This window comes from Halomonas sp. PR-M31 (genome assembly GCF_001039575.1).
Lineage (GTDB): Bacteria > Pseudomonadota > Gammaproteobacteria > Pseudomonadales > Halomonadaceae > Modicisalibacter.
Genome location: NZ_JIBT01000034.1, coordinates 1 through 57,671 on the forward strand (window position 1 = coordinate 1; position 57,671 = coordinate 57,671).

Here is a 57,671-nt window from a genome sequence, read left to right on the forward strand (position 1 = left end):
CAGTGGCATCCCTTGACTTGAGCATGCGGTTGATCAGCAACACCGTACGCGGACACAGCTCATTGGCAGATGGCAGACTGGCCCCATACCATTTAGATAAAAGCGTTTCCAGCCGGTTTTGAAAAAGGAATTGAAGCCAATGTCGTCGAGTTCATCCGAGGCCTTGATATGTGTCTGCGCATTGAGCGCTAGTGCTTCATCGCGAATTTCTCGCCAGTGATTCTCGAAGATATCAAGCTCGGGGAATTTTCTGGTTTCTATGAAAGGCCTGTTTCCTACGGCAGAAAACGCATAAAACAAGCAGTTGACCGGACCCAGAAAATTAGAGTGATCCGTGATTTTGCGTGACAGTCTTTTATGCTGCATATTGCCACGATTCTGAATATAAACGGCGCAAGAAACGAATATGGCTAAAATGATTAGTCCCATTGCAGGGCTCACCTCCTCGATATTCAGTCATATTCTATTTGTTGGAATGTCGACCTGATGTTGGGCGTATAGGCATTTGTCATGCCTGCATCAAAGGCCCAGGATTTTTCAGATACTGTTCGCGAATGGCCTTGGCGGACCAATAGGTCAAGGCGGCAACAGTACCCGTGGGGTTGTGCTGCATGTTTTGCGGAAAGGCACTGGCTCCCATCACGAACAGATTGTGATAGTCCCAGTGCTGAAGATAGCGATTGAGCACCGAGGTCTTGGGATCGGTGCCCATGATCGCGCCTCCGGTCAGATGGGTGGATTGATAGCTGCTGGCATCAAAATGATCTCCCACCTTCTTGAAACTTTCTGTATGGGAATCCGGCTCGAGCTCCCTGACGATCTCGCGCATGCGATCCGCCATGAACTCGGTCATGCGCAGATCGTTCTCTTTCCAGTCGTAGGTCATACGCAGCAGTGGATCGCCATGGGGATCCTTGTAGGTAGGATCAAGATCGAGATAGCAGTCGCGAAAGGACATGTTGGTGCCGGTAGTACCGAGCATCATGTGATGCCCATAGTGCTCCTTCGCGTTCTTCTTCCACTCACTGCCCCAGTTCGGAGAATCCGCAGGCAGCTTGATGCCGCCGATCGCACCCCCGGGGCCTTGAGTCGTGTAGATATAGGAGCCGCCGATGAAGCCGTGCTTGGCGGTGTCGAAGGTATCCGGGCTAAAATCGTCGATGACTTGACCGCTGGCACCTGCATTGATGAACGGATTGAACTGGTGCCGCTTGAAGTACATGTCCAGCGAACCTGTGATCTGGTAGGAGAAGTTGCGCCCCACCACGCCGGTATTGGCTTCTGGGTCATAGGGTTCGCCGAGTTCAGACAGCAGTAGCAGCTTGATATTGGACAGCGGAAAGGCGCCCAGGATGACCAGATCCGCCGGCTGGAATACTTCGTTACCCTCACCATCCATATAGGTCACGCCGGTGACCGTCTTGCCATCGCGACTCTTGTTGATGCGGCGTACTTCGCAATGGGTGCGATAGCGGAAGTTATCGCGCCGCTTGAGCGCATCCAGAATGCAGGTCTGAGGAGAGGCCTTGGAGTAGTTCAGGCAGCCATAGTTGCTGCAGTAGCCGCAGAAATTGCAAGGTCCAAGCTGCATGCCGTAAGGGTTCGTCCAAGACTCGGACACGTTCGCCGACGGATAGGGATAAGGGTGCCAGCCAAGGCTGCTCGTCGCCTCGATGAACAGGGTATCCGTCAGGGTGCGGGGTAGCGGCGGTAGAGGAAACGGGTTCTGACGTGGCCCCTCGTAGGGATTGCCGCCCTGGATGATTTCGCCTTGAACATTGCCTGCCTGACCGGAAAGCCCGGCCACCCTCTCGAAGAAATCGTAGTGGGGCTCGAGTTCTTCATAGCTGACGCCATAATCCTGGATCGTCATGTTTTCAGGCAGAAAGCCTGAATCGAAGGTCTCGTCGGCAAAGCTCTTGAGAGAGAGTTCGTTGGGCGTGGCACGGTACAGCACGCCGGTCCAGTGAATACCCGCCCCGCCTACGCCGTCACCCGGGTGAAACGTCGACCAGTGCCGCTGGGGCACGGCGGTTTCCTGCTCATTGCGTCGCATGGTCACGGTGCTTTGGCGGGGTCGCTGCATCAGCTCGAGGCGAATACCGTACTTGAGCTCGTCGGCGGGTTTCGGGTAGAGGAAGTCATGCTTGTCCCGATCCGCGCCACGCTCAAGGGCCAGCACGTTCAAACCGGCGTTGGTCAGCTCCATGCCCATGATCGAACCGGTCCAGCCCAGGCCGATGATGACTACGTCTACGGAAGGCTTTGTGGTCGTCACCGTCACACTCCTTGTGAAGGCAGATTCTTGATGAAAAACTAATCACACCTGCGATATTTTTAGCAGGATAACTAAATAACCGGTAACCTAACCAGTTCTTTTTTGTATCGACTTACGGTTTTACCTTGCAGTCTGAAAATACCCTACCTAGAAACATAGAAGACTTGAGCCGAATGCCAACTGCTTCATGCAAGCATAGCCGAGCATTCTGGTAGCTTGTAAATAGAACGGGCAGTTTGGCCTGACAGACAAAGTGGGAGGTTTTCTTGAACCAAGAGTCGGGCAATAGCTCATCGCATCATCCCCGTTCCGGAAATCGCCGTGATTTAGTCAATGCTCCAATCCCTTCTACTCTGCTGATTTTTGCCTTGCCAACCCTACTCTCGTCGGTGCTGCAGTCCCTGAACGGCTCGATCAATACTGCCTGGATCGGTCATCTGATCGGCGAGACCGCGGTGGCGGCTACCACCAACGGCAACCTGGTCATGTTTCTCTTGATCTCCTTCGTGTTCGGCTTCGGCATGGCCTCGACCATTCTCATCGGTCAGGCCGTAGGCCGGCGCAACATTCACGAAGCGCGCCGGGTACTAGGGACGGCGGTGGGTTTCTTTCTGCCCGCGGTCATCGGCATTGCCATCGTTGGCTGGCTATTGGCGCCAGCCCTGCTCGATCTTCTGGATACCGCCGCGGATGTGCAGCCGTTGGCTCTAGCGTATCTGCGCACCATTTTCATTGCCGTGCCGCCGATGCTGATGGCCACCTTGCTGATGATGGCGCTGCGCGGCACCGGCGACTCTCTGACGCCACTGTGGTTCATGGGCATTATTTGCGTGCTCGACAGCGGCCTCAATCCGCTGTTCATTCTTGGCTTAGGGCCTTTACCGACACTTGGCATCGTCGGCTCCGGCGTCGCCACCGTACTGGCCAACTTGATCGGGCTGGGCGCCATGCTCGGCTATATCTATTGGCGCAACCTGCCCCTCAGACTGCGTGGCGAGGAGCTTGCCTTTCTCAAACCCGATCTTGCCTATTTGAAGATCATCGTGCTCAAGGGGATTCCCATGGGGCTACAGATGGTAGTGGTGACCACCTCGGCTCTGGCCATGCTCAGCCTGGTCAATCGCCAGGGCGTGAATACCACCGCTGCTTACGGCGCCACCCAGCAGCTATGGACCTACGTGCAGATGCCCGCCATGGCCCTGGGGGCGGCGGTCAGTGCCATGGCGGCCCAGAGCATCGGTGCCGGGCGCTGGGACCGTCTAAGCGATATCACCCGGGCGGGCATCATGTTCAACCTGCTGTTGACCGGCGCCCTGGTGACCCTGCTGCTGCTGTTCGATCGCAGTGCCCTGGCGCTGTTTCTGGGTTATGACAGCCCGGCAGTGGCCATCGGTCGGCATATTCAGGTCATCGCCACCTGGGGCTTTCTTGCCTTTGGCGTATCCTTTGTGCTGTTCGGCACCGTACGCGCCAACGGCGAAGTACTGCGGCCTTTACTCATCATGTTCATCGCCATGTATCCGGTGCGCCTGGGCATTGCCTGGGGCCTGAAACCCTGGCTGGGAGTGGATGCCCTGTGGTGGAGCTTTCCGGCCAGCATGGTCGCTACCATGTTGATGGCTATCTTGCTGTACAAGCGAGGAAAATGGCGCCGCCGACACGTTATGGCACCAGACCCGCAAGCGCTGAGGGAAGATGAGTGTCAGCACCAGTGCGCTTCAGCGCGGGAGCCTGTGGCAGCATGCGCCCAATGGGATGAGCCAAGGCTTGCTGGATAGGCGTTCGGCCACTCGGACCATGTTTGGGACTATCAGGTACTGGCGTCTACACTCATCATTAGCCTGCAGATAACTTATTCATGGCTTCTGGTTCTTTTGCTGTTGGAAGTATTACTTAATTACCGCAGCGAATGACAATAGACAGTATTACCGCATTTAAAAAAGGAAATGACCACATCATGGCAGATGACAAGGATTCAAAGAGCGCCGGCGTAAACGACCCAAGCCGTCGCCACTTCATCAAGAACACCGGTAGAGCTGCAGGTGGCTTTGTCGGGGGCACACTGCTTGGCAGCGTGTTCACGGGCCAGACGGCACAAGCCGAGCAATCCGCACAGCACGCTCATTCGGTCTCGCGTGGCCCCGAAACCCCCAATTTCCAGGAGGCGCGGCAGTTTTTCACGCGATCGGATGATTTCAACGTGCTCGAAGCGGCCTGCGAACGCATCTTCCCGGAAGATGAACACGGCCCCGGTGCCATCGGTCTGAACGTGCCTTATTACATTGACAAGCAGCTGGCAGGCTCCTGGGGCATCAACGGGCGGGATTACCGAGCTGGGCCCTTTCACCCGCAGACAAAGCAGATCGAGCACGCCAAGCCGCACCCTGAGCGTTCGATTCTGAACCGAGGCGAGATTTTCGTCAGCGGTTTGCGCAAGCTTAACGAAGAGAGCGAAAAGCGCTTCGACGCGCGCTTCGATGAAGCCTCGGAAGATCAGCAGATTCAACTCTTGCAGGATTTCGAGAACGATCACGTGGAAATGGCCGGCATCACGGCTTCGAATTTTTTTGCCCTGCTGCGCCAGGCCACCCTGGAAGGCGCATATTGCGACCCGCTGTATGGCGGCAACAAGAACATGGAAGGCTGGAAGATGAAGGAGTTTCCGGGGCCGCAACCTACCTATGAAGGCTATATCGAAAGGGACGAATTCGTGAAACTCGAGCCGATCAGCCTGGCGAGCTATCAGCAGAAGTAAGGATAAGGAGATCATTTCATGACAGAGAAATTGGACAAGGTCGACGCCGTTATCGTGGGTTCCGGCTGGGCCGGCGGTATCGTTGCTGCACAGTTGACAAAGAAAGGGCACAAGGTGGTCGTGCTGGAGCGCGGAAAAGCAAAAGAACCGCTTGACTACGTCACGTCGAAAGACGAGCTGCGCTATTCGGTACGCTACGACTTGATGCAGGATCTGAACAAGGAAACGATCACCTCGCGCAACGGGCTGGACAAGACCGCGGAGCCGGTGCGCAACAACGCTCATGCAAGACTAGGCACGGATACCGGCGGCGCCGGCGTTCACTGGAACGGTTGGGCCTTTCGCTGGCTGCCCTACGATTTCGAGATCTACTCAAAGACCGTAGAGCGCTACGGCAAGGACAAGATTCCGGAGCAGGCGACGATCCAGGACTGGGGCATCACCTACGATGAGCTCGAGCCCTACTATGATCAATATGAAAAGATGGCGGGCATTTCGGGAGAAAAGAACCCGCTCGGCCCCTGGCGCTCAAGCCCCTACCCTAACCCGCCAATGAAGAACACGCCGTCTATCAATCTGTTCAAGAATGCAAGTAAAAGCCTTGGCTATCACCCCTACCATATGCCATCGGCCAACGTGACCGAGACCTACATCAACCCGGACGGCGAGCTGATCAACGGCTGTGTGTACTGCGCGTTCTGCCAGGAGTATGGGTGTGGCTTCAATGCCAAGGCCAGTCCATTGATTACCGTGCTGCCCACCGCGCAAAAAACCGGCAATCTCGAGCTTCGCAACAACGCCAACGTCACCCGAGTCACCCACGACAATGCCCGTGCATCCGGCGTTGTCTATACGGACACCAGCACCGGCGAGACCTTTGAACAGCCGGCGGGTGTCGTCGTGCTGGCCGGGTTCGTGTTCAACAACACGCGATTGCTACTGCTGTCGGACATCGGCGAGCCCTACGATCCAAAGACCGGCAAGGGCATCATCGGCAAGAACTTCACCGGGCATTTCAACAATCTCACCACCTATATCGGCGCCCATGGCTTCTTCAAGAACAAGAAGTTCAATACCTACATGGGCACCGGGGCGCTTGGCGCCACCATCGACGACTTCAGTGGAGACCACAAGGATCACTCGGATCTGGATTTTTTGCATGGCTTCGAGGTGCATTACGCTCAGCTGGGCAATCGTCCTATCGCCAACAACCATGTTCCCAAGGGCACGCCTACCTGGGGCAAGGAATTCAAGAAGAACTCTCTTTTCTACTACAACCGCTACCTGTTCGTGACGCCCCAGACCGGGTTCTTGCCGAATAAGAATACCTACATGGATCTGGACCCCACCTACAAGGATGCGCTTGGCAACCCACTGCTGCGGGTAACCTGCGAATACCTGAACGAGGATCGCAATCGGGCCCGGGCCGGGGTGGACGTGTGCAAGCAGATCATGGAGAAGATGGGCGCAGATATCATTGACGTCGACGAGGTGGCAGATGATGCGAACTTCGATCATCAGTTCTATACCGATCACTTCTTCGGCGGTGCGATCATGGGAGAAAGCCCGGACAACTCCGCAGTGAACACTTATTCCCAGATGTGGGACATGGAAAACCTGTTCGTGGTGGGTGGCTCGTCGTTTCCCCACAACAGCAACTACAACCCGACAGGGACGATCGGGGCCTTTGCCTATCGCGCTGCCGAAGGTATCAATACCTATTTTGAGCAAGGCGGCGGCCTTGTAGATCAGAAGGAAACATCTGAAAACAATGCCTAGCCCAATGTGTTCTGAATTCGAGATGTTGCAGCAAAGCGACGATCACCGTCGTCGGCAACATTGTGAAGCACCGTGCACTATAGTATCTGCACACGCCATGAAAGGCGTGGCAGCTAAGTACTATCTCGAAACACCGCAATAACAAACGAGGTGCAGCATGAAACGATCTTCCTTTTGGCGTCGCACGGCCTGGACTCTGATGTTCACGTCGATAAGCGTCGGTGTCGCCCATGCTCAAGAAGCCATTCTCGAGGGTGAGCGCTTCAATCCTGAAGTCAGTGAGAAAGGCATGGTGGCCACCAGCCATTTCTTGGCATCGGAGGTCGCCAGAGACGTATTGGCGAAGGGCGGAAACGCCGTGGACGCGGCGGTAACCGCGGGGTTTGCTCTCGCCGTGACCCAGCCGCGCTCCGGCAACATCGGCGGCGGCGGCTTCATGCTGGTATCGGATGAGAAAAGTGGCGAGGTCATCGCCATCGATTATCGGGAGAAAGCCCCGGCGGCGGCTTTCGAGACCATGTTCCAGAACGACGAAGGCGAGGCGGTTTCTGAGCTTTCCCGCTATACCCACAACGCTTCCGGGGTGCCGGGCACCGTTGCCGGTCTGGCGTTGGCACTTGAGAAATACGGCACCTTGAGCCTGGCCGATGCCTTGGCCCCGGCGATTCGTCTGGCGGAGGACGGCTTTGCCCTGCCCCAGCGTTTCGTGGACGGCATTCGCGATACCCGGGAGCGGCTGGAGCCGTGGCCCGGCTCTAGCAAGAAGTTCTTCAAGGAAGATGGCAGTCTTTATCAGGTCGGCGACATCTTCAAGCAGCCGGATCTGGCGGCAACGCTGAAGCGCATTGCCGAGCAGGGCTCTCAAGAGTTTTACGAGGGCAAGACCGCGGAACTGATCGCTGCCCAGATGGAAAAGAACGGTGGCCTGATGACCCTGGAGGATCTGGCCAACTATGAGCCGGCGATTCGTGAGCCTAGCCACGGCACCTATCGCGGCTATGATATCTACGCCATGAGCCCGCCCTCTTCCGGCGGCGTGCATATCGTGCAGATGCTCAACATCCTCGAGAGCTACAACATAGGCGAAATGGGCTTCAACTCTGCCAGAACCATTCATGTCATGGCGGAAGCCATGAAACGCGCCTATGCGGATCGCTCGGAGTATCTAGGGGATACGGATTTCGTCGAGGTGCCGCTAAAAGGCATCACCTCGAAAGGCTACGCGGATGAATTGCGCAGCCAGATATCCATGGACAAGGCCACCCCCAGCGACACCATCGCACCGGGTAACCCGTTGCCCTATGAGTCCAATGAAACCACGCACTTCTCCATTGCCGACGGTAACGGTATGGCGGTCTCGAACACCTACACCATCAACTTCAGCTATGGTTCGGGCATCGTCGTGGAGGGTGCAGGGTTCCTGCTCAACAACGAGATGGACGACTTTTCCGCCAAACCCGGCGTGCCCAACGCCTATGGTCTGATCGGCGGCGAGGCTAACAAGGTCGAACCCAACAAGCGCATGCTCTCTTCCATGACCCCGACCATCGTCAAGAAGGACGGCAAGAACTTCCTGGTGACCGGCAGCCCCGGCGGCTCACGTATCATCACCACCACCTTGCAGGTACTGATGAACGTCATCGATCATGACATGAACATCCAGACTGCCGTGAGCGTACCGCGCATCCATCATCAGTGGCTGCCGGATGAAATTCGCATCGAGCAGGGCATCAGCCCGGACACCATCGCCCTACTCGAGTCTTTGGGTCACAGCGTGAGCAAGCAGGAGGCGATGGGAGCTGCGCAGTCACTAATGATCGAGGATGGCGTCTTCTCCGGCGGTGCGGATCCGCGCCGTTCGACCTCCTCTGCCATGGGGCTTTGATTGTAGCCATCATCTTTACCTTGATCATGCCCCGGTTACGAACCGGGGTTTTTTGTGGAATCAAGCAATCGCGCGTCTGTGTCACAGTGGTAACGATAGTGTCGTCATATCGCCCGTTATTATGAAAATGAATAAAGGATAAGATTGTCATTCCATAAAGGTTGATTTAGCCTTTCATCAAATCGACCGTTTCTGGAATCAAAATGACTCTTTATTCGCTTCTACGCCGTAGCGCTATTGCCTCCGCTATCACTGCGACCCTGGCCACCGGGGTTGCCGCCCCGGCCTTTGCCGCCGATCGAGAGCTGCTCAACTCCTCCTACGATATCGCGCGGGAGCTGTTCGCCACCGTGAATCCTGAGTTCAACGCCTGGTGGCAAGACCAACACGATGAGAGCGTCGAGGTAAAACAGTCCCACGGTGGCTCTTCCAAACAGGCTCGAGCCATCATGCAAGGGCTCAAGGCGGATGTGGTGACCTACAACCAGGTGACCGACGTCAACGTGCTGGCCGAGCAGGGTCTGGTCGCGGAGGACTGGCAGCAGCAATTCCCCAACAACGCTTCCCCCTACTACTCCACCATGGCGTTCCTGGTGCGGGAAGGAAACCCGAAAGGGATCGATAGCTGGGACGATCTGGTGGAAGAAGATGTGGAGCTCGTTTTTCCCAACCCCAAGACCTCGGGCAACGGACGCTATACCTATCTTGCCGCCTGGGCCTACGCGGATCAGGAGTTCGACGGCGACAAGGACAAGATTGAAGAGTTCATGAAAAAATTCCTGGGTAACGTCAAGGTGTTCGATACCGGCGGTCGCGGCGCCACCACCACCTTTGTCGAGCGCAACATCGGCGATGTGCTGCTCAGCTTCGAGTCCGAAGTGAACAACATCAGCAAGGAGTACGGCGAGGACGACTATGATGTGGTGGTGCCGCCGGTGAGTATCCTGGCGGAGTTCCCGGTAGCGGTGGTCGGGAAGGTCGCCGAGCGTAACGACAACACGGATCTGGCCCGGGGCTATCTGGAATATCTCTATACAGAAGAAGCTCAGCGTCTGCTAGCCGGCTTCAACTATCGGGTCAATGACGAGAACGTTCAGAAAGAGTTTGCCGATCAGTTCCCCGAGACCGAGCTTTTACGGGTCGAGGAAGTGTTCGGCGGCTGGGATCAGGTCATGGATAATCACTTCTCCAGCGGCGGTGAACTGGATCAACTGCAGCGCAGGTAAGCATGATCGCCACATTAACGGGCACCGCCCAAAAAAGAGTACTCCCAGGGTTCGGTCTCTCCCTGGGCATCACACTGCTGTTCGTATCTCTCGTACTGCTACTGCCCATGACCAGTCTGGTCGGGCAGTTGGCCGGGCTCAGCCTGGCGGAGTACTGGGCGATCATCACGGAAGAGCGGGTGGTGGCAAGCTATATGATCACCATCGGCGCAGCGGCGGTGGCAGCCATCGTCAATGCGCTGTTCGGCCTGCTGATGGCCTGGGTGTTGGTACGCTATGAGTTCCCGGGACGGCGTCTGCTGGATGCGCTGATGGATCTGCCTTTTGCCCTGCCCACGGCGGTAGCGGGCATCACCCTTGCCACCATGTACTCAAGCAGCGGGTTCATGGGCAAGCTGCTCGCGCCATTGGGCATTGAAATCGCCTACACCTGGATCGGGATTGCGCTTGCCATGGCCTTCACCAGCATTCCTTTCGTGGTGCGCACGGTACAGCCGGTGCTTGAAGATTTGCCTCAGGAGATCGACGAAGCAGCGCTGACACTTGGCGCAAGTGACGCACTCGCCTTTCGCCGGGTGATTCTACCCCATCTATGGCCGGCTCTGGTCACCGGCACGGGGCTTGCTTTCGTACGCTCTCTCGGGGAGTTCGGCGCGGTGATCTTCATTGCCGGCAACATGCCATTTGAGACCGAAATCACCTCACTGATGATCTTCGTCAAGCTGCAGGAGTACGACTATGTGGGCGCTTCCGCCATCGCGTCCGTGGTGCTGGCGGTGTCGCTTGCGCTGTTGCTGGCGTTAAATCTCTGGCAGGGTCGCTTCATTCGCCGGCTGCATGGAGGCAAGGGCTGATGCAACGTATCGGTGATGCACCCCGCACCCGCAGAATATTGATTGGCCTGGCGGTTGCCTGTCCGTGCTGTTTCTGCTGCTGCCGTTGATCGCCATCTTTGCCCAGGCGTTTGCCGAAGGCGTAGCGATCTTCTGGAACAATCTGAGCGATGAATACACGTTGGCGGCCATAGGCCTGACGCTGCTGGTAACGGCTCTCACCATCCCAGTGAATCTTGTCTTCGGTGTCTTTCTGGCCTGGCTGGTCACACGCTTTGAGTTTCCCGGGCGTCGCCTGCTGCAAACCTTGATCGACATCCCTTTCGCGGTATCACCGGTGGTGGCGGGCCTTGTCTACTTACTGCTCTATGGCAGCAGCGGCTGGGTGGGAAGCTGGCTGGACGGCTACGACATTCAACTGATGTTTGCCTGGCCGGGCATCGTGCTGGTGACTATCTTCGTCACCTGCCCTTTTGTCGCCCGGGAGCTGATTCCCTTGATGCAGGCCCAGGGCGCTCTGGAAGAGGAAGCCGCGGTAACCCTGGGTGCCTCCGGTTGGACGATCTTTCGTCGGGTCACTTTGCCCAATATCAAATGGGCGCTGCTTTATGGGGTCATCTTGACTAACGCTCGAGCGGTGGGTGAATTCGGCGCTGTCTCCGTGGTCTCCGGCTCGATTCGCGGGGAAACCAATACATTGCCGCTACACGTCGAGCTGCTGTATCAGGACTACAATACCGTGGGCGCCTTTACCGCCGCCGCTCTATTGGCCCTGATCGCCCTGTTTACTCTGGCCGCCAAGGCTGGCCTTGAATGGCGCGCCACGCGCCGGGAGCAATTCCGATGAGCATTCGCCTGACGAACATTGCCAAGACCTTCGGCCGTACCAAGGCCCTGGAACCGCTCGATCTGAATATCGCCGACGGCGAGCTGGTCGGTCTGCTAGGCCCTTCCGGCTCCGGCAAGACGACGCTTTTGCGCATCATTGCGGGCCTCGAACAGCCTGACCGCGCCTCGCAAGGCTCGATTCACTTCGGTGAGCGGGACGTGACCCAGGTGCATGTGCGCGACCGACGCATCGGCTTCGTCTTTCAGCACTACGCGCTGTTTCGCCACATGAGCGTATTCGACAACGTTGCCTTCGGCCTCACCGCTTTACCACGCCGGGAACGTCCCTCCACCGGCGAGATTCGCACTTGCGTCAATCGGCTGCTGGAGATGGTACGTCTCGAAGAATTCGCCAAGCGCTATCCAGCCCAGCTTTCCGGCGGCCAGCAGCAGCGTGTTTCTCTGGCCCGAGCTTGGCACTCAAACCCGACGTGCTATTGCTGGATGAGCCTTTTGGCGCGCTGGATGCCAAGGTGCGTCAGGAACTCAGGCGCTGGCTGCGTCATCTGCACGACGAGCTAGGTTTTACCAGCGTGTTCGTGACCCACGATCAAGAAGAGGCGCTGGAGCTTTCCGATCGGGTTGTGGTAATGAGCAACGGACGCATCGAGCAGATCGATGAACCGGATACGCTCTATCGTCATCCGGCCAATCGCTTCGTCTTCGAGTTCCTGGGCGACGTCAACCGTCTGGAAGGCAACGTTCGAAATGGCGAACTGACCTGTGGTGATGCGCGGCTTTCCGTCGATCTCCCGGATGGCCATCAAGAACTGCTGATGCGCCCCCACGAGCTCAAGCTGCTTGAAGTTCAGAGTCCTCATTCCCAGCTGCCGGTCACCGTCACCTCGGCGTCTCCCATCGGCGCGAGGTACGGGTCGAACTGATCGCGGACTGGCTACCGGAGCCCTGGCAGGCCACGGTGCGCCATGCGGATTTCGAACGCCTGCACATCAAACGCGGCCAGCGGCTGTTCGTCGAGCCACGCCGCTGGCATCGTTTTGGTCACGCCGAAACCCATGATCAAGAGGTTGAGATCGTCTCGTGATGTGTTAGCCCTTCGAGTTGACTGCAATAGAGGCAGCGATAGTATGGACAGCCTACTTTGACGGCTCTAGCCGGGGCTGACAGAACCGAATCTTTACCAAAGGCTGTCTCATGACGCAGAACGAACAACAGGGCCGCGAAGACCTTGCCGCCGCCTTCCGCTGGACCGCTCGCCTGGGGCTGCATGAGGCAGTTTCGAACCATTTCAGTCTTGCCCTCACGGAACAGGGTTCGCCGTTTCTGGTTCAGCCTGCCGGCCAGCACTTCTCAAGAGTAAGGGCCAGCGATCTGCTGGTAGTCAACGAACACAACGAAGTGATTGGCGGCAAAAAAAGCGTCGATCCAACAGCTTTGTGCCTGCACGGCGCGATCCATCGACTGGTGCCGGGTGCCCGCTGCGTGCTGCATACGCACATGCCCTACGCCACCGCTTTGACCTGCGTGGAAAACGGACGCGTCGAACCCATCAGCCAGAATGCGCTCAAGTTCTATGAGCGTATTGCCTACGACGATGATTTTGGCGGCATGGCCCTGGATGACAGCGAGACCGATCGCATCTGCGCCCTGCTCAAGGACAAACCTGTACTGTTCATGGCCAATCACGGCGTAACCGTCATCGGCAATACGGTTTTAGAAGCCTTTGATCGGCTCTATTTTCTCGAGAAAACCTGCGAAAGCCAGGTGCTTGCCATGTCCACAGGCCTGCCATTGAAACGCGTCGATGACGCGACTGCCAGGCACACTCGCGATCAATGGGAAAACTATCCCGGTCTTGAAAGCAATCACTGGTCGGAGATTCACGCGATTTTACAGGCTGAGAACAGCGACTATCGGGATTGAGCAAAACGAGAGGCTGAGAGTACGTAAATGACAGCCACTGAATCAGCTAGCACAAACTTGACGGGCCCGCGGGTCGGTCACCTCGTCAGCCTGAAGAATCTTGGTGGTATCGAACGTAGTTTCAGTCAGTTCTTGGCGCAGTATGGCGATGCGTACGATCATCATGTGTTGAAGCAAACCGATAGGGTACATCCCATCGTGGCGTCAAGCCTGGCCACATTCGACTCGACTAGAATTCACAGTATCAAAGGGCCTTGCGGGCTCAAGATTCCGCGTTTGTTGAGCGGTCTACGAGAGCGCTATCAGCGCAGGCTGCTGAGGGTACTGGATCTCAAGGCTATCCTGGTATGGGGCAAGATTGTCGATCATCCACTGGTTTTCCCTGATCACCTATCACTGATCCACTACGAGCGAGGCAGTGCCTGGCTAGCCGATGAACGCGAGAACGTACACAGCTATCTGAACCGGATAAACGGTGTAGCCTGCAATTCTCGCGCTGCGCTGCGCATGCTGCAACTCAAGTGGGGGGTCGCTCCGAGCTTGCCGGCTCGTATCATTCACAACACGATTAAACTTCCTCGTCAGTATTCACACCATCCTGAAGGGCGTTTTCGCTTGGGGTTCGCAGGACGCTTGATAGCTCTCAAGGCACCCATGATTGCTCTGGAGACGTTCGCTGAGCTGAAAATCCGCTGTCCCCACGCAGAGCTTTGGATTGCGGGCGAAGGTCCTCAACTGGCGGTGCTGCACAAGCTGACACAACGCTGGGGCTTACAGGAAAGCGTGCGTTTCTGCGGCTTGGTCGATGATATGACGACCTTCTACATGGAACTGGACGCTTTTATCTGCCCTTCATGGCGAGAGCCCTTCGGTAACGTGGCTCTGGAAGCGCTTGCCCATGGTGTACCGACACTGGTGGGCTGCGTCGATGGCTTGGCGGAGCAGATCCTGGACGGAGAGAACGGTGCGGTGTTATCGCCTAGACGTGAGCGAGGTGAATTGGGGCAATACGGCAAGGAATGCCTGATGGGACCCAATGAGGTCTATTCTCCTGAAAAGGATGCAGTCGTTCAGGCTGGAATCATCGATCCTGAAGAAGCCGCCGCCATCCTGAGCACCTGGGCCGAGTCACCCTCGCTTCGTCGTCTTATGGGTGAAAATGCTCGCATTCGAATTGGCCGGGATTTCAATCTGGATGATTATGGCCACAAATTGTTGGAATTCATTTCCGAGGTGGTAAGCAAGAATCGATGCTAGAAGCGGTGCTGCTTTTCTGGGTGCTTCTTGAGTCGAGCCATTACCTATCAGTTCCAGTGTTGGTCAGCGGCCTGATACAAGTAGCCGCTTTAATCAAACCTCTATCTTCTATGCCACCATCAGATTCCCTTACAAGTCGTGGTATGGCTTGACAAGTATCTTTCGACAGAGAGAACCCTATACTTTTTTATTAGCGGCCCTCAACGCTATACTGCCGCCCGGGAGCGGCAGTTTTATTTAAAGAGGAAAACAAATGATGCAAATTTCAAGAAAGACGCTTTTCCTAGGCTGGCTGGTCGGTTTGCTGTTGCTGGTGGGCTGCGCGCAAAGCCCACAGTATCTGCAGGTAAAGCCCAGCGTTGGCCAGAGCCTGCCCCAGGTGGGCAACGGTCAGAGCGTGACGCTGGATGTAGTGGATGGGCGTGAATCGGATGTATTGGGCACTCGCAGCGGTGCGGCCATGTCCACCGCCGTGATCAGCGTCGAAGCCCACGATCTGATGCCCAAGCTGAAGAGCCAGGCCGAACAGGCGCTAGTTCAAATGGGCTTCAACCCTACTACAGAACCGGCTCCCGGGCGTCCTAGCCTGACTCTTACCCTGACGGATCTCAGCTATCAGAAGGCGGAAGGTAAACCGATGCTCGACAAGGCCGTGCTGCTTGCGCGCTTTCGCGCCGTGGCAGGTAACGATCGCCAGACTTACACCGGTACCTATACCGCCAAGCGTGAGCAAGAATATGCCATGAAGCCTGGACGCGAAGCCAACACCAACATGGTCAGCGAGCTATTGAGCCGGGCGCTCCAGCGAACTTTCAATGACCCCCAAATTGGAAGTCAGTTGGCACGCTAACCGCGGCAGCAAGACCAGGAGCCTCATTTTGGGGCCCCTGCTTCCCTACTCTTTTCCTACCCGTATTGGCTTTCTGGGTTCGCACTTTTAAATTATTTTTCCTATGGTTGAGTAGCGTATTTACTACGCGAAATACATGGCATTGGCTGCGGAACAACCATTGATCCTGTCTCGATCCTTTATGGTTCGTACGCGGTGTTGCCAACCACTTTTATTAAGCATGGAGCGCTTACAATGAAAGCATTGACCTATCATGGCAGCCGAGATGTTCGGGTCGACAACGTCGACGACCCTTCGCTGCAAAACGAAGAAGACATCATTTTACGAGTTACGGCGACCGCTATCTGCGGCTCCGACTTGCATCTTTATCGGGGCAGCATGCCGACCGTCGAGTCCGGCGACATCTTCGGCCATGAATTCATGGGCGTCGTTGAAGACGCGGGCTCTGCTGTAAGCAGTGTCAAGAAAGGCGATCGTGTGGTAATCCCCTTCGTGATTTCCTGTGGCAGCTGCTTCTTTTGCCAGATGTCGCTGTATGCTGCCTGTGAAACCACTAATACCGGTGCAGGTGGCGCGCTCAACAAGAAGTCGATTCCCGCCCCGGCTGCCTTGTTCGGCTTCTCTCACATGTATGGCGGTGTGCCTGGTGGCCAGGCGGAATATGTGCGGGTTCCTTACGCCAACACCAATGCGTTCAAGATTCCAGACGGCCTCGATGATGAACAGGTCCTGTTCATGTCGGACATTCTCCCTACGGGTTATCAGGCGGCGGTAAATGCCAACGTGCAAAAGGGTCACAGCGTTGCAATTTATGGCGCCGGACCGGTAGGACTGATGACTGTGGCCTGTGCTCGCCTGATGGGCGCCGAGAAGATATTCCTAGTCGACCGTGAGCAATATCGTCTGGACTTCGCCAAGAAAACCTACGCCGTCGAGATCATCAATCTTGATAAGGATGAAGACCCGGCGGAGACCATCATCAAGGAAAGCGGCGGTCGCGGCGTCGATTCCGTCATCGATGCGGTAGGCTATGAAGCCGTGGGCCATGGGGGCAAAATGCCAACGCTCGATCACTTCAAAGTCGAAAGCAGTGATATCGCTTTGCACCAGTGTCTTGCAGCGGTACGCCGAGGCGGTACGGTCAGCGTTCCTGGTATTTATGCCGGCGCAATCGATGGCTTCTTGATGGGGGATTTTTTCGATAAGGGGCTTGCCATGCGGGGCGGCCAGACCCATGTTCATAGCTTTTTGCCCAAACTGCTCGAGTACGTGCAAAAAGGCGAACTGAAACCGGAAGTCATTATCAGCCATCGCTTGAAACTCGATCAGGCGGCGGAAGGCTACAAGATGTTCGATGAAAAACAAGATGAATGCCGCAAAATCGTGATGACACCTTAAACATCTCGAAGGCTTTCAAAGTGTTCGCATATCCACCTGCATTCGTCGATGCAGGTGGATTTCGTTGATGCAGCTTATCTCCTTTTGTGCACCCTGTTTTCTTAGCAGGCTTATATTTCGCTTGGCCCTCGTCTAGTCAGTGTCCAGATATGCTCGCTGAATCCCCGGTCATCCGCTGGTAGAACGTCCAGAAGCTCGACTTCGAAATTAGGAGTGAACAACAGCCGCACTTCATCGGATTCGACGTGATACGGAGGGCCTTTCTCCGGCAGAATGCTGCGGGTAATAGTGATCATCAGTCCCTTGGCGCCCGGCGGTAACAGTTGGGCCAGATGAAAGGCGTAACGCTGGCGCGCCGCTGAGCGCAGCGCAATGAGAGATGCGCGATCGTAAAACGACTGAATTTCACGCGTATTCTCGATATGCAGCTGGAAGAAGTCACCGCACCAGAGTTCCACGTTCCCCTGGCGCCAGATATCGAAAGGCTCGCGATGGTACCGAGCCACCTCCCCTTCGCCTTCCGCCAGGAACTCTTCGATGGCCTGGGAGGAAAGTTCGATACCCAGCACCGGATAGCCGCGCTGTGCAAGCCAGCGCATGTCCAAGCTTTTACCACACAAAGGTACTAGCACCTTACCCCCAGCAGGAACGTTTAGGCTCGGCCAGTAACGCATAAGCTGAGGATGGGTCTTCTCAAGATGAAACCCTATGCGGCCATCGCGCCAGCGCTCAATCCATTCGTTAGCCATCATCTGATCCTTTTCAACAACCGCCAGCTAAAAGAGCAAGTCATTGATAAAATTAGCTTTATTTACCAATTGAATATTTTCGATGCCAACCTGATTCGTTACGATCCACACATTCTGTGGATAAACCTTGGGACAAACCTATATCAACCATCCCGAGACGACGCCTTATCTCAGGTCTCAGGATTTGTTTATTTTTTGATCACTTAACTATCGTCTCTTGGCGGAAAGCTGATGGACCTTGGAAACTCCGCTATCTTGCCATCCGCCTTGGTCGCCTTGGGGGTTCCTTCCCGTTCCACCTCATCGATGCGCACGATGGCGTTGAGGGGAATATAGCTGCGTTGAACGCCCTCAAACGTACGCCTGAGCTTTTCGCTCGAAGGATCGACCACCAGCTTCGAGGCATCCTCGAAGACGAAGGTTTCCACTTCGATGAATCCCCATAGATCGCTCTGAAAGATTTCCCGAGCGTAAAGTTCCCAGACTTCCCCTTGGTTATGAAACACCACACGATAGATCGGCTTTGCGGCCATGCTGCTCCTGTCTGTTGCGAGACACGTTGAGTTGATTGGAAAGGTTGGTTAAGTGATTACCGCAGAATATAAAGTTATCGCGCTAGAATACCACAGCTATCACCCCTTCAAAGGTGGGGTCACGAGGGAGGTTTGAGACAGAGAGTCCTGGGACGACGCTGGTCAATGCCTGAAGCGATACGTACAATATGAAGCCCAGGCTTTTCATGTCTAGTTCGGCCACTTTCCTCGGTCGCGCATTCACTTTTATCACGGACCAATCGAGCGCCTTTGCTGCGCTGATACTCTATGGCGAAGAAACTCTTCATCAAGACTCACGGCTGTCAAATGAACGAGTACGACTCTGCCCGCATGGCGGATCTGCTCGGCGAATCTCATCAGATGGAGCTGACGGATGACGAGCGCGAGGCGGACGTCATCTTGCTCAACACCTGCTCGATTCGTGAAAAGGCCCAGGAGAAGGTGTTTCACCAGCTCGGTCGCTGGAAGAAACTCAAACAGAAAAACCCTGATCTGGTCATTGGCGTAGGCGGCTGTGTGGCGAGTCAGGAAGGCGAGAGTCTGCGCAAGCGCGCCCCCCACGTGGATATGGTATTCGGCCCGCAGACCCTGCACCGGGTACCTTCGATGCTCGACTCCCAGCGCGCCGATCATATTTCCGTCGTGGACGTGACCTTCCCCGAGATCGAGAAGTTCGATCATCTACCCAAACCAAGCTCCGATGGCGCCACTGCCTTCGTCTCCATCATGGAAGGCTGCTCGAAGTACTGCAGCTTCTGTGTCGTGCCCTATACCCGGGGCGAAGAAGTATCTCGCCCGTTTGAAAGCGTGATGGACGAAATCATTCACCTGGCGGAGCAAGGCGTGCGGGAAGTCAATCTGCTGGGTCAGAACGTCAATGCCTATCGCGGCGAGAACGAGTTTGGCGATGAGATCGACCTGGCGGAGCTGATCGCCTGTGTCGCTGCCGTCGACGGCATCGATCGTATTCGTTTCACCACCTCTCACCCGGTGGAATTCACCGACAGCCTGATCGAGGCCTACGGCGAGATTCCAGAACTGGTCAGCCATCTGCATCTGCCGGTGCAGTCCGGCTCTGATCGTATTCTGAGTGCCATGAAGCGCGGTCACACCGCTGAGGAATATATCGACAAAATGGAGCGCATTCGCGCCCTGCGCCCGGACATCAGCTTCTCTTCAGACTTCATCATCGGCTTTCCGGGAGAAACCCAGGCGGACTTCGAAGCGACCATGGATCTGATTCAGCGCATTGGTTTCGATGCCTCCTTCAGCTTCGTCTACTCTGCCCGTCCTGGCACTCCGGCGGCCAGTCTTGAAGACGACACTCCGGAGGCAGTCAAGAAGCAGCGCCTGGCGATTCTTCAAGAACGCATTCTCCAGAACGTCATGCAGATCAGTCGCCGCATGGTGGGCACGACCCAGCGCATCCTGGTGACGGGCTTCTCCCCTCGCGATCCGGGTCAGCTTTCAGGGCGCACCGAAAATAACCGGGTGGTCAATTTCCGTACTGCCAATCCTACAGAGCTGATCGGGGGCTTCGTTGATGTCGTAATCACCGAAGCGTTGCCTAACTCGTTACGCGGTGAACTGGCCTCAATCGAGCTACACTAAAGCCGGTTTTCACATTATCCATTTATTCAGGTTTGCCCCGGCCCCGTCGGGGTATTAAGCTCTTTTCATCGCTTTTCCTCTTTTCACTACATACGGATTCCCTTGTCTTGAGCAATAACGATTCTCAGGCGCACCGCATTCTAACGTTAACCCTCGAACCCAACGATCCCATGCGGCTGGCCAATCTCTGTGGCCAGCGGGACGAACACTTGAAACAGATTGAATTGCGTCTGGGTGTCACCCTGCGCAATCGTGGAAACACCTTTCAGCTAGCGGGCCCAAATACTCGAGTCAAGGCTGCCGCCAATATCCTCGAACATCTTTATCGCGAAGCAGAAAGCAGTGATCTCGAGCCCGAGACCGTGCACCTGTATTTGCAGGAGTCCGGTATCGAAGCGCTCGAGGAAGAGGAAGGCGGCGATGAAGGCGAAGTTGTCATTCGCACCACTCGAACCCTGGTCAAGCCTCGCGGCTTCAATCAGCAGAGCTATGTCGCCAACATTCGCAAGCACGATATCAATTTCGGCATCGGGCCTGCAGGGACCGGCAAGACCTATCTGGCCGTTGCTGCCGCGGTGGAGGCGCTCAACCAGCAGGAGGTGCGCCGCATTCTGCTGGTGCGCCCGGCGGTGGAAGCCGGTGAGAAGCTCGGCTTTCTGCCCGGCGATCTGGCCCAGAAGATCGATCCTTATCTACGCCCGCTCTATGATGCGCTCTACGAGATGATCGGTTTCGAACAGGTAGGTAAGCTGATCGAGCGCCAGGTCATCGAGATTGCCCCTCTGGCCTACATGCGCGGCCGCACCCTGAACAACGCCTTCATCATTCTCGACGAGAGTCAGAACACCACCCGGGAACAGATGAAAATGTTTCTGACCCGTATCGGCTTTGGTTCCACTGCCGTGGTCACCGGCGATGTCACCCAGGTCGACCTGCCTCGGGGGCAGAGCTCGGGTCTGATTCAGGTACTCGACGTGCTGCGAGATACACAAGGTATCGGCGTGACTCATTTCGCTGCCAAGGACGTGGTTCGTCATCCTTTGGTACAGCGCATCATCGAAGCCTATGATCTGTTCGAAGCCGAGCAGGAATCCCAGGAGCGTGCTCGCAAGGAAGCCCGAGAATTGGCCCGTCGCGCCGAGCAGTCCTCCGGTAACGAGCAGACCCACACCCGATGAGCATTGCCGCAGGCCCCGTTGTCGATCTGCAGATCGCCCTGGACGATGCCTGTACTCCAGGCCTGCCAACCGAGACCGAACTGTCGCGCTGGGTGGGCGCTGCGCTGATTCATCATCCGAACAAGGCTCATCACGAGCTGACCATCCGCCTGGTATCGGGCGACGAGAGCCGCTGTCTCAATCGTGATTATCGGGGCAAGGACAAGCCTACCAACGTGCTCTCTTTTCCTTTCGAAGCTCCGCCGGTTCTTGAGATGCCCTTGCTGGGTGATCTGGTCATCTGCCATGAGGTCGTCGCTCGAGAAGCCCTTCAGCAAAACAAGTCGTTGGCCGATCATTATGCCCATATGGTCGTACACGGTACTTTGCACTTGTTGGGCTACGATCATATAGAGGAAACCGAGGCGGAAGGAATGGAAATGCTTGAACGCACTATCCTGGCCTCTTTAGGCATTGCCGACCCCTATGTGCTTTCAGGCATTGAATGCGCCCCCTATTCAAATGACGAGGACACGAGACCCGACGCATGAGCGAAGACCGATCGAGCAGCCAGACAAGCAAGTCCTGGTTCGAGAAGATGTTTAGCGGCTTTTTCAGCGATTCCGACGAACCCAGCTCTAGGGACGAGCTACTGGTTTTTTTGCGTGAAGCCGGCGCCCGGCTGCGCCTCGACCCGGATGCCATGACCATTCTCGAGGGCGCCTTTCAAATCAGCGATCAGCAAACCCGGGAAGTAATGATCCCGCGCTCCCAGGTGACCGCCATCGCCGTCGACCAGCGCCCCGAGGATTATCTGCCGGTCATCTTCGAGACAGGGCATTCCCGCTATCCCGTGGTAGGGGAGAACCTTGACGATGTACTAGGCATTCTGCTGGTCAAGGATCTGCTGCCCATGCTGCAGAAAAGCGATGGTGAACGGCGCTGGGTAGAACTGCGCGACGTCATCCGACCGGCGATGTTCATCCCGGAATCCAAACGCCTCAACAGCCTGCTCAAGGAGTTCCGCGATACTCATAATCATATGGCAATCGTGGTAGATGAGTACGGCGGCACTGCGGGCATCGTTACCATCGAAGATATTCTCGAACAGATCGTCGGCGATATCGAGGACGAGCACGATACCGATGAAGATGACGAGATTCGGGATATGGGCGACGGATCGTTTTCCGTACGCGCCTTGACCGCTATCGACGACTTCAACGAGCGCTTCGATACGGACTTCTCCGATGACGAATTCGATACCGTGGGCGGACTGGTCATGCAGGGTTTTGGACACCTGCCTCGTCGTGGCGAACACACCGATCTGAGCGGCTGGCGGTTTACCGTGCTAGGCGCCGACAATCGTCGCATCCGGCTGTTGCAGGTTGAACAGCTGCCCGACACGGGCATGGATGAGGCGGAAGACTGATCCACGGTCGTCATCGTTCGAACGCTCTGGTATAAGAGGCACGTCCAAAGCTTGCATGCCGTCTTCATCAGGAAGATAGAGGACTGACAGGCGAGATCAACAAGGAGTGCCCTTCCCATGCTGTCCTATTCCCGCCCCTGGGTGGGTTTTGTCGCCGCGCTGATTGCCGGTGGCCTGACCACCCTGACCTTCTCGCCGTTTGAACTCTGGTGGCTGGGGCCGGTCGCCGTGATCCTGCTCTATATCGGCATACACGATCTGACACCGGGGCAGGCGCTATTTCGAGGCTGGTGCTATGGCGTTGCCCTGTTTGCCACCGGCACCTACTGGATCTATGTCTCGATACACGATTACGGCTATGCCAGCGTGCCTTTGGCAGTATTTCTCACCGCGCTGTTTGCGGTCACCCTGGCGTTTTTCTTCGCCATACCGTTTTGGTTCTACCGTCGTTTTACCGGGCGGCGTCTCGCCTTTCTGAGTTTTGCCGGCTTCTGGGTTCTCATGGAGGTACTGCGCACCTATCTGTTCACCGGCTTCCCTTGGCTGTTGCTGGGCAGTGCCCACGTGGATTCACCGCTTTCGCCTCTTGCACCCTTGGGCGGTGTTTATCTGCTTAGCCTGGTAACGGCGCTTACCGGCACATTGATAACGGAATTTCTCAAGCGACGCTGGTGGGCTCTTGCGCCCTTGACAATGTTGTGGATAGTGCCGTTTCTGCTGCCGCTGCAATGGACGACACCCAGCGAACAACCGACCCGAGTGGCGCTTTTGCAGGGCAATCTCCCCCAGCTGATGAAATGGTCCGAGGAAGGACAGCGCAGGGCAGCCAATACCTACGCGACCTTGACCCGAACCCAGCCTGAAAACATTGACCTTATCGTATGGCCGGAAACCGCGCTGCCAATGTTCCAGCGCCAGGCCGAACCACTGCTCGAGCGAATCCAGGCGACACTCCCGCCCAATACCGCCTTGCTGACCGGCATCGTGCAGCGAGATGAGGAAGATCGTTATTACAATGCGGTCATCGGCGTGGGAGACGTGGAAGGCGAGTATCGTAAGGAGCATCTGGTGCCCTTTGGCGAATACATGCCATTGGAAAGCCTGCTTCGGGGCATCATCGCCTTTTTCGATCTGCCCATGTCGAGCTTTTCCGCCGGTGTGTCCGATCCGGAGCCGATTCGTGCGGCAGGGCTGAGTATCGGCAGTGCGATCTGCTACGAGATCATCTATCCGGATCTGGTTGCGGAGCGCGCCAGGGACGCCGGGCTACTGCTGACCATCTCCAACGACACCTGGTTCGGTGACTCCATCGGACCGCTTCAGCACATGCAGATGGCGCGCCTGCGAGCGCTGGAAAACGGACGCTATGTCCTACGAGCGACCAGCAACGGGGTCACATCGATCATCAACCCCGAGGGCCGCGTCACTGCCCAGGCACCGCGCTTCGAGACCACCAGCATCAATGGTCAGATTCACGCCATGCAAGGGCAAACTCCCTTCACCCGCGTCGGCAGCTGGCCGACCTGGCTGCTGGCCGCTCTGTTCGTTTTGCCAGGGCTGCGCTTGCGCCGCAGCAAGTCCCGCTTCTAGCGACAGGACGGCGCCATCATCGATGCCCCGATGATGGCGTCTCTTTTCTGGTATTCGTCAGATGCTCTTCAGGTTCTTTTCAAGGGCTTGGAGAGCGCTCGAAGTACCTATGCTCACATTCACGACAGGGCTCCAGTCGCGTGACGCTCTCCAGCAGGACCTTGGCACCGCAATGCACGCAGGCCATGCGCCCCGGCGCGGCAATTTCGCCTGCCACGTAATCGGCACGGGATGCCTCGAGATCGTCGTTGAGCTGTTCACGCTCGATGATGCTGCGATCGGCCACTGAGAACAGCGCATCGGTGATCTTGCGGGATAGCACCTCAAGATCGATGCCCAGCCAGCTGGCGACCCCGGAACCGCCGGCGGCCAGATAGCCCCTCAGATCCTTGAGATCACGTTCGACCCAGGCACGCAGTAATGCCATTTCATCCTTGGTGAAATCTTCGAAGTCGGCTTCGAACTGTACCGATTCATCGAGATCCTTCTGCAGGTTGTCCCAGGAGAGATCGTTGGCTCCGTTCTGCATTCGTTCAAGAACACGCTCGTAGGCATCGCGCAGCCGATGCTCTCTATGTTGTTCGCTCATGACGCTCTCCTTCAATCACCACTATCGTTTAGCGTAGTTGCCACCGATCACTTGGGCAGCAGTTCGTATACTGGCATGTGAGTGGCCACGGGCAACGGCTTCTTTCCAGGCCTACCTGCCGACGCATGTCTAAGGTAGACTTTGGGCCAGTATAAACGCTGCCAATACCCGCCCGAATACGTTTCTAACATATTGTGTAAGTGCGTATTATCGTCTTGTAGGCGAGACACGGCCAAGCTCACAATTCAAGCAAGGTGCCCCGCGAAAACGATGGATACTCAGTATACGCCCCATAGTATCGAACAAGCCGCTCAGCAGTTCTGGGACAAGCATCAGTGCTTCAAGGCCATCGAAGACGCGACCCGCGAGAAGTTCTACTGCCTCTCGATGTTTCCTTACCCCAGCGGCAAACTTCACATGGGGCATGTGCGCAACTACACCATCGGTGACGTCATTTCCCGCTTTCAGCGCATGCAGGGCAAGAACGTGCTACAGCCCATGGGCTGGGACGCCTTTGGCATGCCGGCGGAAAACGCGGCCATCAAGAATCGCGTACCGCCCGGGGATTGGACTTACCAGAACATCGACTACATGCGAGCGCAGCTGAAAGCGCTTGGATTTGCCTATGACTGGAGTCGAGAGTTCGCCACCTGCGATGTCAGCTATTACCGCTGGGAGCAGTGGTTCTTCACCAAGCTGGTGGACAAGGGGCTGGTCTACAAGAAGATGGCCACGGTCAACTGGGACCCGGTGGACAATACCGTACTGGCCAATGAGCAAGTCATCGACGGCCGTGGCTGGCGCTCCGGCGCGCCGGTGGAACGCAAGGAAATCCCCCTGTGGTTTCTGAAGATCACTGACTACGCCGATGAATTGCTGACAGACCTGGAAAAAGTGGACTGGCCGGAGCAGGTCAAGACCATGCAGCGCAACTGGATCGGCAAGTCCAAAGGCGTAGAGCTGGCCTTCGATGTCGTCGGCAATCGTATCGCCGATGAAGCAGACGTGCTGCGTGTCTATACCACGCGCCCTGACACCCTAATGGGGGTGACTTACGTGGCCGTTGCCGCCGGCCACCCGTTGGCGAAGGCCGCGGCGGCGGATGATCCGACGCTCGAAGGCTTCCTCGAGGAATGCAGCCATGGCGGCACCTCGGAAGCGGATCTCGCCACCATGGAAAAACGCGGCATGGACACCGGTTTCAAGGCGGTGCATCCGCTATCCGGTCGTGAAGTGCCGGTCTATGTCGCCAACTTCGTACTGATGGAGTACGGCACCGGCGCGGTCATGGCGGTGCCTGCTCATGACCAGCGGGACTGGGAGTTTGCCACGAAGTACGGCCTGCCCATCGAGCCGGTGATCGCCGATGAAAACGGCCAGGCGCCGGATATCAGCGAAGGCGCATACAGTGAACACGGCAAACTGATCAATTCCGGTGATTTCGACGGCCTAGAGTTCGATGCGGCGTTTGAAGCCATCGCCGCGCGGCTGGCGGATCAGGGCCACGGCGAGATCAAGACCAATTTCCGCCTGCGGGACTGGGGGGTGGCGCGTCAGCGCTACTGGGGCGCGCCGATTCCAGTCAAGTATGGGCCCGAAGGCCAGACCGTACCGCTCTCCGATGATGAACTGCCGGTGGCACTGCCCATGGAAGTCGAAGTCGATGCCAGCGGTTCCCCGCTCAAGAAGATGCCGGCGTTTTATGATCTTGGCGATGGCTGGACCCGGGAAACCGACACCTTCGACACCTTCATGGAATCGAGCTGGTATTACGCTCGCTTCGCCTGCGCCGACAACATGCAAGCCATGCTGGACGAGCGCGCCGACTACTGGCTGCCGGTGGATCTGTATATCGGCGGCATCGAACACGCCATCCTGCATCTGCTCTATGCCCGCTTCTTCCATAAGCTGATGCGGGATTTCGGCTTGGTAAAAAGCGACGAGCCCTTCAAGCGCCTGCTGACCCAGGGCATGGTGATCGCCGAGACCTTCTACCGGGACGCCGACAACGGCGGCAAAGACTGGTACAACCCGGCAGAAGTCGAGGTCAAACGCGACGACAAGGGTCGGCCCATCAGCGCCGTACTCGACGGCGACGGCCATCCGGTGCAAATGGGGGGCATCGAGAAGATGTCCAAGTCGAAGAACAACGGCGTCGATCCCCAGGCCATGATCGATCGCTTCGGTGCCGATACCGTGCGCCTGTTCATGATGTTCGCCGCCCCTCCCGAGCAGTCCCTGGAATGGTCGGATTCCGGCGTCGAGGGCGCACACCGTTTTCTCAAGCGCCTGTGGCGCCTGGTCGCCGAGCATATCAATACCGGCACGCCTGCCCCCCTCGATACCGACACTCTGAATGACGAGCAGCGCAGGCTCCGCCGCAAGACCCACGAAACCATCAAGAAAGCCAGCGACGATATCGGTCGGCGCACCACCTTCAATACCGCAATTGCCGCGGTGATGGAGCTGACCAATGAGATAAGTCGATTCACCGATGCCTCACCGACGGGGCTCGCCGTGGTACGAGAAGCTCTTGAGGCCTGCGTGCTGCTTCTGGCACCGATCACGCCCCACGCCTGTCATGCGCTCTGGACGGAGCTGGGATACGAGAATCCTGTGATTGACGCCGCATGGCCCGCAACGGACGAGTCTGCTCTGGTCAAGGACAGCATCGAACTGGTGGTTCAGGTCAACGGCAAGCTGCGCGCACGGATCGAGGTAGACACAAATGCTAGCAAGGACAGCATCGAAGCTATGGCCAGGGACAATGAGAACGTGCAGCGGCATATAGAAGGCAAGACGCTGCGCAAGGTCATCGTCATTCCCGGCAAGCTGGTCAATATCGTTGCCAACTGATACAAGGAGCCGCTCGTGAAGCGCCGTACTTTCCTTATCCGGTCACTAAGCCTGCTTGCCTTGGGCACCGCCGGGGCAGCCTTGACTGGCTGTGGTTTTCAACTCCGTGGGCTCAATCAACAAGCACTGGGGTTCGATACGCTGGATTTGAATGCACCACCGACCGCCTTTACCGATGAGCTCAAGCGCCGCCTCGCCAATGACGGCGTGACACTTACCGATGACGCCCCGCTGCGTCTGAATATTGGAAATCCCAGAACGAACGAAGTCGCTCTTGGTGGTGGCGATCTCAATTATGAAGAAGTGGAATTGAATCTGGCGGTTCCCTTCTCGGTGCAGCGCAGCAGCGACAATGCCTATGTATTGGATCAACAGGTCATTCAAGTGGTCACTACCTACCAGACCAGCGATGGCAATCTACTGGTACGGGACGACCTGCGTGATCAGACCGTAGAAACGCTTCAGCGTGATGCTATCCGGCAGCTGCTGGAGCGATTGCGTACTCTCAAGCAATGAAGGTATTCCCTGACAAGCTACCCGAGGCCATCGGCAAACGCCTGCCACCGGTAATCATCGTTGCCGGCGACGAGCCGTTGATCCACATGGAAGCTTGTGACGCGGTGCGAGCCGCGGCCCGCAAGCAGGGTATCGAGGAACGTGAAATCCTGCATGTGGAGGGCAACTTTCAATGGGGTCGGCTGACCGAGTCCGCCGCCAGCATGTCGCTGTTCGCCTCGAGCAAGCTGATCGAGCTGCGCCTGGGCGATCAGTCGCCAGGCCAGGAAGGCAGCAAGGCGCTCGACGCCTATGCGGTGCAAGCCAGGCACAGCGATGACATCCTGCTGATCTCCGCAGCACGACTGGATTACAAGCAGCAGCAGAGCAAATGGTTCAAGGCGCTGGACAAGATCGGCCTGTTCGTGCCGGTATGGCCGGTGGATCATCAGCGTCTGGGCTTCTGGATGCGTGACCGCGCATCCCGTCACGGGCTACAGCTGGACATGGATGCCGCCCGTCTGCTCGGCGAGCGCACCGAAGGCAACCTGCTTGCGGCGGATCAAGAGTTGCAGAAACTTGCGCTGATCATGCCACCCGGTGCCCGACTCAACGCCGAGGCCATTGCCAGCGGCGTCGAGGACAACGCTCGATACGATGTATTCACCCTCACCGACGCCTGCCTGCGCGGTGAGCGCGAGCGCACGGTGCGCATCGTGCAGGGACTGCGCGGCGAAGGCATCGAAGCGCCGGTGGTGCTCTGGGCACTGACTCGCGAACTGCGCACCCTGCTCTCGCTGCAGCAACATCTGGACCAGGGTCAGAGCTTGGAGCATGCCTGCAAGGCCCAACGCCCGATGATCCCGGACAAGCGCCGACCCAACTACCAGCAGGCGCTGCAACGCCTGCCTCATCGCCGTTTGCACAAGCTATTGCTGTTCTCTCAGCGCATCGATTTGGCGGTAAAAGGCGCCTCCCCCCTGCCCTTATGGAATGCGCTCAACGATCTGGCCCTGACCCTGGCCGGCGGTCGTGGGCTGCTTGCGGAATCGCCGCTTTCTTACAAAGTGTGAACCGCGCCTAACTGAGTGGCCCGTTCCCATGCCCTTGCCGATCACTGAAGCAGTAGGCCAGTGTCGCCACCGCAAGAGTGCCCGCCAGCAGAATGAATAAAAGCCGGTACTGCTCGCTTGGGATCATATGCACTTCATTGGCCAGTTCCATCATCCAGCCGCTTATGCTTTGAACCAGCGCGACACCGATGAAGCTCATCGCCGTCAGAAATGCCATCCCCCGGCCATGGTAGGACGGGGCCAGGAAAGTCCGACAGTGAGACATCAATAGCGGATAGTTGAACCCGAACAGCCCTACCGCAATAAAGGACCACATTGCAAAGTAAGGTCCTTCGGAGGGAAAGATCGCCAGCAGCAGCAAGGGAACCAAGGTCAATATCGAGGTGACGATCACCAGTCGCCGAGTATTTTGCAACCACCTGTCCAGCACTCCCAGCATGAAGGTACCGACGCCCAGTGCAATCGACATCGCCAGAATGATATTGCCCCGTTCACCGGTATCGAGCTCAAACACCTCGGCCAGATAAGGACCGCTCCAGAGGCCGCGAATAGCCATCAGTACCGCATAGCTTGCCAAAAACATCGGGATGATTGGCCACAATCCCCGGATGGTGGTAACGCGTGCCATTCCCTGCAGCATCACTGTCAGCGAATAATTCACGCTATCAGGCCGATCCGGCTTCAATCCCATCAAGCAGGCGCTAGCCGCCAGTGCCGCCAGCACCATAATCAGCAGCAGCGCCGAACGCCAGCCCAACCACTCGGTCGCCATGGCCAGCGGCGTGGTGCCAAGTAGATCGCCGGTGCTACCGATCGCGATCACGAGTGCGGTGAAATAGGCAAACCGTTCTGGAGGATAATGTCGACCAATAAACAGCATCGTACCGGTGAATATCGGCGCACAGCCGACGCCGATCAGTACCTGTCCTACAAAGGCAAGCGATGGAGATTCCGCCATCGAAAACATCACCGTGCCCAATACCGCCAACCACATGAAAAGCCCGATGCTCAGCCGTGCACCAAACCGGTCCAGCGCCAGCCCCGCAGGTACCTGAGCGACGGCAAAGCTAATAAAAAATGTCGATGACAATAGCCCCAGGCCACTTTCGGCGATAGTTAGATCCGCCGAGATTTCCGGTGCAATTACCGCGATCATGCCACGATAAAACAGGCTGATCGCGTAGGCGAAACAGAGTATCAACAAGTCACGCATGTCGAATTATCCACGGATTGAAAACAAGCCATCATGCAAGGGCGCTCGACACGCGTCTAGGCGTATGAGGCACAACAGCTAAATGCAGCATATCGATCAAGCTCCACTCTGCAAGCGGTCCCGAGAGTTCTCCCTGCAAGGATTGCTTTTTGCCCCCTATCTCGAAGAGGCAACCGAGCGACTGAAAGCACGCCTCCCGAACGGTTTAGAGTCAAAGCAACTCTTGCCTAGTCACTGAGCATGCGTTAAAGAGGGTTCGCACATTATGACGATGCGGGGTTTTCCCAATCCCGACAATCACAACACACAAGGGAAGCGAATGAATGCAATCATACTCGCCGTCTTGATCATGGTGACCTTGAGCCTCATGCGGGTCTCCGTGGTGTTCGCCCTGATCGCCGCCGCTGTCATTGGCGGCCTCTATGCCGGCCTGCCGGCTGGTGAGATCGTCACGGCCTTCAACGATGGCCTGGGCGGTGGCGCCCCGGTGGCGCTGGCCTACGCGACCCTGGGCGCCTTCGCGGTAATGCTGTCCCGCTCCGGGATTACCCAGCGTCTCTCAACTCGAATAATCGACACCTTTCAGGGCGGCGCGCAGACCCGATCTCACGCGCGCATGGTCACCTGGGGTCTGTTCGCCAGCCTGATCCTGGCCGGCTTCGCCTCGGGCACGATCATTCCGGTGCATATCGCCTTCATTCCCATTCTGGTGCCGCCGCTGCTGATTGTCATGAATCACCTGCAACTCGACCGCCGCGCCGTGGCCTGCGCCATCACTTTCAGCATCACGGTGATGTACATGACCACGCCGATCGGCTTCGGCACCATCTTTCTCAACGACATCCTCATGGGCAACATCAACGAGGCCGGACAAGCGCTCGACTTCCAGATCGAGCGCGGCGCCCCGCCCAAGGCGATGATCATTCCGGCCCTGGGCATGGTGCTGGGACTCGCCACTGCCATCTTCATCAGTTACCGCAAGAAACGTACTTACGAAGATCGCCCCATCGACGGCCAGGCAGAAAACAAGCAACAGCCTGCCAAGCTCAAGACCTGGCAACTGGGGGTCATCATCGCTGCCCTGGTGGTCGCTCTGGTCATACAGCTGTGGAGCGGTTCGATGATCTTCGGCGGCCTGGCGGGTTTCGCGCTGCTGTCATTCAGCGGCATCGTGCGCTGGGACGAGCAGGACGGCGTCTTCACCCAGGGCATGCGCCTGATGGCCATGGTGGGATTCATCATGATCGCCGCCGCTGGATTCGCCGGCGTGATGAAGGCAACCGGCGAGATTCCCGACCTGGTACAAAGTTCCGTGGCATTGATAGGCGACAGCCGTGCCCTGGCGGCTCTGGTGATGCTGCTGGTTGGATTGTTCATCACCATGGGCATCGGCTCATCCTTCGCCACCATTCCGATCATTGCCGCCATTTATGTGCCGATGTGCCTAAGCTTCGGCTTCTCGGCGCTGGCCACCACCGCTCTGGTAGGCACCGCCGCGGCGCTGGGGGATGCCGGTTCACCCGCCTCGGACTCGACCCTGGGCCCCACCGCCGGCCTGGATGCTGATCACCAGCATGATCATATCTGGGATACGGTGGTGCCGACCTTCCTGCACTTCAACATTCCGCTGATAGCGTTTGGCTGGATCGCCGCCATGACTCTCTGACATCAAGGAGACAACACCATGACTCAGAACGCCAATATCGATTCCCTCGTCACCCCCGAGATCGTCGAGACCTATGCGCAGGATGGCGCCGTCTGCATTCGCGGGTTGTTCCGCCAGGATCAGATCGACGAGTTGACCCAGGGCATCGAAGAGAATCTGCGCAGCCCCAGCTCACGTGCCAAGGTAGCCAGTGAGCCGGATGATCCTGGCTGGTTCTTCGAGGACTTCTGCAACTGGCAGGACATCGCGGCATACCGGCAATTCATCTTCGACTCCGCCGTCGGCGAAGTAGCGGCTCGGCTGATGCAAAGCCAGCAGGCACGCCTGTACCACGACCATCTGCTTGTCAAGGAGCCGGGCACCCGTCAGCGCACGCCCTGGCATCAGGATCAGCCCTACTACAACGTGGAAGGCCACCAGAACGTTAGTATGTGGTTGCCGGTCGATCCGGTGTCTCGCGACGCCACCCTGGAATTCGTCGCCGGCTCCCACAAGGGGCCCTGGCTGATGCCGCGGACCTTCATGGACAATCAGGCCAAGTGGTTTCCTGAAGGCAGCCTCGACGACCTGCCGGACATCGAGGCCAATCGTCGCGACTACAAGATCCTCGGCTGGGCACTGGAACCCGGGGACGCGGTGTTCTTCAACATGCTGACGCTACATGCCTCGGCGGGTGTCGATGGTAATCAGCGCCGCCGTGCCTTCTCGGTACGTTTTCTCGGCGACGACATGGTGCACGCGCCGCGTCACTGGACGACCTCGCCGCCTTTTCCCGGTCTTGAAAAGGAACTGGAGGCGGGAGCGCCCATGGATCATCCGCTGTTTCCGCTGCTGGCTTCTGCGTCAACATGAGACATTGAGTGGAATCCAAATGCAGTAGCCCGCTTTATAGCGGGCTACTGTTTTCGCTCTATACAAAGCTTGTGCGAAATATCGTCATTCGATGATGAGGCTGTCTCGGCTTCTTGCCCCCGGGGCTTCGATACGCGGCTCTCGCCCACCCCGCAGAATGGAGTTACCTTCGTACAGGGTGCGCTGATCGATCTCCGGCGGGTTCAACCAATCCGATTCTTGAATCTGACCACTCTTGCCGTAGACCTCCAAAGTATTGGCGTAGGTGACCTTGCGAACCGTTTCTGCAGGGATGCCATTTTTCAATGCCAGCATGGCGGTCTTGGCGACTGCCAAGGGATCGGAGATACCCCAATCGCAGGCGCTATCGACGATGATGCGTTCGCTGCCGTACTGCTTGAGCAACTCCACCATACGCACGGTGCCCATCTTGGTGGAAGGATAGATCGAGAAACCTGCCCAGAATCCTCTATCCAATGTCTCTTTTACGGTTTCTTCGTTATTGTGATCAATGACTACCCAAGATGGGTCAAGGCCCATCTCTTCACACACATCCATAGAGCGTGAGGTGCCCTGCTTCTTGTCCCGATGTGGCGTGTGCACCATGACCGGCAATTGCAGCTCCTTGGCCAGCGCCAGCTGAGCGCGGAAATACTTGTCTTCCAGCGGCGTCTGCTCGTCATAGCCGATCTCACCGATCGCCACCACCCCTTCCTTCAAGGCGAAACGCGGCAACCATTCCATGACGCCTTCGGCCAACTCTTCATTATTGGCTTCCTTGGAATTGAGCCCCACGGTGCAGTAGTGGCGAATACCAAACTGCCCGGCGCGGAAGCGCTCGAACCCGATGATGGTAGAAAGATAATCTACGTAGGTACCGACAAACGTACGCGGCTGGCCCAGCCAGAAAGCCGGCTCGATCACAGCAACGATACCCGCGGCGGCCATGGCTTCGTAATCATCGGTGGTGCGTGAAATCATATGGGCGTGTGGATCGATGAACATCTCAGACAACCTCGTTTCGTGAAATATTGGCTTGCTCCACCTGGTGTTCGGCGATTTTGGCGGCAGCAGCGGGATGCGCGGCAAGTAATGACTTGGCTTGTGGCGATGGATTATTGGCCAGGGCCAGCGCCGCGGCCGCCTGTTCCGAAGGCTTGCCGGAGAGTGCCCTCTCGAACTCGTCGAGAGCGCCCACTTCGGCGGCATAGGGGCCGATGTAGCGCCATACTTCCGGCGAAATACCACGTCCGGCGGCCCAGCGCTCATGCACATGATCGAGCAGCTGTCGCGCCAGCTCCGGATTATTCCGCTCATCAAGACCCACGATGTTGGCCAGACTGCTATTGACGAACAGCGCTTTTAGAATCATGTGATTCCAGCGATGCTCATCGAAATGAAGTCGGGGGTAAGGGTTATGCTGAGTAATAGCCTCGAAGACGCCCAGCATGTTGGAACGCAGCCCTTCGCCCACCTCGAACGCCAAACTTTCAGGCTTCGGGTATAGCGGCAACCCTCGGTAGAGCGCCACAAGTTCCCTGGCATCCGCGGTGCGTCGCAGATCCTTGAATATCTCTGCGAAAGGTCGCTCGCCGCGATACATCGTCAAAGCCACGATTCTAGCGGCACCGTCGATGCTCAAACCCTCGGGCTGCCAGCCTTCCAGGGCACCGTTCGCCTGACTAAGATCCTCAATCGACAACGCAAGCTCCGCCTTACCCAATAGCCGCGGCGCCAATCCCATCACCATATGCAGTTCACGCTCCGAGCCCCCTCCGCAAGCGCATTCACGCGCTCTTCGAACCATGCACTCTGCTCTTTCGCCTGGCGCAGAATCCAGTGACGTAGCAGATCGACCGGTTTTTCAGACATTGCTCACCTCAGTACTTGTAAACAGGTGTATTCAATCCTTGACTCATCCTGGCTCAGCAGAATGGCCTAGTACCATCTCACATCAAAATTAACACAAAGTTACCTTATTTTACCGAACGATGTTAGTGTATCGAATTGTATTTTTACGGCTCAGTTTTCCGAATCTCATTCGATATGGCAGCAATGATGAATAAAACCCTGGTAATCCTTGTGGTGGGCCTGGCGCCCAATATGGTCGGCACCCACACCCCAAACCTTGTAGCGCTGGCAAAACGAGGCGCCATGCGCCCGCTCAATACGGTCACACCTGCGGTCACCTGCACCGTGCAATCCACCCTAGTGACGGGCCTGACACCTGCCGAGCACGGCATCGTGGCCAACGGCTGGTATTTTCGTGATCTCTCGGAGGTCTGGCTGTGGCGTCAATCGAACCGGCTGGTAGGCGGGGAAAAGATCTGGGACGCTGGCAAGGCACGCAATCCTGACTTTAGCTGCGCCAAGATGTTCTGGTGGTACAACATGTACTCCAGCGCAGACTGGAGTGCGACGCCACGCCCCATGTATCCAGCGGATGGGCGCAAAATTCCTGATCATTACACCTACCCCGCCGATCTTCATGACGAGCTCGACGCCAAGCTGGGTCAGTTCCCGCTGTTCACCTTCTGGGGCCCGGTCGCGGACATCACCTCGAGTGACTGGATTGCCAAGTCGACCTTGCACATCATGGAGACTCGGGATCCGACCCTGACCCTGACCTACCTGCCTCATCTTGATTACAACCTGCAGCGACTGGGGCCGGATCTTTCTCATCCACGTATCCAGCAGGATCTTGAAGAGATCGATACGCTGTGCGGTGAGCTGATCGACGCCGCCGAGCGGGATGGTCGACGCGTCATCGTCGTCTCGGAATACGGCATCACGCCCACCACGGATGCGGTGCATATCAATCGTGCGCTACGCAAAGCAGGGCATGTCGCTGTGCGAGTAGAGGAACACGGCCGCGAGCAGCTCGACCCGGGCGCTTCCCAGGCCTTTGCCGTGGCGGATCATCAGCTCGCCCATGTGTACATTCAGGACCCTGCGAAGATTGCCGAGATCAAGGCCCTACTCGAAGGATTAGACGGGGTGGAAAGCGTCTGGGATGCGGAAGGGATCGAAGCCAATGGCCTCGCTCATCCCAACGCAGGGGAACTGGTTGCCATTGCCAAACCAGATCGCTGGTTCAGCTACTACTACTGGCTGGACGATTCTCGTGCACCGGATTATGCGCGCACCGTGGATATTCACCGCAAGCCCGGCTACGACCCGGTGGAGCTGTTCTTCGACCCCAAGATCAAGCGCCCCAAGCTCGCCGCGGGCTGGCGGGTTGGCAAGCGTAAGCTCGGCATGCGCCAGCTGCTCGATGTCATCTCGCTCAAGGACACCCAGCTGGTCAAAGGCTCTCATGGACGCATCACCGACGACCCGAACGACGGGCCGCTGGTAATCTCATCTCAGGCCAACTTGATGCCGGAAGGCGCAGTAGAGGCGACGGATTTCAAAGCCCTGACCTTGGCTCACGTGTTTGAAGACTGAATACTTTGATCACGTCCCTGGCGCTACGCGCTGTAGCGCTAGGGTGGCCCCAAAGCCTGCTATGGAAAGAAGCGCCAGCCCCAGCATGCCGGTTGCGGCTATCAACACCGCGTCATAAAGCGCGATACCCGCGATCAGGCTGATCACCGCCTTGGGCACGTCCCCGGGGCCACGGCGGAAAAGCAGGCTAAGCGCCCAACCGCCCCACACCATATAGAGTGCCAGCAACATGATGGCCAGGTTGTCGGCAAGCATGAACCCCAGAACCAGTACCGGTACCGCCATTACCAGCAGCGGCCAGGCATTGCCGATCCTGTCGTAGGCTTCCTGCTTGGCCGCATAGGTCAGCCCCACCACATGACAGAACAGCCCTAACCCACCAATCAGCACCATCCAGCTCAATCCACCTGCTGCCAATGCCGCCGTCACATAGGTCAGCAAGCGGCAGGCCCCCATGATGATCGGTCCCCAGGCAATGCGCTTATGCAGCCAGTCATAGGCCACGATGGTTGCCGCCAGCGCCAGCCCTGCCAGACCCGCAAACAACCCCAATGTAAACATCAACAGTGAGCCGAGAGCCAGCATGCCCGACCCCAGTGCGAAGACCGTGCCTTGCGACACCTCCCCTTGGGGAATCGGACGATTGGCACGCTCTCGAGCATCGATCTCTGCATCGAAGGCATCGTTGAGATACATGCCTCCCACATAAAACAGCGATAGTGCAACCATCAGGAGCAGCAGCCCCTTGCCATCGAACGCATTGCCCGACAGAAGCCAGCCTGCCAGGCCATTGGTCCACACCGTGGGTAAATTCGATATACGCCCAAGCTTAAGCCACATGCGCCAATTCAACATGGCTGCCCTGTCAACATAACTGCTCTCTAACATAGCTGCTCTCTCAACATAACTGCCTCAACATAACTGCCTCAACATAACTGCCTCAACATAGCTACTCTCTTGATATAGCTATTCTCTTGACATAACTGACCTTGGACCCACTGCATCTCGCGAATGATGGCGTCTTCGACGCTTGCGCCCTTGAGCGCCTCGGGTAGCACATGCCAGGTATAGGTTTCGACTTCCAGATGGGGGGCGATGGGCTCGCGTCGATGCAGCGCCAGCACCTCGGTCAAAAATGATTGGGTCGTCTCGAAGCGGCCAAGGGTTTCGACGAAGATCGGCACATGGTAGTGGATGCGCCACTCTTCACCGTTTGCTTGCTCCCCACGAGCCAAGGCCTCGGGTAAATCCGCATGGCGTGTCAGCCCGTTCCGACCCGACGCAACGACCTGATGCAGGTAGGTAGGCTCGCAAAACGCCTCAAGGGCGTGCCTGGCGTCGGCATCGATTCTTGGAACTCGCAATGCCGCGCTCAGCTGAAGCTTGTGGATAGGAACACCGGCAGCGCCTAGCGCCTTGATGCTTGCCTGGGGATGTTCGAACTCTACCGCCGCATGACAAACGTCATAGCAAAGCCCCAGATTACGTGGCAACGCGCTGGCGGCTTGGCTTGCCGTCAATCCGGTCATCTCCATCAGGCGCTTTACCGCTTCGTCGCTATAGAGATAGCGATCGAAGAAGGCGATCGCTTCATCGATGGTTTCCAGAAAGCAATAGGGTTCCGGCTCGAGAGCAATCGCCACGGTGACGCCGGTGCGCTGTTCAAGCTCCACACAGTGTGCCGTCGCCTTGAGCAGATTGTCCGCCATCAGGGCTTCTGCCCCTCCCCCGAAGGCTTGAACGTCCCGGGCACCGTGCTGAGGCTGACGGTATCGCCCGGGGTCCCCAGCTCAGCCATCAGCGTCGCCAAGCCGCAGGTATAGTCAAGGCGCTCGGCGAATCGCCAATCCGGCTGATAGACTTCCTCCTTCACTCGAGTGCCGTGGAAAACACCATAGGGAAAGCCGTTGACGGTCAATGCTCGATAGCCTTGCTCTGCAAGCAGCGCCTTGAGCTCGGCTCGGGAAGAAGGCTCTTCCAATGAACGCAGTGCCTGAGCGGAAAAACGAAGCCCAACCGCAAAGGAGGTGTTTGGCGTAAGTGCCTGCTTGACCTTGCGTACCGGTCCTTGCAGCGCGACGCGGACTTCTTCCCAGGATTGAGCAGGATGAATATTGAGGCAATAGGTGAGCTGGCCGAGATTATTGGGCAGTTGCATCGCGATCCTCTCGTGCCTGGAGCCACGCAATGGACGCCATGACCAGCTTATTGTCGATGGTGTTCACCTCAATACCCTGGCCGATGCCAGACAGCAACGTTACGGTCAGCTCCCCTCCCAAATGCTCCTGAAATTCACCCAGGCCCGCGAGTATGGCGGGTTCGCCTTCTGCAGTAGCTCGATCAGCTGAGGATGGAAAGTGCGCAAGCCAAGTCCTTCCAGCAGTTCGACAATACGCAGCTCTTCGCCTTCGGGTAACAGTCCTGCAAGCACCGAGTAGCGAGCATCCAGGGCAATGCCAATCGCCACCGCCTCCCCATGATGCACCTCGTGACGAGTCATGGCCTCGAGCCTGTGAGCAGACCAGTGGCCGAAATCCAACGGGCGACCGGACCCCTGCTCAAACGGATCGCCACCGTGAGCGATCTGACGCATATGTAGCGCAGCACCACGGCGGATCATGATTTCTTCCGTTTCCGGATCAAACGCTTTCAATTGCTCGACGTTAGTCTCCATCCAATCGAAAAACTCCTCATCCCGAATGAGCGCCACCTTGACAGCTTCGGCAATACCCCCGATACGCTCGCGCCGCTCAAGAGTCTTCAAAAGGGTGAAGTCGTTGAGCACGGCCCAGGGAGGCGCAAAAGATCCCATGAAATTTTTCACGCCATTGAAGTTGATGCCGTTCTTCACCCCAACGCCGCTATCGTTTTGTGACAGCACCGTGCTGGGCACACGAATATGACGTACACCGCGGTGGGCAGTGGCCGCAGCGAACCCGATGGCATCCAGCACCGCCCCACCACCGATCGCGATGACATAGGAATGGCGATCGACCCCTAGGCGATGTATCGCTTTCTGCACAGCGATTACATGGGATGGACAAATTTTGATCTGCTCACCACCGGGCACCACCTGAGGGGCCTCGACGAGTTTCATGCGTGAGGCGTGCGCGGCAAAATAGTCCTGAATGCGTTCGACGAGATCAGGCTGGGTCTTTGCAACACCGTCATCGATGTAGATCAGACAGCGATGCTGTTTTTCTTCTTTGTGCAGGGACAGCATTTCGACCAGCAGCGGGTTCTGTTGCCTGAAAAGACCGTGAGTGAAAGCCACCGGATACTCGAAAGGCACTGAAAAACGCTGCCAGTGAATGCTTGTCAGTCGATTTCTTACAGGAATCTCTTCCTGAGTACGTAATTGCTGAGAGGGGAACCCAGCAGCAGGATTGGTAGGTGCATCTTTTAGCGTTGTTACTGAGTGCGTATGCATGAATTGCCGCCTTGCCAAAAACTGGTTATGACACAAAAACACGATTGGTAACGCAATGTTACTAATTATGGCAAATGTCTTCAGCATTAAAAAACCAGTTAAAATACATCTTAACAAGAACTAACAATCTAATAAAAATACTTTAACTATATGATTATCAGGATTTTTTTGTGCAATTTTTGTCTTTTTACTATTTGATAAACCGGCCAATTTCTCGATGTTTTGCTGAATGAGTCCTGAAAGCACGAAATAAACTTGTGCAAACAGAAAACATTGCATAGCTTGTGTATAGAAAAAATTTTTTAGTAAAAGGCTCCTGTTATGAATGTTCATGTTGAAACCATCGAAGTTGCGATGTCGCCTTGCACTCAGCCTCTGGCTGAGCGGGTTACTTTTGAGGAGTTCTCACGATGGATGGCTCAAGGTAATAACCCTATCGTCGAGATTCAGTCCATCGACATGGGTTACTATCTGGTGCGTTTTCATCATGCCCACGGGGTTAGTCAGCTGATCGATGAGGATACTTACCCACGTCGTTTCACAGGCACTCAGTGGGTAAGCCGTCTTCTAGCACCGCTAGGAGTGACCCATGGTTTACTGACCTGGCCGGAAATTACCGATGAGATGATTGGTCTGCCTGCGCAGCCAAGCGATCCAAATGACGTGCTTGCCCATGGTACGCGGGTAGCTTTTCAAACACGTTGATATCATCTGTCTGAGATCGCAAACATGGTTGTTCGCTTTTGAATCGACAACCGTTGTATCTCAACCCGTAAAACAATGAGAAAACCACACAACAATAGAATGCGTGAACTGCGCCACAATGCACTGTCCTACAGTATTGATTCTCGATAGATATCGTTTGATCATTCATCGGATAACAGCTTTGAAGGAGTAGCGCCTCGTGTCATTGCTTGACCAGTTAGCAGAGGCTCATATTCAGAAAGCCATTGAGAACGGTGAGCTGGATCATTTGCCCGGTAAGGGAAAACCGTTGCAGCTTGATGATGACAGCATGATTCCTCCAGAGTTGCGAGCCGGTTATCGGCTATTGAAGAATTCAGGCTTCTTGCCACCGCAATTAGAGCTGGCCCGGGAAATAAGAGAGGTAGAAAGCTTGATCCTACGTATGGATCACGGCGAAGAGCGTGAAAAAGCTTGCGTTCGTCTCAGTTTGCTACGCACCCGCCTGCAGCAGCGCGGCCATGATTTGAGCCCCTTGCTAAAGCGTGGCGATTATCATGACAAGCTAATCCAACAATGGGACAAGGAGGACTAACCACGCAAACAGCGCGCGTAAACCCGAATCATACGCGCTGACTTACGTTATTAAGCGTATTCGAAAATACAACACAGCTTAATAACGAAGAAATGAGATTAATCACTATGCAATTATCTATTCCCTTGTTTAGAGAGTATTTACAAAAGTCACAAGCGACGATTAGGCAAGGCGAAATCAGTCGAAAAAAGGACCGGGCTTGCGTACGAGTTTACGTGCTGTAAATGAGCATTTCGACCGGGCTGGCGCACCAGACTGATTTCAACACAGCATGGTCGAGCGCAGTAATTTGTAAACACTCTCTTAACGATAGTCTAACCTTGGTAACACCTGTTTATTGAACAACCCTCCTGAGCAGCGCATCATAATAAAAAGGAGAAGTACTTAATACAGGGATTAGTATGTTCGGCAATCCACGCTTGTTTTACGCTGCGTTCGTTGTTCTTACCTTGATTATTGGCTTGGCGCTGGCGCTCTGGGCTCCTGCCTGGCTATGGTTGTGGCTGATTCTGCCGGCACTGGCAATAGTCGGCGCCCGAGATTTGCGCTCACGACACAATGTGCTGCGCAACTACCCGGTCGTCGGTCATCTACGCTACATGCTTGAATTCCTGCGCCCACAGGTGCGTCAGTACTTCTTCGAATCCAACACCAGCGGCCGACCGTTCAGCCGAGAGCAGCGCGACCTGATCAACGCCCGCGCCGACGGCGGCTCGGATACGTCGCCCTTCGGTACGCGTCGCGACGTGGAAAGCGCAGGGTACGATTTCATTCAGCATTCCATGTCTCCTAAGAGCGTCGATAAGCGCTACGCTCGCATCACTGTTGGCGGCCCTCAGTGTACGGTCCCTTACGACTCCTCTCGTTTGAACATTTCCGCCATGAGCTTCGGTTCGCTGTCCGGCAATGCGGTCGCGGCCATGAACAAAGGCGCAAGGCTCGGCAACTTCGCTCAGGACACCGGCGAAGGCGCTATCAGCCCTTACCATCGCGAACACGGTGGCGACATTATCTGGGAAATCGCCAGCGCCTATTTTGGCTGTCGCAACAAAGACGGCTCCTTCAATCCGGAAGAGTTCGAGAAAAAGGCGCGCACCGAGCAAGTCAAGATGATCGAGATCAAGATCTCTCAGGGCGCCAAACCCGGCCACGGCGGCCTGCTGCCCGGGTCCAAGGTCAACAAGGAGATCGCCGAGACCCGTCAGATCGAAGTCGGTCAGGACTGCGCCTCTCCCGCCTCGCATCCGGAGTTCGACACCCCCACGGAGCTGCTTGAATTCTTAGATTGCCTGCGCAAGCTGTGCGGTGGCAAGCCGGTAGGCTTCAAGCTGTGCCTGGGCAGGCGTTCGGAGTTCATGGGCGTCTGCAAGGCAATGCTGGACACCGGTATCTTGCCGGACTTCATCACCGTCGATGGCGCGGAAGGCGGCACCGGGGCGGCGCCCGCCGAGTTTTCCGACTTTATCGGCACTTATATCAACGACGCGCTGCCCTTCGTGCACAATTGCCTGGTCGGTATCGGCAAGCGTGACGACATCGTCGTGATTGCCAGCGGCAAGGTGGCCTTCGGTTTCGATATGGTGGAAAAGATTGCCCTTGGCGCGGACATGTGCAATTCGGCGCGCGGTTTCATGTTTTCCGTGGGCTGCATTCAGGCGCTGCGCTGTCATACCAACACCTGCCCTACCGGGGTCACCACCCAGGACCCGGCGCGAACCAAGTCCCTGGTGGTCGACGACAAGGCGGAGCGGGTGCGCAACTATCACGATGCCACGGTGCAGTCCTTCCTCGACATTACCGGCACCCTGGGCCTCGAGAGTCCTGATCAACTTACCCCGGAGCACGTCTTTCATCGCCTGATGCCCGGGCCGGCGCAATCCTATGCCGCTATGCATCCCAAGGTCGAGGTGGGAGATTTTCTGCGAGACGTCATCCCCAAGACCTACGCTCAGGACTGGCAGCAGGCGGATGCGCGTCGTTTTTGAAAGAGCGGCTGCTGTTTTGTACGACAGATCGTTTCCAAGCGCTGAGCCGACAAAACAGTCTTCAAATGTAGGGAAGTTTCATCGACCTGGACGTCAGCCTCATGAAAGCACGCATTTCATTGGCAAAGTATTGCTTACTGACAGCACTTTTGCTGCTGCTGAGCGCTTGCAGCGGCGAGCATGGTTTTCTCTCACCGGCGGGCCCGATTGCTCAGGCTCAACGGAATCATTTCCTTTCCATCATCGCTTGGATGATGGTAGTCATCGTGCCGCTGTTCGTGGCAGTGCCCATCGTGCTGTGGAAATACCGCCTCGGCGGCTCTTCTTCCACCTATCGTCCCAACTGGGCCTCCTCATGGATTTTTGAGGTGCTGATATGGGGCATTCCGCTTATCGTCGTCAGCGCGCTGAGCTGGAATTTGTGGATGCAGTCCCATGCTCTTGATCCCTACAGGCCTATCAAGAGTGACAACCCCACGCTCAACGTTCAGGTGGTCAGCCTGGACTGGAAGTGGCTTTTCATCTACCCAGACCAGCGAGTCGCGGCGGTCAACGAGCTGGTGCTGCCCGTGGATCGTCCGGTGCGCTTTCGCCTGACCAGCGAAACGGTCATGCAGTCCTTCATGATTCCGCGACTGGGCAGCCAGATCTATACCATGCCCGGCATGGTGACGGAGCTAAACCTGCTAGCGGACAGGACCGGCACCTTTCGCGGCCAGAACACCCAGTACAACGGCGAGGGGTTTCCCAAGCAGAAGTTCGATGCAAAGGTCATGGACGCGCAAGACTTCGATGACTGGATCGCGCAGACGCGCCGATCCAGCCCTCCTCTGGACATGAGCGCCTACGAACAGCTCGCCAAGCGCTCGGTGCTGCCGTCGCCGCTATTATTCGGCGCCGTACCGGACAGATTGTTCGAGCGCGTCGTCTCGAGTACCAAGGGCGAGACTGAACTTACGCTGGGCAGCGCAGCCCCCACAAGCACACAAGGAGAGTGAGCCGGTGGCCGACGACGTATTCAATCCATTCTGGCTGGGCAAGCTCGGCATCGAGTCGTTGCCCTTCGTTGGGCTGATAAAAGACCCTAACATCAACAGCGTGATCTCCGCGGGGGCAGCGAGCATGGCTGTCGCCGGCGCCCTGGCGGTATTGATACTGCTGACCTGGTTCGGCAAGTGGGGCACTTTCTGGCGCGACTGGCTGACTAGCCTTGACGCCAAGAAAATCGGCGTCATGTACATCGTCATCGCCCTGGTCATGTTGCTGCGGGCGGTCATCGAGGCCGGCGTCATGCGCTCGCAGCAGGCGGTGGCGGTGAATGACCCCGGCATATTGTCGCCGCAGCATTTCGGTGAGCTGTTCAGCACCCACGGCACCATCATGATCTTCTTCATGGCCATGCCCTTTCTGACCGGCGTCATCAACATCGTGGTGCCGCTTCAGATCGGTGCCCGGGACGTGCGCTTTCCCTTGCTCAACGCCATCAGCCTGATGCTGACCGCCGCCGGCGCCATCCTGATCATGATTTCGCTTGTCATCGGCGAATTCTCCACCGGCGGCTGGAGCGGCTACCCGCCCTTCACGGGGCTTGCCTTCAACCCCGGAGTGGGCCCGGATTACTGGATCTGGGCGGTGACGCTGAGCTCCATCGCCTCCACCCTGTCTGGGCTCAATTTCGCCGTGACCATCTACAAGCTGCGCGCACCGGGCATGAGCTGGTTTCGCATGCCGCTATTCACCTGGACGGCACTGTGCACCAGTATCCTGATGATATTCGCCATGATGCCGCTAACGGTAGCCACCGGCATGCTGGCCCTTGATCGCTACGCTGGCTTCCATTTCTTCACCAATGATGCCGGCGGCAACATGATGAACTACGCCAATCTGTTCTGGCTCTTTGGCCACCCGGAGGTCTATATCGTCATCCTTCCGCCTTCGGCGTGTTCTCCGAGGTGTTTTCCACCTTTTCCGGCAAACGCCTCTACGGCTACAAATCTCTGGTCTTTGCCACCATGGCCATTGCCGTGCTCTCGTTTTGCGTGTGGGTTCACCACTTCTTCACCATGGGTCAGACCCCCAATCTGAACGCGGCCTTCGGCATTGCCACCATGCTGATCGGTGTGCCCACCGGGGTGAAGGTCTACGACTGGCTGCTGACCATGGTGCGCGGGCGCGTGCGCCTGACCACCTCGACGCTCTTTTCTCTGATGTTCATGATCACCTTCGTCATAGGCGGCATGACCGGCGTCATCCTGGCCAACCCGCCGGTGGACTTCAATGTTCACAACTCCCTGTTTCTAGTGGCGCATTTTCACAACATGCTGATTCCAGGCACGCTGTTCGGCATGTTTGCCGCCTACTACTACTGGTTTCCCAAGGTGTTCGGTTTCCGTTTATCGGAAAGATGGGGGCGCATCTCATTCTGGTGCTGGTCCTTTGGTTTCTATCTTGCCTTCATGCCACTCTACGCGCTAGGCCTGATGGGCGCCGCCCGCCGCACCCAGGAGTGGTTCGAGCCTGCTTTCGAACCCTGGCTAATCGCGGCCCTGCTCGGCGCCGGTCTGGTGCTGCTGGGGGTGGCAAGCATGATCGTTCAGCTCTGGGTGAGCATTCGCGATCGGGACAGCACCCGGGTTCCCGGCGGCGACCCCTGGGACGGGCGCACCCTGGAATGGTCCGTGAGTGCACCGCCGCCGGAATACAACTTCGCCGTGGTGCCCAAGGTCAATGATCGCGATGCCTTTACCTGGATGAAGCAGCACGGTCTTGCCTATCAAATGCCGGCGCCCCAGGAGTACGAGGATATTCACATTCCCAAAAACAGTGTGGTGGCACCGATCATCGGCGCGGCCAGCGTGGCGCTAGGCTTTGCCCTGACCTGGCACATCTGGTGGCTGACCATTGCCTCTTTCGTGGCGATCTGGGCGGCGGTCATCGCCCGCAGCTTCTGCAGTGACACCGAGCAGCGGATTCCCGCCAGTCAGGTGCGCGAGGAGCACGAGCAGTGGCTGCGCGAAGTCAGCGCCTTGCCCAAGACCCCGCGTGAACAGGAAACCACCGCCGGCAATCTGGGTCTGGCTGAGGAGTTTGCATGAGTTCTCGTCATCCGGGGATCAATCTCGGTGATACCGACCCCGCCACCCACCAGGTGGCCGAATCCGTGGTGTTCGGCTTCTGGATCTTTCTGATGAGCGACCTGGTGCTGTTTGCGCTGCTGTTCGCGACCTACGCGGCCACCAGTCAGCACGGCCTCGCCGGCGGCCCGACGCCCTCGGACATATTCGACCTCAAATCGCCCTTCATCGAGACGATGTTACTGCTGGTCAGCAGCTTCACCTTTGGCATGGCGTCTTTGGCCTTGAAATATCGCCAGGATCGCGGCCGTCTCCTGCTTTGGCTGCTGGTGACCTTTGCCCTGGGGGCAGGGTTTGTCGCCATGGAGATCAACGACTTCGTGAGAATGGCAGGCGACGGCCAGACGCCGCAGCAAAGCGCCTATTTGTCGAGTTTCTTCGCCCTCGTCGGCACCCACGGATTGCACGTGAGCGCCGGGCTGATCTGGCTTGTGATCATGGTGATTCAACTCTTCGTCTTTGGCCTCACCCAGCAGGTCAAGATGCGCCTGATGCGCCTTGCCATCTTCTGGCACATGCTTGATGTGGTGTGGGTCTGCATCTTTACCTTCGTCTACTTGTTTGGAGTATCGCAATGAGTCACCAGGGGCTGCCCATAAGCGAAGATGAGACCCTCAAGGGCGAATTTCGCGACTACTGCATTGGAGGCGTGCTCGCCCTGCTGCTGACGATGCTGGCCTTTGCTCTGGTTGCCTGGAACATATTCGAGTCCTGGAACCGTCTGATCTCGCTTTCTCTGCTGGCCATAATTCAGGTCATCGTGCACTTTCGCTATTTCCTGCATATCGATTTGAGAAAATCGCACCGAGACGAGCTGCAGCTGATTCTCTTTACCGGTTTGATTCTTTTCCTGATGGCCGGGGGTACGGTTTGGATATTATGGAACCTGCACTTTCGTATGCTGTAAGAGGATGTTTGCAAAAACCCATTCCTGGTAGGAGTGATACATGGTTAAACGACTGTTGATCGTGGCTCATGCGCCCTCGCCTAACACCTTGGCACTGCGCGAGGCGGCAGAACGCGGCGCGAGCCATTCCGACATTGAAAACGTCAAGGTGACGGTAAAGGCGCCCCTGGAAGCAGGCCCCGATGATGTCCTGAACTGCGATGCCATCCTGCTCGGTACCACCGAAAACCTGGGCTACATGAGTGGCGCGCTAAAGGATTTCTTCGATCGCAGCTACTATCCGGTGCTGGAAGAAAAGCGGGGGCTGCCCTGCGCGCTTTATATCCGTGCCGGATTGGATGGCACCGGTACTCGGCGGTCGGTGGAAAGCATCGTTACCGGACTGCGCTAGGAACCGCTGACATTGCGCGGCGAGTGGCAGGAAGTCTTCGTTGATCAGGTCGAGGAACTGGGTTTGACCATGGCCGCTGCCTTGGACAGCGGCATGATCTGATCGGAGGTGGATTTACAGGCCTGCGCCGGAACCCCCCATTACTCCATTGCGCAGCGACTGGGCCTTGTTCAATGAAGTGACAGCGTCCTCGGGAGAACCCGCCACCTCGCGCAGCGCACTCATCGACCCCAACAGCGCCGAGGCTTCGTAAGGTACGAGCACCTTTTCCCCCTCCTTCGCGATATTAGGCAGCGTCTTGATGTAGCTCTGGCCCAGCAGATAACCGATAACGGAACGCTTGTTCTCATCGGACTGACCGAGCGCCTCGAGTACCAGCGCGATCGAGCGCTTCTCCCCTTCGGCCCGCAGGATAGCTGATTCCTTGTCGCCCTGGGCGTTGAGAATGGCAGATTCACGTTGGCCCTGGGCCTTGGCGATCGCCGCTGACTTCTCGCCTTCTGCTTCCGTCACGGTGGCGCGTCGCTTACGTTCGGCGGCCATTTGCAGTCGCATGGCCTCTTCCACTTCCTCAGGCATGGAAATATCCTGCACCTCGACCCGGGAAATCTTCACTCCCCACTTGGAGGCGGGTTCCTCAAGCTCCGCCTGAATGGCGCTGTTGACCTCGGCACGGGACTCGAAAAGCTTGTCGAGTTCCATCTTGCCCACCACAGAACGCAAAGTGGTCTTGGCCAGCACCTCGACGGCCTGACTCATGTTTTCGACCTCATAAACCGCCCGTTTGGGGTCGATGACCTGGAAATAGAGGCGCCATTGATTCGCACCGTCACGTTGTCCGTGGTCACCACCGGCTGGCCGGGAAAGTCCATCACCGTTTCACGCCGATCGATACGCGTTTCTTCGCTGGTAATGGGAAAGTACTCATCGCCTTGGCGACGATACCGGATCATGGTGATTGGGCGCGCCTGCTCGATGAAAGGAATGATGAGATTGATGCCGCTTTCCAGCGTCCGATGATAAGAGCCTAGACGTTCGATCACCATGACTTCGGATTGGCGAACGACGACCAACCCTTTGACCAGCATGAGGATAGCAATGGCCGCTAGAATGACGGCCAGAATCAGGCCTGGAGAGATTCCCATATCCATGTAGATTTTCCTAAGATAGTGTAATTGAAAAGCGTTACTTCACGGCGGGTTTGACGACAGCCACTGTGCCTTCAAAACGCAGCAGCACGACTCGAATATTTTCTTCAGGGTCACTTTCATCCTCAAAGCGGGCGCGATAAAGATCGCCATTGATCTTGACGCTGATCGCCTGATCGAAATCTCGTCGCGTGGTAAAAAAGTATTGACCGACCTCAGCCCCGGAACCGGTCGTACCGTAGCGCACACCCTTTGGAGAAAAGTGGGGGCGGATGAGGCGAATGACGATGGGAATGAGCACCCCTGCCAATAGCGCCAATACGATGGCTTGTATCGTGAAGCCGAATCCGAGATATGCCACCACCCCGGCACCGGCTGCGGCGAACGCTAGCGCCAGCAATACCAGCGCTCCGGAGGTAAGTTCCAGCAGTCCCAATATCAATGCTAATGCCAGCCAGCTATGTGCCACGGTCCATTGCATCCTGTGCTCTCTTTATTACGGCCACGTTGAATCCTATGATATCGGCAAGATGCCTACTCGACTTAAGCAGACTCGCGCAAGGACAGCACCTTGATCACGACAGCGATCCTGAACCTTCTTACAGCATATCGCCTGCTGCATTCATCCCAACCCCCACCAGACTGACGCTGTCACTCATTGGAACATCATCGTCACTGGCTGAGAGTCCCCCATCGAAAACTGCTTCGACGCCTTCGACAACGAACATGTTGTCGTTGTAGTCGTAGTTGATGCCGGTGTAATCCATGACCCCTAGATAGGTATTGGGAATCACGTTGCCGTCCGCCTCCAGGGCCTGAAACATCCTCACGGTATAGCCGCGCTCGATGCCTTCTGCATCAGCCGGTACCGTGCCGCCGCCAGAAGGGTTGAGAGCGGGGTCCGTGGACAGGTTGGCAACTTCGATACCGAAGATGTCGTTGCCAAGCCAGCTTTTGGGAATCTGCTCCCGGGTGATCGTCGCCGTGGCAAACTGACCGTCGTTCTTTGTGGGTAAAAGGGACTGGTTGTTGTCGCCGGCATGCTTGGACAGGATGATGTCGGCATTCTTGTTGCCGGGATTGTGAATCCCCAGGGTCGCCCCGCCGTCACCATGGAAAGCGGCAATCTGAGTGATCTTGGCGGACTCGGAGCCGTCCGCAATCTTCCAGTAGCGCGACAGCACTTCATCGTCGTTGACGGGGCGATACAGATCGAAGTCGTCGAGTACCGATCTCTGCCCGCCACCCTGGGTGCTCAACCCTTCGATCGCGTTGCCGAAACCGAAGACCTCCCATACTTCGTTGATATTGGGCTCCCAACCCCCTTCGTCCCGGGCCTGCCAGAAGCCCGCCAGTTGCACCTCGGCAACCGGTGTATCCGCGTCATTGGTAACCAATCGCAATGCACCCCCGAAGACGCCATCATCCGCATTGTTAGTCGGCGGCGTATAGACGTCGCGATCGAAAAGAATCTCGACCGTGACAGACTCCCCTGCTTCCAGGGTCAAATCGTTGAAGATATCCGGTTCTGTCAGCGCAAAGGGCCCGGTCAGATTCGCCTCGATGACCGATAGCTCCTCGATGCCTGTATTGCTGATCACGACGCTACCGCCCTCCTTGAAGTCGCGGTCCGGATTCGAGGCGCTATTGTTCTCCAGGTAGTTGAACTGCAGTCGATCGGGAAAATAGGCCGCATCGTTGCTCAGGATGGCAATCTGCGCATTCGAATCGTCCGGTGTGGTGTCCTGGGGCTGCTGGAGGATTTGCAGCTGATCGATGTTGGGTCCGGTTGCCGCAACGGCCTGAAAGCGTACCGTATTGAGCCCCGAGACCAGTTCCGCCGGAATATTCAGCGTCTGCCAGATATTCCAGGCGTCGTCGTCAATTGTTTCGCTGGGCGGGGTGAAGGCAAAGGTGCCGATACTGGCACCATTGACGAACACTTCCAGCGGACGACGTGCGTCCGAGCCATTGGCGTAGCGTACCTGCAGCACCGACTCGCCGGCCTGATCGCCAGACAGCTCAAAGCCAAAGGTCAAAAAGTCCGCATTGGTAAAGCCAAAGTCTGCGTAGCCCCCGGCGATACTGTCCGTATCATCGGTATTGCCATCGACGCCAAAAGACCCTGGGCGCAGACCGGTAGGCTGCAGCGACAGGCTCGACTCCGGGTTGGCCAGGGTACGAATTTCGATCTGCGCCTCCGCGCTATTGGCTATCGTGACCGAGGTGCCATCATCAGGAATATTGCCCTCGGCCTGGATGGTCAGAACCGGAACAAGCTCGCCATTATCGTCATCACCCGGCCCGTCGATCACGCGGCCCGGGGTCGGATCGAGACGCACGACCTGGCTCTGGCCATTGCTACGATTCAGCGTCAAGAGATAAAGCTGGCCGGTCGCCGGGTTCTCGATGATATCCAGCGGATCGATATAGCTGATCACGTTACCCTCCATATCCCGCAGCACGTCATCACCAATGACGTTGCCATCGGCATCGAGGGTGATCGAACGAATGTCGTCGCCACCGGAGTACTCGGCGAACAACAGGTTACCTTGCAGGTTGCCGCCGAATACGCCGCTTGTGTATTCCGTCGCGCCATTGGGTGAGCGGTTCTCGCCTAGGGAGTAGGCTTCCTCGATGCGATAGTTGGCGTCCGGCTCTATCCCTGCCGGGTACCTGTCTACCTGGTTGATGTCGTTATCCGGCGTCGGGTTGCCGCCGTTGAGAATGTATTCGCCCCGCAGCTTGTTCGGGTGCCCGTAATAACCGCCTTCCTGAACCTTGAACAGGTAGTCGTCCTGCTTTTCGACGCCTTCAAAAAACTCGTTTTCAGGCGTGGCGGGATCGTCCGGCGTGTTACCGCCTGCGGCGGAACCGTTGGTGGGCACGTAAAGCGATCCATTGGAGTGCCAGACCAGATCGTAGGCGTTGCGCGTACCAGTGGCGAAGAGCTTGACCACCGCATCGTCGGTGAACGGGTCGTAGAAGCGCTCGAGGATATTGCCGGCGCCGTCCTGCACTGTGGCGGTGCCATTTTCGGCAAAGACCAGGAACTGGCCGTTATCCATAGGAATAGGCCCATTCTTGGGATAACCATCGGGATCATCGAAGCGGCGATTGAGCCCATCGCTGGGTAATGGCTCCGTGGAGACATCGAAGCCCGCTTCCGGTGCGTTTCGCGTAGGGTCGATCTCCATGACCGAGGCGTTCAGCAAGCGTTCCGGCCGTTCGCCCCAGGCACTATCCGGCTCGCCCATGGCGGTATTGGAGCCCTGGATCAAGTACAGCAGATGCGACGGCTCTTCCGGGTTGATCGCGGCGTCATAATCCGGATTGGCTCGGAACTCAAGGCTATTGGTGACGTGATCACCGTTCGAGCGCGGCAGTCCGGTGATATAGGTTTCCGCCGTGCCGGCAAACTCGCCACCTTCTTCAAGCGTAATCTTGCTTACGCGCCCGCTGAAATCCGGCACGCCATTGTCTCGACCGGTAAGTGGAATGGGATAGTTGTCGCTGACCCAGAGGACGTTGGAATCTCTGGGGTCGAAGGCAAGTCCTATGATGCCGCGGTTCTGCTCCACGCCCGGCTGATCGAAGTAGTCCAACGACAGGACCTGCTCGTTGGACAACCCACCGGTGATCGGATCCACATCGTAACGCTTGATATCTCCGGTGATGGTGGCGATATACATCTTCGAGCCGTCCGGCGAGATCTCCAGGGAAGTGAAACCAAAGGCCCTATCCATCGCCCCATTGAGTTCCACGACATCCTTGAAAGCCACTTCCCTCGCCATTGCATCCCGCGATGCACCGGTGACGAAGGTATTGGTGAATTTCTGGAATTCCCGGGTTGGCGCGCCTGGATTGTCGTTATCGCCACGATCCTTGAAGCCGTCGATTGTCAGCGTGTAGCTGGTGAATTTCTTGAGTCCGCCGATGGGCGAGACGGTCAAGGAATCGAAGCCTCCAGTGGTATTGACGCTGAATGTCACCTCTTCCCCACTGAGGGTCTCGAACAACCGCACCGAGCCATCCTGCAAGCTTTCCAACAGCGCCCCTCCACGGCCATCCACCACGGAGATACCCACGAAAATATCCGAGTTCGGATCGACTCCTACCGGTGCGCTGCCATCCTGAGGATCGAAATCCACCGCGATCTCATTCGCACCTACCCCCGCGATCGCCCTTGGGTCGATAAAGAAGGCATAGTCTTGCGGCGCATTGCGGTCATCTTCAGGAGTGAGATCCGGCAACGCCTGAATTTCCAGGTACTGAATCTCGGTATTAACGCTATTTGCGCCAATGGAATCGAGGGTCAAGCGACCATCGGTGACCTGTACGACTTTGGTCACCAAGTCGGAGCGAAAGCCTTGGGTATCGTCGGATGGATTGTTATCCGCTGGGAAATCATCTGGCCGAAACGGCGTGAACGGATCATTGAACGGCGCGTCTTCGGCATTGAGCACGTAATTGCTGTCAAACGGCCCGGAGGTATCGCCGATCGAGGCGGTGAGCTCATAAAAGCCGTTTCCAAGCTCGATCTCCCAACCGGCTTTCTCGACGTAGCTTGGCAGCGCAAAGGGCGCATAGGTGCCCTGCCGCGGATCGAGCCCGGTAATGTCGTCGGTGCGATCATTGACGGCGACGCTTGACTGATCATTGATGGCCAAGGGCGTGGTGCCGTTGTCAGTTCCATCGGCAATCGACGCTTCGCTGACCCAACCGTACTGGTAAACCTGGCCATCGACTTCAATGGACTGCTCGCCAAAGGCCAGGCCGGTATCCGCCACATAGCCGTTCGGCGTAGCAACGTCATCCGGCTGGAAGTTGACCTTGACCTTGAAGCGCTCACCGGGTTCAGATATCGGCTCTTCGGGTGGTGACGTTATATTTCGACTGACCGACAATCTGTCGATGTTAGGGCCGTTATCACTTAGGTTCTGCAGGCGAAGAGTGTTGCTACCGGCGGCAAGTTCGAGATCGATGGTCGCGTCGGTCCAGTTCAGCCAGCCTGCGTCACCCGCACCGGTTCCAGGAAAAACCATCGTGCCTTGGGAAGCACCGCCCACCAGGATATCCATCGGACGATCGACCTGAGCCTTGGCCCCATTGGCATAGCGTACGCTCAGGGTATAAGTACCCGCTTCTTCGACGCTGACATTAAATAAAGCCGCATCGCCGATATCAATCCCCATATCCAGATAGCCGTTACCGGTGTAGCCGTCCCAGAGACCATCAGCACCAGTGCCAGGGTTGCTTTCCGGATTGCGGGCATCGCGTACCACGGTATCCGGGTTTTCCTCGTTTTCCTCGATAGTCAGCGCTTCACCCTGAATCTCGACTAAAAACAGGGCTTCGATGGTTTTGTCATTTTCGGCAAGCGGCCCGGTACCCGCCTTTGCCACGCTGGCATCTACATTGATCGCATCAGCCACCGTGTCACCAAAATCGACGACACTATCTTTGTTCTCTTCCAGACTGTTTACTCGCACACCAGTCGATGTATCGATGCGTGAAATGGAAACCATCAGCTACCTCACGGAATCTATTTTTTATAAAACGCTTTTATATGCCGCTTGCCGTGGAGGCTCGGGCAGTATCGTTGCTATTTTGATCAATGAGCATGAATCCTATGATGGCTCTTAATAATATTTAGAATTCAGTTTCTTAAGAAAAACCAATCACTAAAATAAAACCAGTCACATAAAAATATTTGCAGCGTCATCGCTCAAGTTACTAATATTTTTGTATTAAATTCTTAATAATAATGTTTGAATTGTCTTTAAATAAGTAAAAAAATAGTTTTAATTGTTAACCAGTACTGGCGTTTATTACGTAACACTCCCAGTTTGGCCGCATCATTCGTGAATGAAATGGCGCGCAACGCCTTCCTGAGTCGCAAGCATTGGTAGGATATTTCAAGCATCAGAAAAACGGACGACCTTTTTGCCGAGACCCAGGAGCCAGTACATGAGCGACGAAGACAAACAGAATGCTGCTGATTTCATTCCCGCCGAGGCGCCGACGCCGCATGCTGACGCAAAACCCACCGCCACCCGCCCCGCAATGCTTCCCACTCAAGATACGAGCTATCGCCGTCTGGGCCTGACATTCCTAGTGCTGGGTTTCGTCGGCTTCGGAGCCTGGGCCTTGACTGCCAAACTGGCGGTTGCCGTGGTAGCCCCGGGTGCAGTGTCGGTGGAAACATCAAAGAAGACCGTGCAGCACTTCGAGGGCGGCATCGTCAAGGAAATTCGAGTGAAGGACGGCGATCGTATCGACGCCGGAGCGGTACTGATGGTGCTCGACGATACCCAGTCCCGCTCTCGACTCCAGATCGCCGAATCTGAGTATCATATTGCCCGGGCCAGCGTGATCCGCTTGATGGCGGAACAGACCGGCAAGCAGCGCCTAAGCTTTCCCGAGGAGCTGTTGAACGCCGATTCACAGCGGGTTCAGGCAGTGCTCAGCGTGCAGCAACGCCTGTTTGAAGCGCGTCGCGAATCGCTTCAGGGAACGCTAGCAGCCCTCGATGAACAGGTCGTGCAAATGCGAGAACAGATTGCCGGTCTTGAAACCACCAAAACGATCAACGTCTCGCGCATTCGCTCTCTCACCGACGAAGCAGACAATCACCGTTCGCTGTTCAAGGAAGGGTTAGGCAATAATCAGAGACTGCGCGAACTCGAACGTCAGGTGCTGCAGTTTCAGGGTGAAAACACCCAGTACGACTCAGACATTGCACGCCTGAAATCACAGATCATCGAGAATCGTCTGCAGAAGGAAATCCGTCGCCAGGAATTTCAGAGGGATATCGGCGAGCGATTGCGCGAGGCCCAGTCAACGATCGCCGACAGCGGTGAGCGTATCACGGCCCTTAGCGACCAGGTACGCCGCACCCATATTCTGGCACCGGTTTCCGGCACGGTGGTCGGCCTGCAGATTCATACGCTGGGGGCAGTGGTTAGCTCCGGTGATCCGTTGATGGATATCGTGCCGTCCGGAGATGGCTTTATCGTCGAGGCAAGGGTACCGGATAGTGATATCGATAATATTTATGCTGGCCTGCAGGCCGAGATTCGATTCAGTGCCTTCAATCAGCGGTTATCCAATGTCATCGACGGCGAAATCGTGCATGTGTCCGCGGATAGCTTCGAGGATGAAGTCACCCGAACTCGTTATTACAAGGCCAAGGTAAAGGTCACAGAACAGGGCATGGCCAACATGACCGAGACCATGCAGCTTCTGGCGGGCATGCCCGCAGAGGTGATGATTCGCACCGGTGAACGAACCTTCGCCAGTTACATCACCAAGCCTCTCGGCGACATGCTGGCCCGTGCTATACAGGAAGAGTGACGTCGAACAATTGCATCGGCGAGCTTGGATGAGGCGTCCTTGTCTGTTGCAGACTGGGCCTATAATCAATCTTGTACTTCAGCTTTCCAGCACGCTGCGGATTCAGGCAGGATAAGCGCAGAATTTCGTCATCAGAGCCTTCTTGTATGTCCTTTTGCATCAGCATCGTCGCCCCTTCTTCTTATACCGACCCAAGAACCATCGATGCCGCCGCCGTCGCACTCAAGGTGCTGGGCATCGAAGTCCGAATACCCGCCGAGTTGCAATCCCCCGAACGTTATCTTGCGGGCAATATAACGCATCGTCTGGAAGGGCTTTACGCCGCCTATGCGGACCCAGACACCCAGGCGGTCTGGGCGGTGCGTGGCGGCTACGGCTGCGCTCAGCTGATCGAACACCTCGACTGGCCGCGATTGTCCCCTGCCAAACCCCTGATCGGCTACTCCGATATCACTGTGCTGCTGGATCAATGCCATCGCCAGGGCCTGTCGGCCATTCATGGTCCGGTCATGAAGGAGGCAGCCCTGATGCAGCACGAATCAAAAGAGCAACGTCAGGTCGCCGAGCGCCAGATTCGAGAGCTGATGGGATTGCTTGAAGGTGAGACACCCCCTGCCTTTGCCTTGAAACAACATGATGCTGGCAGCGCTTCTTCCCGAGAAACCAACCTTGAGGGGCCAGTGGTGGGCGGCAACCTGATGACGCTTGCCTGCGTCGCCGGAACACCGCTGCAATTCAAGGCGCCCCTGGGTGCCCTGGTGATTCTCGAGGATGTCGGCGAGCCCTACTATCGCCTCGAGCGCGCCCTGTGGCAGCTGGTTTATTCTGGCGCTTTCGATCAGGCTGGCGCGGTTTGTCTTGGCACCTTCGAGGGCTGCTCCCCCTACGGCGACACGCCTCTCGAAGCGATCTTTGCCGAGGTGCTTCGCCCGCTTTCACTGCCGCTTTTCAGCGGCCTGCCGGTAGGCCACGGGTTGCAAAACCGCCCCTGGCGTTATGGAACGCAAGGTCGTATCGCCAATGGCCATCTTGAACTAAAGGGTTAGTTGATCAAACGTTCGTTGGACCCGCAAACTATTGCCAAGGCGCAGCATCGAAACGGGCTTGATTTCGGACTGTGCTAATCCCTTACGCACCCTGCAGGAGAGTAACAATGAAAAAAACACTGCTGGCAGCCGGCATTGCTGCCTTTGCGCTTGGAACGACCCCGGCCATGGCCAAGACCCTGGTGTATTGCTCCGAGGGTTCGCCGGAAGGCTTTGACCCTTCGCTCTACACCGCCGGCACCACCTTCGATGCTTCCAGCAAGCCCATCTACAATCGCCTGATCGAATTCAAGCCCGGCACTACCGAGTTGCGCCCCGGGATCGCCGAGAGCTGGGAAGTTTCCGAGGATGGCAAGGAGATCACTTTCAACCTGCGCGACGATGCGCAGTTCCATTCCACCGACTATTTCACCCCCAGCCGTCCGCTGAATGCCGACGATGTCATCTATACGTTCAATCGCCAGATGAACGAGGACAACGCCTATTATCAGCACAACAACGGCAGCTACGAATATTTCAACGCCATGTCGATGTCCGAGCTGATCGACGAGATCGTCAAGGTCGACGACTACACGGTCAAGTTCAAGCTCACTCGCCCCGAAGCGCCTTTCCTGGCCAACCTGGCGATGGACTTTGCCTCGATTCAGTCCAAGGAGTACGGCGACAAGATGCTCGAGGCAG

At 56.8% G+C, this 57,671-nt stretch carries 44 protein-coding genes and 5 pseudogenes (1 of these 49 running past the window's edge); 34 read left to right on the plus strand and 15 right to left on the minus strand.

Annotated elements, in window-relative coordinates; genetic code table 11:
* Positions 1-33: 33 nt before the first annotated feature.
* On the minus strand, positions 34-429 hold the full coding sequence (locus CH74_RS10180) for an aspartyl/asparaginyl beta-hydroxylase domain-containing protein (RefSeq protein ID WP_053070712.1): 396 nt from the start codon (positions 427-429) through the stop codon (positions 34-36).
* Between the two features lie 79 nt (positions 430-508).
* Positions 509-2,278, minus strand: a complete 1,770-nt coding sequence (locus tag CH74_RS10185) for a GMC family oxidoreductase (protein WP_048307353.1) — start codon at positions 2,276-2,278, stop codon at positions 509-511.
* 266 nt (positions 2,279-2,544) lie between these two features.
* Here CH74_RS10185 and CH74_RS10190 point away from each other — a divergent pair, with 266 nt between their 5' ends.
* The 12 genes and pseudogenes from CH74_RS10190 (at position 2,545) to CH74_RS10245 (ending at position 17,033) form a co-directional block, all read left to right on the plus strand.
* Positions 2,545-4,056, plus strand: coding sequence for an MATE family efflux transporter (locus CH74_RS10190; protein WP_082140380.1), 1,512 nt, complete (start codon positions 2,545-2,547; stop codon positions 4,054-4,056).
* Between the two features lie 179 nt (positions 4,057-4,235).
* Entirely contained in the window at positions 4,236-5,033 is a 798-nt protein-coding gene (locus CH74_RS10195; protein ID WP_048307354.1) for a gluconate 2-dehydrogenase subunit 3 family protein, read from the plus strand.
* Between the two features lie 18 nt (positions 5,034-5,051).
* On the plus strand, positions 5,052-6,812 hold the full coding sequence (locus CH74_RS10200) for a GMC family oxidoreductase (RefSeq protein WP_048307355.1): 1,761 nt from the start codon (positions 5,052-5,054) through the stop codon (positions 6,810-6,812).
* Positions 6,813-7,011: 199 nt separating this feature from the next.
* Positions 7,012-8,697 (plus strand): gamma-glutamyltransferase, encoded by a 1,686-nt coding sequence (ggt, locus tag CH74_RS10205; protein ID WP_253273033.1) that lies wholly within the window; start codon positions 7,012-7,014, stop codon positions 8,695-8,697.
* 203 nt (positions 8,698-8,900) lie between these two features.
* Positions 8,901-9,923, plus strand: a complete 1,023-nt coding sequence (gene cysP, locus CH74_RS10210; protein ID WP_048307357.1) for a thiosulfate ABC transporter substrate-binding protein CysP — start codon at positions 8,901-8,903, stop codon at positions 9,921-9,923.
* 2 nt (positions 9,924-9,925) lie between these two features.
* Positions 9,926-10,777, plus strand: coding sequence for a sulfate ABC transporter permease subunit CysT (cysT, locus tag CH74_RS10215; protein ID WP_048307358.1), 852 nt, complete (start codon positions 9,926-9,928; stop codon positions 10,775-10,777).
* Positions 10,777-11,603, plus strand: a pseudogene (cysW, locus tag CH74_RS10220) (sulfate ABC transporter permease subunit CysW). Before cysT ends, cysW begins: the two are co-directional and overlap by 1 nt.
* Positions 11,600-12,689, plus strand: a pseudogene (locus tag CH74_RS10225) (sulfate/molybdate ABC transporter ATP-binding protein). The pseudogenes cysW and CH74_RS10225 overlap by 4 nt, the downstream one beginning before the upstream one ends.
* A gap of 110 nt (positions 12,690-12,799) precedes the next feature.
* The gene (locus CH74_RS10230; RefSeq protein ID WP_048307359.1) at positions 12,800-13,528 is read left to right on the plus strand and encodes a class II aldolase/adducin family protein; all 729 of its coding nucleotides are present in this window, start codon (positions 12,800-12,802) and stop codon (positions 13,526-13,528) included.
* A 57-nt stretch (positions 13,529-13,585) separates the two neighbouring features.
* Positions 13,586-14,785 (plus strand): glycosyltransferase family 4 protein, encoded by a 1,200-nt coding sequence (locus CH74_RS10235; protein ID WP_172656328.1) that lies wholly within the window; start codon positions 13,586-13,588, stop codon positions 14,783-14,785.
* Positions 14,786-15,041: 256 nt separating this feature from the next.
* Positions 15,042-15,635 carry a YajG family lipoprotein gene (locus CH74_RS10240; protein ID WP_048307413.1) on the plus strand — a complete coding sequence of 198 codons (594 nt, stop codon included), beginning with the start codon at positions 15,042-15,044 and terminating at the stop codon, positions 15,633-15,635.
* 234 nt (positions 15,636-15,869) lie between these two features.
* Positions 15,870-17,033, plus strand: coding sequence for a zinc-dependent alcohol dehydrogenase (locus CH74_RS10245; RefSeq protein WP_048307362.1), 1,164 nt, complete (start codon positions 15,870-15,872; stop codon positions 17,031-17,033).
* A gap of 110 nt (positions 17,034-17,143) precedes the next feature.
* Here the strand turns inward: CH74_RS10245 and CH74_RS10250 are convergent, their stop codons facing one another.
* Complete coding sequence (locus tag CH74_RS10250; RefSeq protein ID WP_048307363.1) at positions 17,144-17,782, minus strand: thiopurine S-methyltransferase; 639 nt, start codon at positions 17,780-17,782, stop codon at positions 17,144-17,146.
* 203 nt (positions 17,783-17,985) lie between these two features.
* A complete protein-coding gene (locus CH74_RS10255; RefSeq protein ID WP_048307365.1) occupies positions 17,986-18,315 on the minus strand; it encodes a DUF1820 family protein in 330 nt (109 codons plus the stop codon).
* Between the two features lie 288 nt (positions 18,316-18,603).
* Between CH74_RS10255 and miaB the strand changes: the two genes are divergently transcribed.
* The 5 genes from miaB to lnt all read left to right on the plus strand — a co-directional run bounded on the left by miaB (position 18,604) and on the right by lnt (position 24,123).
* Positions 18,604-19,947, plus strand: a complete 1,344-nt coding sequence (gene miaB / locus CH74_RS10260; protein ID WP_048307366.1) for a tRNA (N6-isopentenyl adenosine(37)-C2)-methylthiotransferase MiaB — start codon at positions 18,604-18,606, stop codon at positions 19,945-19,947.
* A gap of 170 nt (positions 19,948-20,117) precedes the next feature.
* Positions 20,118-21,125, plus strand: coding sequence for a PhoH family protein (locus CH74_RS10265; protein ID WP_253273034.1), 1,008 nt, complete (start codon positions 20,118-20,120; stop codon positions 21,123-21,125).
* Positions 21,122-21,655 (plus strand): rRNA maturation RNase YbeY, encoded by a 534-nt coding sequence (gene ybeY / locus CH74_RS10270; RefSeq protein WP_048307368.1) that lies wholly within the window; start codon positions 21,122-21,124, stop codon positions 21,653-21,655. The genes CH74_RS10265 and ybeY overlap by 4 nt, the downstream gene beginning before the upstream one ends.
* Positions 21,652-22,533 (plus strand): HlyC/CorC family transporter, encoded by an 882-nt coding sequence (locus CH74_RS10275; RefSeq protein WP_048307370.1) that lies wholly within the window; start codon positions 21,652-21,654, stop codon positions 22,531-22,533. The genes ybeY and CH74_RS10275 overlap by 4 nt, the downstream gene beginning before the upstream one ends.
* A gap of 117 nt (positions 22,534-22,650) precedes the next feature.
* Positions 22,651-24,123, plus strand: coding sequence for an apolipoprotein N-acyltransferase (lnt, locus tag CH74_RS10280; protein ID WP_048307371.1), 1,473 nt, complete (start codon positions 22,651-22,653; stop codon positions 24,121-24,123).
* Positions 24,124-24,202: 79 nt separating this feature from the next.
* On the opposite strand, the gene CH74_RS10285 is transcribed toward lnt, so the two are convergent.
* Positions 24,203-24,712: a zinc ribbon-containing protein gene (locus CH74_RS10285; protein WP_048307373.1), complete on the minus strand. Its 510-nt coding sequence runs from the start codon at positions 24,710-24,712 to the stop codon at positions 24,203-24,205.
* Positions 24,713-24,982: 270 nt separating this feature from the next.
* Here CH74_RS10285 and leuS point away from each other — a divergent pair, with 270 nt between their 5' ends.
* Genes leuS through holA form a run of 3 tightly spaced genes read left to right on the plus strand, consistent with a single transcriptional unit; the run spans position 24,983 to position 29,136 of the window.
* A complete protein-coding gene (gene leuS / locus CH74_RS10290; RefSeq protein WP_048307374.1) occupies positions 24,983-27,568 on the plus strand; it encodes a leucine--tRNA ligase in 2,586 nt (861 codons plus the stop codon).
* A gap of 15 nt (positions 27,569-27,583) precedes the next feature.
* Entirely contained in the window at positions 27,584-28,084 is a 501-nt protein-coding gene (lptE, locus tag CH74_RS10295; RefSeq protein WP_048307375.1) for an LPS assembly lipoprotein LptE, read from the plus strand.
* A complete protein-coding gene (holA, locus tag CH74_RS10300) occupies positions 28,081-29,136 on the plus strand; it encodes a DNA polymerase III subunit delta (RefSeq protein WP_048307376.1) in 1,056 nt (351 codons plus the stop codon). Before lptE ends, holA begins: the two co-directional genes overlap by 4 nt.
* 7 nt (positions 29,137-29,143) lie before the next feature.
* Here the strand turns inward: holA and CH74_RS10305 are convergent, their stop codons facing one another.
* Positions 29,144-30,349: an MFS transporter gene (locus CH74_RS10305; RefSeq protein WP_053070713.1), complete on the minus strand. Its 1,206-nt coding sequence runs from the start codon at positions 30,347-30,349 to the stop codon at positions 29,144-29,146.
* A gap of 319 nt (positions 30,350-30,668) precedes the next feature.
* Between CH74_RS10305 and CH74_RS10310 the strand changes: the two genes are divergently transcribed.
* Both CH74_RS10310 and CH74_RS10315 read left to right on the plus strand, forming a co-directional pair.
* Complete coding sequence (locus CH74_RS10310; RefSeq protein ID WP_048307377.1) at positions 30,669-32,015, plus strand: Na+/H+ antiporter family protein; 1,347 nt, start codon at positions 30,669-30,671, stop codon at positions 32,013-32,015.
* An 18-nt stretch (positions 32,016-32,033) separates the two neighbouring features.
* Positions 32,034-32,867 carry a phytanoyl-CoA dioxygenase family protein gene (locus tag CH74_RS10315; RefSeq protein WP_156181471.1) on the plus strand — a complete coding sequence of 278 codons (834 nt, stop codon included), beginning with the start codon at positions 32,034-32,036 and terminating at the stop codon, positions 32,865-32,867.
* A gap of 84 nt (positions 32,868-32,951) precedes the next feature.
* Here the strand turns inward: CH74_RS10315 and CH74_RS10320 are convergent, their stop codons facing one another.
* Positions 32,952-33,872 (minus strand): TatD family hydrolase, encoded by a 921-nt coding sequence (locus CH74_RS10320; RefSeq protein WP_048307378.1) that lies wholly within the window; start codon positions 33,870-33,872, stop codon positions 32,952-32,954.
* A 1-nt stretch (position 33,873) separates the two neighbouring features.
* On the minus strand, positions 33,874-34,674 hold the full coding sequence (locus CH74_RS10325) for an EboA domain-containing protein (protein ID WP_156181473.1): 801 nt from the start codon (positions 34,672-34,674) through the stop codon (positions 33,874-33,876).
* A gap of 251 nt (positions 34,675-34,925) precedes the next feature.
* Here CH74_RS10325 and CH74_RS10330 point away from each other — a divergent pair, with 251 nt between their 5' ends.
* A complete protein-coding gene (locus CH74_RS10330; protein WP_048307379.1) occupies positions 34,926-36,314 on the plus strand; it encodes a nucleotide pyrophosphatase/phosphodiesterase family protein in 1,389 nt (462 codons plus the stop codon).
* Between the two features lie 9 nt (positions 36,315-36,323).
* Here the strand turns inward: CH74_RS10330 and CH74_RS10335 are convergent, their stop codons facing one another.
* The 4 genes from CH74_RS10335 to CH74_RS10345 form a co-directional block, all read right to left on the minus strand.
* On the minus strand, positions 36,324-37,154 hold the full coding sequence (locus CH74_RS10335) for a UbiA family prenyltransferase (RefSeq protein ID WP_048307380.1): 831 nt from the start codon (positions 37,152-37,154) through the stop codon (positions 36,324-36,326).
* Positions 37,155-37,240: 86 nt separating this feature from the next.
* A complete protein-coding gene (gene eboE / locus CH74_RS18985) occupies positions 37,241-38,023 on the minus strand; it encodes a metabolite traffic protein EboE (protein WP_216594747.1) in 783 nt (260 codons plus the stop codon).
* Positions 38,023-38,472 carry a hypothetical protein gene (locus CH74_RS18990; RefSeq protein WP_216594748.1) on the minus strand — a complete coding sequence of 150 codons (450 nt, stop codon included), beginning with the start codon at positions 38,470-38,472 and terminating at the stop codon, positions 38,023-38,025. The genes eboE and CH74_RS18990 overlap by 1 nt, the downstream gene beginning before the upstream one ends.
* A 105-nt stretch (positions 38,473-38,577) precedes the next feature.
* Positions 38,578-39,744, minus strand: coding sequence for a 3-dehydroquinate synthase (locus CH74_RS10345; protein ID WP_216594749.1), 1,167 nt, complete (start codon positions 39,742-39,744; stop codon positions 38,578-38,580).
* Between the two features lie 414 nt (positions 39,745-40,158).
* Between CH74_RS10345 and CH74_RS10350 the strand changes: the two genes are divergently transcribed.
* From CH74_RS10350 to CH74_RS10385, 8 genes and pseudogenes are all read left to right on the plus strand, one after another.
* Positions 40,159-40,449 carry a DUF6482 family protein gene (locus CH74_RS10350; RefSeq protein ID WP_156181475.1) on the plus strand — a complete coding sequence of 97 codons (291 nt, stop codon included), beginning with the start codon at positions 40,159-40,161 and terminating at the stop codon, positions 40,447-40,449.
* A gap of 199 nt (positions 40,450-40,648) precedes the next feature.
* Positions 40,649-41,023, plus strand: coding sequence for a DnaJ family domain-containing protein (locus tag CH74_RS10355; protein ID WP_048307381.1), 375 nt, complete (start codon positions 40,649-40,651; stop codon positions 41,021-41,023).
* 401 nt (positions 41,024-41,424) lie between these two features.
* Positions 41,425-43,008, plus strand: a complete 1,584-nt coding sequence (locus CH74_RS10360) for an FMN-binding glutamate synthase family protein (protein ID WP_048307382.1) — start codon at positions 41,425-41,427, stop codon at positions 43,006-43,008.
* A gap of 101 nt (positions 43,009-43,109) precedes the next feature.
* A complete protein-coding gene (locus tag CH74_RS10365; RefSeq protein ID WP_048307384.1) occupies positions 43,110-44,006 on the plus strand; it encodes a COX aromatic rich motif-containing protein in 897 nt (298 codons plus the stop codon).
* A gap of 259 nt (positions 44,007-44,265) precedes the next feature.
* Positions 44,266-46,103: pseudogene (locus CH74_RS10370) on the plus strand (cbb3-type cytochrome c oxidase subunit I).
* On the plus strand, positions 46,100-46,720 hold the full coding sequence (gene cyoC / locus CH74_RS10375; protein WP_048307385.1) for a cytochrome o ubiquinol oxidase subunit III: 621 nt from the start codon (positions 46,100-46,102) through the stop codon (positions 46,718-46,720). Before CH74_RS10370 ends, cyoC begins: the two are co-directional and overlap by 4 nt.
* Positions 46,717-47,049 (plus strand): cytochrome o ubiquinol oxidase subunit IV, encoded by a 333-nt coding sequence (gene cyoD / locus CH74_RS10380; protein WP_048307386.1) that lies wholly within the window; start codon positions 46,717-46,719, stop codon positions 47,047-47,049. The genes cyoC and cyoD overlap by 4 nt, the downstream gene beginning before the upstream one ends.
* 40 nt (positions 47,050-47,089) lie before the next feature.
* Positions 47,090-47,542 (plus strand): annotated as a pseudogene (locus CH74_RS10385) (flavodoxin family protein).
* Between the two features lie 12 nt (positions 47,543-47,554).
* Here CH74_RS10385 and CH74_RS10390 read toward each other — a convergent pair.
* The 3 genes and pseudogenes from CH74_RS10390 to CH74_RS10400 all read right to left on the minus strand — a co-directional run bounded on the left by CH74_RS10390 (position 47,555) and on the right by CH74_RS10400 (position 54,116).
* Positions 47,555-48,591, minus strand: a pseudogene (locus CH74_RS10390) (SPFH domain-containing protein).
* A 34-nt stretch (positions 48,592-48,625) separates the two neighbouring features.
* A complete protein-coding gene (locus CH74_RS10395) occupies positions 48,626-49,069 on the minus strand; it encodes an NfeD family protein (protein ID WP_048307387.1) in 444 nt (147 codons plus the stop codon).
* A 118-nt stretch (positions 49,070-49,187) separates the two neighbouring features.
* Positions 49,188-54,116 carry a carbohydrate-binding protein gene (locus CH74_RS10400; protein WP_053070716.1) on the minus strand — a complete coding sequence of 1,643 codons (4,929 nt, stop codon included), beginning with the start codon at positions 54,114-54,116 and terminating at the stop codon, positions 49,188-49,190.
* Positions 54,117-54,558: 442 nt separating this feature from the next.
* On the opposite strand from CH74_RS10400, the gene CH74_RS10405 reads away from it, so the two are divergent.
* The 3 genes from CH74_RS10405 to CH74_RS10415 form a co-directional block, all read left to right on the plus strand.
* Positions 54,559-55,944: an HlyD family type I secretion periplasmic adaptor subunit gene (locus CH74_RS10405; protein WP_082140382.1), complete on the plus strand. Its 1,386-nt coding sequence runs from the start codon at positions 54,559-54,561 to the stop codon at positions 55,942-55,944.
* Positions 55,945-56,090: 146 nt separating this feature from the next.
* Entirely contained in the window at positions 56,091-56,990 is a 900-nt protein-coding gene (locus CH74_RS10410; RefSeq protein ID WP_048307388.1) for an LD-carboxypeptidase, read from the plus strand.
* 107 nt (positions 56,991-57,097) lie between these two features.
* A protein-coding gene (locus CH74_RS10415; RefSeq protein WP_048307389.1) for an ABC transporter substrate-binding protein crosses the window boundary here: on the plus strand, positions 57,098-57,671 show its 5' end (the start). The gene runs 1,010 nt beyond the window's last position; 574 of the gene's 1,584 nt are visible here — the first part of the coding sequence; it begins with the start codon at positions 57,098-57,100; the stop codon falls past the right edge of the window.

Bases quoted from the DNA above. Each gene is read 5' to 3' on its own strand.
- ybeY (WP_048307368.1), top strand. From the start codon at position 21,122: ATGAGCATTGCCGCAGGCCCCGTTGTCGATCTGCAGATCGCCCTGGAC.
- CH74_RS10345 (WP_216594749.1), bottom strand. From the start codon at position 39,744: ATGCATACGCACTCAGTAACAACGCTAAAAGATGCACCTACCAATCCT.
- CH74_RS10180 (WP_053070712.1), bottom strand. From the start codon at position 429: ATGGGACTAATCATTTTAGCCATATTCGTTTCTTGCGCCGTTTATATT.
- CH74_RS10230 (WP_048307359.1), top strand. From the start codon at position 12,800: ATGACGCAGAACGAACAACAGGGCCGCGAAGACCTTGCCGCCGCCTTC.
- CH74_RS10200 (WP_048307355.1), top strand. From the start codon at position 5,052: ATGACAGAGAAATTGGACAAGGTCGACGCCGTTATCGTGGGTTCCGGC.
- CH74_RS10245 (WP_048307362.1), top strand. From the start codon at position 15,870: ATGAAAGCATTGACCTATCATGGCAGCCGAGATGTTCGGGTCGACAAC.
- miaB (WP_048307366.1), top strand. From the start codon at position 18,604: ATGGCGAAGAAACTCTTCATCAAGACTCACGGCTGTCAAATGAACGAG.
- CH74_RS10405 (WP_082140382.1), top strand. From the start codon at position 54,559: ATGAGCGACGAAGACAAACAGAATGCTGCTGATTTCATTCCCGCCGAG.
- CH74_RS10395 (WP_048307387.1), bottom strand. From the start codon at position 49,069: ATGCAATGGACCGTGGCACATAGCTGGCTGGCATTAGCATTGATATTG.
- CH74_RS10400 (WP_053070716.1), bottom strand. From the start codon at position 54,116: ATGGTTTCCATTTCACGCATCGATACATCGACTGGTGTGCGAGTAAAC.
- CH74_RS10320 (WP_048307378.1), bottom strand. From the start codon at position 33,872: ATGTTCATCGATCCACACGCCCATATGATTTCACGCACCACCGATGAT.
- CH74_RS10250 (WP_048307363.1), bottom strand. From the start codon at position 17,782: ATGGCTAACGAATGGATTGAGCGCTGGCGCGATGGCCGCATAGGGTTT.
- CH74_RS10240 (WP_048307413.1), top strand. From the start codon at position 15,042: ATGCAAATTTCAAGAAAGACGCTTTTCCTAGGCTGGCTGGTCGGTTTG.
- holA (WP_048307376.1), top strand. From the start codon at position 28,081: ATGAAGGTATTCCCTGACAAGCTACCCGAGGCCATCGGCAAACGCCTG.
- CH74_RS10265 (WP_253273034.1), top strand. From the start codon at position 20,118: ATGCGGCTGGCCAATCTCTGTGGCCAGCGGGACGAACACTTGAAACAG.
- CH74_RS10305 (WP_053070713.1), bottom strand. From the start codon at position 30,349: ATGCGTGACTTGTTGATACTCTGTTTCGCCTACGCGATCAGCCTGTTT.
- lnt (WP_048307371.1), top strand. From the start codon at position 22,651: ATGCTGTCCTATTCCCGCCCCTGGGTGGGTTTTGTCGCCGCGCTGATT.
- CH74_RS10360 (WP_048307382.1), top strand. From the start codon at position 41,425: ATGTTCGGCAATCCACGCTTGTTTTACGCTGCGTTCGTTGTTCTTACC.
- cysP (WP_048307357.1), top strand. From the start codon at position 8,901: ATGACTCTTTATTCGCTTCTACGCCGTAGCGCTATTGCCTCCGCTATC.
- CH74_RS10365 (WP_048307384.1), top strand. From the start codon at position 43,110: ATGAAAGCACGCATTTCATTGGCAAAGTATTGCTTACTGACAGCACTT.
- CH74_RS18990 (WP_216594748.1), bottom strand. From the start codon at position 38,472: ATGCAACTGCCCAATAATCTCGGCCAGCTCACCTATTGCCTCAATATT.
- leuS (WP_048307374.1), top strand. From the start codon at position 24,983: ATGGATACTCAGTATACGCCCCATAGTATCGAACAAGCCGCTCAGCAG.
- CH74_RS10335 (WP_048307380.1), bottom strand. From the start codon at position 37,154: ATGTGGCTTAAGCTTGGGCGTATATCGAATTTACCCACGGTGTGGACC.
- cysT (WP_048307358.1), top strand. From the start codon at position 9,926: ATGATCGCCACATTAACGGGCACCGCCCAAAAAAGAGTACTCCCAGGG.
- CH74_RS10315 (WP_156181471.1), top strand. From the start codon at position 32,034: ATGACTCAGAACGCCAATATCGATTCCCTCGTCACCCCCGAGATCGTC.
- eboE (WP_216594747.1), bottom strand. From the start codon at position 38,023: ATGGCGGACAATCTGCTCAAGGCGACGGCACACTGTGTGGAGCTTGAA.
- CH74_RS10350 (WP_156181475.1), top strand. From the start codon at position 40,159: ATGGCTCAAGGTAATAACCCTATCGTCGAGATTCAGTCCATCGACATG.
- cyoD (WP_048307386.1), top strand. From the start codon at position 46,717: ATGAGTCACCAGGGGCTGCCCATAAGCGAAGATGAGACCCTCAAGGGC.
- CH74_RS10285 (WP_048307373.1), bottom strand. From the start codon at position 24,712: ATGAGCGAACAACATAGAGAGCATCGGCTGCGCGATGCCTACGAGCGT.
- ggt (WP_253273033.1), top strand. From the start codon at position 7,012: ATGTTCACGTCGATAAGCGTCGGTGTCGCCCATGCTCAAGAAGCCATT.
- CH74_RS10325 (WP_156181473.1), bottom strand. From the start codon at position 34,674: ATGGTTCGAAGAGCGCGTGAATGCGCTTGCGGAGGGGGCTCGGAGCGT.
- CH74_RS10330 (WP_048307379.1), top strand. From the start codon at position 34,926: ATGAATAAAACCCTGGTAATCCTTGTGGTGGGCCTGGCGCCCAATATG.
- CH74_RS10410 (WP_048307388.1), top strand. From the start codon at position 56,091: ATGTCCTTTTGCATCAGCATCGTCGCCCCTTCTTCTTATACCGACCCA.
- CH74_RS10255 (WP_048307365.1), bottom strand. From the start codon at position 18,315: ATGGCCGCAAAGCCGATCTATCGTGTGGTGTTTCATAACCAAGGGGAA.
- cyoC (WP_048307385.1), top strand. From the start codon at position 46,100: ATGAGTTCTCGTCATCCGGGGATCAATCTCGGTGATACCGACCCCGCC.
- CH74_RS10310 (WP_048307377.1), top strand. From the start codon at position 30,669: ATGAATGCAATCATACTCGCCGTCTTGATCATGGTGACCTTGAGCCTC.
- CH74_RS10195 (WP_048307354.1), top strand. From the start codon at position 4,236: ATGGCAGATGACAAGGATTCAAAGAGCGCCGGCGTAAACGACCCAAGC.
- CH74_RS10275 (WP_048307370.1), top strand. From the start codon at position 21,652: ATGAGCGAAGACCGATCGAGCAGCCAGACAAGCAAGTCCTGGTTCGAG.